The 57,237-nt window shown below is 41.8% G+C and carries 64 protein-coding genes and 1 pseudogene (1 of these 65 only partly in view); 56 read left to right on the forward strand and 9 right to left on the reverse strand.

Annotated features, from left to right (window positions below):
• The first annotated feature begins 165 nt into the window (after positions 1-165).
• Genes LKD36_RS11800 through LKD36_RS11810 form a run of 3 tightly spaced genes read left to right on the forward strand, consistent with a single transcriptional unit; the run spans position 166 to position 2,594 of the window.
• Complete coding sequence (locus LKD36_RS11800) at positions 166-549, forward strand: hypothetical protein (protein WP_069431176.1); 384 nt, start codon at positions 166-168, stop codon at positions 547-549.
• A 19-nt stretch (positions 550-568) separates the two neighbouring features.
• Entirely contained in the window at positions 569-1,987 is a 1,419-nt protein-coding gene (locus LKD36_RS11805; RefSeq protein WP_308459716.1) for a phage tail tip lysozyme, read from the forward strand.
• Positions 1,988-2,006: 19 nt separating this feature from the next.
• Positions 2,007-2,594, forward strand: a complete 588-nt coding sequence (locus LKD36_RS11810) for a phage holin, LLH family (RefSeq protein WP_308459717.1) — start codon at positions 2,007-2,009, stop codon at positions 2,592-2,594.
• A 103-nt stretch (positions 2,595-2,697) separates the two neighbouring features.
• Here LKD36_RS11810 and LKD36_RS11815 read toward each other — a convergent pair whose 3' ends face one another.
• From LKD36_RS11815 to LKD36_RS11825, 3 genes are read right to left on the reverse strand one after another with little or no spacing between them, the layout of a single operon-like run.
• Positions 2,698-3,006: a hypothetical protein gene (locus LKD36_RS11815; protein WP_308459718.1), complete on the reverse strand. Its 309-nt coding sequence runs from the start codon at positions 3,004-3,006 to the stop codon at positions 2,698-2,700.
• Positions 3,007-3,018: 12 nt separating this feature from the next.
• Positions 3,019-3,252 carry a hypothetical protein gene (locus LKD36_RS11820; RefSeq protein ID WP_308459719.1) on the reverse strand — a complete coding sequence of 78 codons (234 nt, stop codon included), beginning with the start codon at positions 3,250-3,252 and terminating at the stop codon, positions 3,019-3,021.
• Positions 3,253-3,301: 49 nt separating this feature from the next.
• A complete protein-coding gene (locus LKD36_RS11825) occupies positions 3,302-3,598 on the reverse strand; it encodes a hypothetical protein (RefSeq protein WP_154268338.1) in 297 nt (98 codons plus the stop codon).
• 175 nt (positions 3,599-3,773) lie between these two features.
• Between LKD36_RS11825 and LKD36_RS11830 the strand changes: the two genes are divergently transcribed.
• The 9 genes and pseudogenes from LKD36_RS11830 to LKD36_RS11870 all read left to right on the forward strand — a co-directional run bounded on the left by LKD36_RS11830 (position 3,774) and on the right by LKD36_RS11870 (position 9,677).
• Positions 3,774-4,016: a hypothetical protein gene (locus tag LKD36_RS11830; RefSeq protein WP_117471709.1), complete on the forward strand. Its 243-nt coding sequence runs from the start codon at positions 3,774-3,776 to the stop codon at positions 4,014-4,016.
• The gene (locus LKD36_RS11835; protein WP_308459720.1) at positions 4,001-4,324 is read left to right on the forward strand and encodes a hypothetical protein; all 324 of its coding nucleotides are present in this window, start codon (positions 4,001-4,003) and stop codon (positions 4,322-4,324) included. The genes LKD36_RS11830 and LKD36_RS11835 overlap by 16 nt, the downstream gene beginning before the upstream one ends.
• A gap of 95 nt (positions 4,325-4,419) precedes the next feature.
• A complete protein-coding gene (locus LKD36_RS11840; protein WP_154268336.1) occupies positions 4,420-4,566 on the forward strand; it encodes a hypothetical protein in 147 nt (48 codons plus the stop codon).
• 119 nt (positions 4,567-4,685) lie between these two features.
• Positions 4,686-5,213 carry a hypothetical protein gene (locus LKD36_RS11845; protein WP_308459721.1) on the forward strand — a complete coding sequence of 176 codons (528 nt, stop codon included), beginning with the start codon at positions 4,686-4,688 and terminating at the stop codon, positions 5,211-5,213.
• A 102-nt stretch (positions 5,214-5,315) separates the two neighbouring features.
• Positions 5,316-5,573 carry a hypothetical protein gene (locus LKD36_RS11850; RefSeq protein ID WP_154268334.1) on the forward strand — a complete coding sequence of 86 codons (258 nt, stop codon included), beginning with the start codon at positions 5,316-5,318 and terminating at the stop codon, positions 5,571-5,573.
• 62 nt (positions 5,574-5,635) lie between these two features.
• Positions 5,636-5,896 (forward strand): annotated as a pseudogene (locus LKD36_RS11855) (ABC transporter ATP-binding protein); the annotation flags it as partial.
• A complete protein-coding gene (locus tag LKD36_RS11860) occupies positions 5,886-7,958 on the forward strand; it encodes an ABC transporter permease (RefSeq protein ID WP_308459722.1) in 2,073 nt (690 codons plus the stop codon). The pseudogene LKD36_RS11855 and the gene LKD36_RS11860, both read left to right, overlap by 11 nt.
• Positions 7,959-7,977: 19 nt before the next feature.
• Positions 7,978-8,655, forward strand: a complete 678-nt coding sequence (locus LKD36_RS11865) for a response regulator transcription factor (protein WP_055218786.1) — start codon at positions 7,978-7,980, stop codon at positions 8,653-8,655.
• Positions 8,652-9,677, forward strand: coding sequence for a sensor histidine kinase (locus LKD36_RS11870; protein WP_308459723.1), 1,026 nt, complete (start codon positions 8,652-8,654; stop codon positions 9,675-9,677). The genes LKD36_RS11865 and LKD36_RS11870 overlap by 4 nt, the downstream gene beginning before the upstream one ends.
• Positions 9,678-9,757: 80 nt before the next feature.
• Here LKD36_RS11870 and LKD36_RS11875 read toward each other — a convergent pair whose 3' ends face one another.
• The gene (locus LKD36_RS11875) at positions 9,758-9,997 is read right to left on the reverse strand and encodes a hypothetical protein (RefSeq protein WP_178264975.1); all 240 of its coding nucleotides are present in this window, start codon (positions 9,995-9,997) and stop codon (positions 9,758-9,760) included.
• A 659-nt stretch (positions 9,998-10,656) separates the two neighbouring features.
• Between LKD36_RS11875 and LKD36_RS11880 the strand changes: the two genes are divergently transcribed.
• The 27 genes from LKD36_RS11880 (at position 10,657) to LKD36_RS12010 (ending at position 41,818) form a co-directional block, all read left to right on the forward strand.
• Positions 10,657-11,184: a replication initiator protein A gene (locus LKD36_RS11880; RefSeq protein WP_055218792.1), complete on the forward strand. Its 528-nt coding sequence runs from the start codon at positions 10,657-10,659 to the stop codon at positions 11,182-11,184.
• Entirely contained in the window at positions 11,184-12,110 is a 927-nt protein-coding gene (locus LKD36_RS11885; protein ID WP_308459724.1) for an ATP-binding protein, read from the forward strand. The genes LKD36_RS11880 and LKD36_RS11885 overlap by 1 nt, the downstream gene beginning before the upstream one ends.
• Before the next feature lie 49 nt (positions 12,111-12,159).
• A complete protein-coding gene (locus LKD36_RS11890) occupies positions 12,160-13,038 on the forward strand; it encodes a replication initiator protein A (RefSeq protein ID WP_109273656.1) in 879 nt (292 codons plus the stop codon).
• Positions 13,039-13,047: 9 nt separating this feature from the next.
• Positions 13,048-13,866 carry a replication initiator protein A gene (locus LKD36_RS11895; protein WP_216244430.1) on the forward strand — a complete coding sequence of 273 codons (819 nt, stop codon included), beginning with the start codon at positions 13,048-13,050 and terminating at the stop codon, positions 13,864-13,866.
• Positions 13,866-14,660 (forward strand): ATP-binding protein, encoded by a 795-nt coding sequence (locus LKD36_RS11900; protein ID WP_118440636.1) that lies wholly within the window; start codon positions 13,866-13,868, stop codon positions 14,658-14,660. Before LKD36_RS11895 ends, LKD36_RS11900 begins: the two co-directional genes overlap by 1 nt.
• Positions 14,661-14,742: 82 nt before the next feature.
• Positions 14,743-15,243 (forward strand): PcfB family protein, encoded by a 501-nt coding sequence (locus LKD36_RS11905; RefSeq protein ID WP_308459725.1) that lies wholly within the window; start codon positions 14,743-14,745, stop codon positions 15,241-15,243.
• 8 nt (positions 15,244-15,251) lie between these two features.
• A complete protein-coding gene (locus LKD36_RS11910) occupies positions 15,252-15,449 on the forward strand; it encodes a helix-turn-helix domain-containing protein (protein ID WP_308459745.1) in 198 nt (65 codons plus the stop codon).
• 88 nt (positions 15,450-15,537) lie between these two features.
• Positions 15,538-15,972, forward strand: coding sequence for a response regulator (locus LKD36_RS11915; RefSeq protein ID WP_308459726.1), 435 nt, complete (start codon positions 15,538-15,540; stop codon positions 15,970-15,972).
• Positions 15,969-17,069 (forward strand): sensor histidine kinase, encoded by a 1,101-nt coding sequence (locus LKD36_RS11920; RefSeq protein WP_308459727.1) that lies wholly within the window; start codon positions 15,969-15,971, stop codon positions 17,067-17,069. The genes LKD36_RS11915 and LKD36_RS11920 overlap by 4 nt, the downstream gene beginning before the upstream one ends.
• A gap of 101 nt (positions 17,070-17,170) precedes the next feature.
• On the forward strand, positions 17,171-17,329 hold the full coding sequence (locus tag LKD36_RS11925) for a cyclic lactone autoinducer peptide (protein ID WP_005344225.1): 159 nt from the start codon (positions 17,171-17,173) through the stop codon (positions 17,327-17,329).
• Complete coding sequence (locus LKD36_RS11930; protein ID WP_055650139.1) at positions 17,329-17,928, forward strand: accessory gene regulator ArgB-like protein; 600 nt, start codon at positions 17,329-17,331, stop codon at positions 17,926-17,928. Before LKD36_RS11925 ends, LKD36_RS11930 begins: the two co-directional genes overlap by 1 nt.
• A gap of 89 nt (positions 17,929-18,017) precedes the next feature.
• Complete coding sequence (locus LKD36_RS11935) at positions 18,018-18,737, forward strand: thioesterase II family protein (protein WP_179961961.1); 720 nt, start codon at positions 18,018-18,020, stop codon at positions 18,735-18,737.
• A gap of 10 nt (positions 18,738-18,747) precedes the next feature.
• The gene (locus tag LKD36_RS11940) at positions 18,748-19,434 is read left to right on the forward strand and encodes a 4'-phosphopantetheinyl transferase family protein (RefSeq protein WP_117457266.1); all 687 of its coding nucleotides are present in this window, start codon (positions 18,748-18,750) and stop codon (positions 19,432-19,434) included.
• Position 19,435: 1 nt separating this feature from the next.
• Positions 19,436-21,025 (forward strand): (2,3-dihydroxybenzoyl)adenylate synthase, encoded by a 1,590-nt coding sequence (locus tag LKD36_RS11945; protein ID WP_227589480.1) that lies wholly within the window; start codon positions 19,436-19,438, stop codon positions 21,023-21,025.
• A gap of 14 nt (positions 21,026-21,039) precedes the next feature.
• Complete coding sequence (locus LKD36_RS11950; protein ID WP_227589479.1) at positions 21,040-28,713, forward strand: non-ribosomal peptide synthetase; 7,674 nt, start codon at positions 21,040-21,042, stop codon at positions 28,711-28,713.
• Between the two features lie 21 nt (positions 28,714-28,734).
• Positions 28,735-30,372 carry an AMP-binding protein gene (locus LKD36_RS11955; RefSeq protein ID WP_308459728.1) on the forward strand — a complete coding sequence of 546 codons (1,638 nt, stop codon included), beginning with the start codon at positions 28,735-28,737 and terminating at the stop codon, positions 30,370-30,372.
• Positions 30,362-31,387, forward strand: coding sequence for an NmrA family NAD(P)-binding protein (locus LKD36_RS11960; RefSeq protein ID WP_118721479.1), 1,026 nt, complete (start codon positions 30,362-30,364; stop codon positions 31,385-31,387). Before LKD36_RS11955 ends, LKD36_RS11960 begins: the two co-directional genes overlap by 11 nt.
• Positions 31,384-32,484: a Gfo/Idh/MocA family oxidoreductase gene (locus LKD36_RS11965; protein ID WP_055222066.1), complete on the forward strand. Its 1,101-nt coding sequence runs from the start codon at positions 31,384-31,386 to the stop codon at positions 32,482-32,484. Before LKD36_RS11960 ends, LKD36_RS11965 begins: the two co-directional genes overlap by 4 nt.
• Positions 32,477-33,211: a class I SAM-dependent methyltransferase gene (locus LKD36_RS11970; RefSeq protein ID WP_055222064.1), complete on the forward strand. Its 735-nt coding sequence runs from the start codon at positions 32,477-32,479 to the stop codon at positions 33,209-33,211. The genes LKD36_RS11965 and LKD36_RS11970 overlap by 8 nt, the downstream gene beginning before the upstream one ends.
• 299 nt (positions 33,212-33,510) lie before the next feature.
• Positions 33,511-34,476, forward strand: a complete 966-nt coding sequence (locus LKD36_RS11975) for a helix-turn-helix domain-containing protein (protein WP_015528443.1) — start codon at positions 33,511-33,513, stop codon at positions 34,474-34,476.
• Positions 34,477-34,606: 130 nt separating this feature from the next.
• Complete coding sequence (locus tag LKD36_RS11980) at positions 34,607-35,203, forward strand: MptD family putative ECF transporter S component (protein WP_015535748.1); 597 nt, start codon at positions 34,607-34,609, stop codon at positions 35,201-35,203.
• Entirely contained in the window at positions 35,203-35,955 is a 753-nt protein-coding gene (locus LKD36_RS11985; RefSeq protein WP_055222061.1) for an energy-coupling factor transporter transmembrane component T, read from the forward strand. The genes LKD36_RS11980 and LKD36_RS11985 overlap by 1 nt, the downstream gene beginning before the upstream one ends.
• Positions 35,952-37,418, forward strand: a complete 1,467-nt coding sequence (locus LKD36_RS11990; protein WP_054335617.1) for an ABC transporter ATP-binding protein — start codon at positions 35,952-35,954, stop codon at positions 37,416-37,418. Before LKD36_RS11985 ends, LKD36_RS11990 begins: the two co-directional genes overlap by 4 nt.
• A gap of 126 nt (positions 37,419-37,544) precedes the next feature.
• Positions 37,545-39,329 (forward strand): ABC transporter ATP-binding protein, encoded by a 1,785-nt coding sequence (locus LKD36_RS11995; RefSeq protein ID WP_138344132.1) that lies wholly within the window; start codon positions 37,545-37,547, stop codon positions 39,327-39,329.
• Positions 39,330-41,078 (forward strand): ABC transporter ATP-binding protein, encoded by a 1,749-nt coding sequence (locus LKD36_RS12000; protein ID WP_015528447.1) that lies wholly within the window; start codon positions 39,330-39,332, stop codon positions 41,076-41,078. It abuts the gene before it with no gap.
• Between the two features lie 11 nt (positions 41,079-41,089).
• On the forward strand, positions 41,090-41,458 hold the full coding sequence (locus LKD36_RS12005; protein ID WP_015528448.1) for a metal-dependent transcriptional regulator: 369 nt from the start codon (positions 41,090-41,092) through the stop codon (positions 41,456-41,458).
• A 123-nt stretch (positions 41,459-41,581) separates the two neighbouring features.
• Entirely contained in the window at positions 41,582-41,818 is a 237-nt protein-coding gene (locus LKD36_RS12010; RefSeq protein WP_015528449.1) for a hypothetical protein, read from the forward strand.
• 15 nt (positions 41,819-41,833) lie between these two features.
• On the opposite strand, the gene LKD36_RS12015 is transcribed toward LKD36_RS12010, so the two are convergent.
• The gene (locus LKD36_RS12015) at positions 41,834-43,213 is read right to left on the reverse strand and encodes a relaxase/mobilization nuclease domain-containing protein (protein WP_118721484.1); all 1,380 of its coding nucleotides are present in this window, start codon (positions 43,211-43,213) and stop codon (positions 41,834-41,836) included.
• Positions 43,180-43,503 carry a MobC family plasmid mobilization relaxosome protein gene (locus tag LKD36_RS12020; protein ID WP_015528451.1) on the reverse strand — a complete coding sequence of 108 codons (324 nt, stop codon included), beginning with the start codon at positions 43,501-43,503 and terminating at the stop codon, positions 43,180-43,182. The genes LKD36_RS12015 and LKD36_RS12020 overlap by 34 nt, the downstream gene beginning before the upstream one ends.
• 249 nt (positions 43,504-43,752) lie before the next feature.
• Between LKD36_RS12020 and LKD36_RS12025 the strand changes: the two genes are divergently transcribed.
• Complete coding sequence (locus tag LKD36_RS12025; RefSeq protein WP_054335618.1) at positions 43,753-44,124, forward strand: MmcQ/YjbR family DNA-binding protein; 372 nt, start codon at positions 43,753-43,755, stop codon at positions 44,122-44,124.
• Positions 44,124-44,555 carry a flavodoxin family protein gene (locus LKD36_RS12030; protein ID WP_054335660.1) on the forward strand — a complete coding sequence of 144 codons (432 nt, stop codon included), beginning with the start codon at positions 44,124-44,126 and terminating at the stop codon, positions 44,553-44,555. Before LKD36_RS12025 ends, LKD36_RS12030 begins: the two co-directional genes overlap by 1 nt.
• Before the next feature lie 58 nt (positions 44,556-44,613).
• On the opposite strand, the gene LKD36_RS12035 is transcribed toward LKD36_RS12030, so the two are convergent.
• Entirely contained in the window at positions 44,614-44,814 is a 201-nt protein-coding gene (locus LKD36_RS12035; RefSeq protein ID WP_054335619.1) for a helix-turn-helix transcriptional regulator, read from the reverse strand.
• A 57-nt stretch (positions 44,815-44,871) separates the two neighbouring features.
• On the reverse strand, positions 44,872-45,606 hold the full coding sequence (locus LKD36_RS12040; RefSeq protein WP_117457278.1) for an XRE family transcriptional regulator: 735 nt from the start codon (positions 45,604-45,606) through the stop codon (positions 44,872-44,874).
• A gap of 192 nt (positions 45,607-45,798) precedes the next feature.
• Between LKD36_RS12040 and dinB the strand changes: the two genes are divergently transcribed.
• The 5 genes from dinB (at position 45,799) to LKD36_RS12065 (ending at position 48,729) form a co-directional block, all read left to right on the forward strand.
• Positions 45,799-47,046 (forward strand): DNA polymerase IV, encoded by a 1,248-nt coding sequence (gene dinB, locus LKD36_RS12045; RefSeq protein WP_138344134.1) that lies wholly within the window; start codon positions 45,799-45,801, stop codon positions 47,044-47,046.
• A gap of 14 nt (positions 47,047-47,060) precedes the next feature.
• Positions 47,061-47,273 (forward strand): LexA family protein, encoded by a 213-nt coding sequence (locus tag LKD36_RS12050; RefSeq protein WP_117457280.1) that lies wholly within the window; start codon positions 47,061-47,063, stop codon positions 47,271-47,273.
• A gap of 12 nt (positions 47,274-47,285) precedes the next feature.
• Positions 47,286-47,525 (forward strand): hypothetical protein, encoded by a 240-nt coding sequence (locus LKD36_RS12055; protein ID WP_054335621.1) that lies wholly within the window; start codon positions 47,286-47,288, stop codon positions 47,523-47,525.
• Between the two features lie 250 nt (positions 47,526-47,775).
• A complete protein-coding gene (locus LKD36_RS12060; protein ID WP_227589477.1) occupies positions 47,776-48,348 on the forward strand; it encodes a hypothetical protein in 573 nt (190 codons plus the stop codon).
• 9 nt (positions 48,349-48,357) lie between these two features.
• Complete coding sequence (locus tag LKD36_RS12065; protein WP_055059686.1) at positions 48,358-48,729, forward strand: hypothetical protein; 372 nt, start codon at positions 48,358-48,360, stop codon at positions 48,727-48,729.
• A gap of 76 nt (positions 48,730-48,805) precedes the next feature.
• Here LKD36_RS12065 and LKD36_RS12070 read toward each other — a convergent pair whose 3' ends face one another.
• Positions 48,806-49,012 (reverse strand): DUF6219 family protein, encoded by a 207-nt coding sequence (locus tag LKD36_RS12070; RefSeq protein WP_008688150.1) that lies wholly within the window; start codon positions 49,010-49,012, stop codon positions 48,806-48,808.
• Between the two features lie 179 nt (positions 49,013-49,191).
• On the opposite strand from LKD36_RS12070, the gene LKD36_RS12075 reads away from it, so the two are divergent.
• The 10 genes from LKD36_RS12075 to LKD36_RS12120 all read left to right on the forward strand — a co-directional run.
• Positions 49,192-49,509, forward strand: a complete 318-nt coding sequence (locus LKD36_RS12075) for a helix-turn-helix domain-containing protein (protein WP_008688152.1) — start codon at positions 49,192-49,194, stop codon at positions 49,507-49,509.
• Positions 49,510-49,659: 150 nt separating this feature from the next.
• Positions 49,660-49,872, forward strand: coding sequence for a sporulation initiation factor Spo0A C-terminal domain-containing protein (locus LKD36_RS12080; protein WP_227589476.1), 213 nt, complete (start codon positions 49,660-49,662; stop codon positions 49,870-49,872).
• Between the two features lie 7 nt (positions 49,873-49,879).
• The gene (locus LKD36_RS12085; protein WP_227589475.1) at positions 49,880-50,311 is read left to right on the forward strand and encodes a hypothetical protein; all 432 of its coding nucleotides are present in this window, start codon (positions 49,880-49,882) and stop codon (positions 50,309-50,311) included.
• Between the two features lie 325 nt (positions 50,312-50,636).
• Positions 50,637-51,110 carry a sigma factor-like helix-turn-helix DNA-binding protein gene (locus tag LKD36_RS12090; protein ID WP_172677211.1) on the forward strand — a complete coding sequence of 158 codons (474 nt, stop codon included), beginning with the start codon at positions 50,637-50,639 and terminating at the stop codon, positions 51,108-51,110.
• 253 nt (positions 51,111-51,363) lie between these two features.
• Positions 51,364-51,537 (forward strand): hypothetical protein, encoded by a 174-nt coding sequence (locus LKD36_RS12095; RefSeq protein WP_226840949.1) that lies wholly within the window; start codon positions 51,364-51,366, stop codon positions 51,535-51,537.
• Between the two features lie 153 nt (positions 51,538-51,690).
• Complete coding sequence (locus tag LKD36_RS12100) at positions 51,691-52,071, forward strand: type II toxin-antitoxin system PemK/MazF family toxin (protein WP_015568867.1); 381 nt, start codon at positions 51,691-51,693, stop codon at positions 52,069-52,071.
• Positions 52,052-52,300, forward strand: coding sequence for a DUF6870 family protein (locus LKD36_RS12105; RefSeq protein WP_015568866.1), 249 nt, complete (start codon positions 52,052-52,054; stop codon positions 52,298-52,300). Before LKD36_RS12100 ends, LKD36_RS12105 begins: the two co-directional genes overlap by 20 nt.
• Positions 52,301-52,408: 108 nt before the next feature.
• A complete protein-coding gene (locus tag LKD36_RS12110; RefSeq protein ID WP_117555535.1) occupies positions 52,409-54,100 on the forward strand; it encodes a recombinase family protein in 1,692 nt (563 codons plus the stop codon).
• 1 nt (position 54,101) lies between these two features.
• Complete coding sequence (locus tag LKD36_RS12115; protein WP_227589474.1) at positions 54,102-55,793, forward strand: recombinase family protein; 1,692 nt, start codon at positions 54,102-54,104, stop codon at positions 55,791-55,793.
• On the forward strand, positions 55,790-57,237 hold the 5' portion of the coding sequence (locus LKD36_RS12120) for a recombinase family protein (RefSeq protein ID WP_227589473.1). Its footprint extends 130 nt past the window's final position; the window shows 1,448 of its 1,578 coding nt (coding positions 1-1,448); the start codon lies at positions 55,790-55,792; the stop codon falls past the right edge of the window. The genes LKD36_RS12115 and LKD36_RS12120 overlap by 4 nt, the downstream gene beginning before the upstream one ends.

Consider the following 57,237-nt stretch of genomic DNA (forward strand, 5'->3'; position numbering starts at 1 on the left):
TAGACGGTATCATTAACCGCATATAATCAATAGGGGCATTTTCGTATTGTCCTGTAACGATATATCGGTATAGCATACATACTGGAAATATACAAAGAATGTATGCGCACAAATGATTTTGCTTTGTCAAAGCCGGAAGAACCATAGGAGGTACAAAACAGCAACATGAAAAGTTTAATATTTTTTATCATTGGATTTGCACTGGCATTAGCAGTGCTTTTTTTATGGAATTTACAGTATTTCAGACAGCGCAGGAAGAAGAGAAAAGAAGAGTTGCAGGAACACCCGGAGAGAAAGACCAGCGCAACAAAAATCATTATCTTTTCAATTCTGGCGACTTACTACATAGCATTTGCCGTTGGCGTGTGGGTAGTGGTCACAAAGGATTTTTACCAGTTATCAGTCCTTTTGACGTTCGTTGGCGGGGTAACTGCTGCCGCAGTAGCGTTTTATTGCTGGAAAGCAAAGGCAGAAAACCTGCTGAAAATCAAAGCTGCATACCCGGAGTTGTCCGGCACGCTGTCTGACTTTTCAAGCATGACGCAGTAGTGCAAGGGAGGTATAAGACATGGGACTAATAGGAGAAGCAACACCAGAAAAGATTTGGAATTTTCTGAAATCAAAAGGGCTGTCCAGTTGTGGGGCAGCCGGATTGATGGGGAACCTATATGCAGAAAGCGGGCTGAACCCGCAGAACTTGCAGAACAGCTATGAAAAGAAGCTGGGACACACCGACGCAAGCTACACAGTAGCCGTGGACAACGGCAGTTATGGAAACTTTGCAAGGGACGGCGCAGGCTATGGGCTGGCACAGTGGACATACCACACCAGAAAAGCCGCTTTGCTGGAATATGCAAAAGCAGCCGGGAAGTCTATTGGCGACCTTGAAACACAGCTGGGGTTCCTTATGAAAGAATTGACAGAGGGCTACAAAGCCACACTGTCAGTATTAAAGAGCGCACAGACCGTCATTGCTGCTTCAAATGCAGTGCTGACACAGTTTGAGCGCCCGGCAGACCAGAGCGACACGGTGAAGACAAAGCGTGCAGGATATGGGCAGAAATACTATGACCAGTACGCAGCCGGAGCCGTTAGCAATAAAAAGAATGGAGGTACAAGCAATATGAATGTATCAGAAGTAAGAAAGAAATTTGCAGCAAGGGCGGCAGCGTATGTGGGAGTGAAAGAGGGTACAGCAGCACACCACGCAATCATTGACGCCTACAACAACCACAAGCCGTTAGCGCAGGGGTACAAAGTGACATACAGTGACGCATGGTGCGCAACCTTTGGTTCAAAGATTGCCATTGAAGCGGGCTACACAGACATTATCCCTACGGAGTGCAGCTGTGACCGTCAGATTAAGTTGTGGCAGCAGATGGGGCGCTGGTGCGAGAATGACGCAAAGGTGCCGGAACCGGGCGACTATATCTATTATGACTGGGACGACAACGGCGCTGGTGACTGCACAGGCAGTTCAGACCATGTGGGCGTTGTAGAAAGCTGCAACGGTAACACTATCACAGTTGTTGAGGGCAACAAGTCCAATGCCGTTGGAAGAAGAGCACTGGAAGTCAACGGGCGTTATATCAGAGGTTATGGCGTGCCGGACTTCTCAAAGAAAGCAACCAGCGAACCTGCAAAGCCTGCGGCACCTGCACAGCCTGCGCAGGGAACAGCCGGGGAACAGGTATACACCGTGCAGAGAGGTGACACACTTTCTGGCATTGCTGCAAAGTATGGCACCACATACCAGAAGTTAGCAAGCTACAACGGAATTGCAAACCCTAACGTCATTAGTGTTGGGCAGAAAATCAAAATTCCGGGAAACGGCGTGCATACATACACCGTGAAGAACGGTGACAGCCTTTGGGCAATCGCAGCAAAGCAGCTGGGCGACGGTTCCAGATACAATGAAATTAAGACCATGAACGGTCTTACAAGTAACACCATTTACGCTGGGCAGACATTGAAGCTGCCTGCATAATCAACAGGAGGAAAAGACAATGGATAATGTAATTTATGCAGCTGTATATTTTGCCGTAACACTGGGGGCGTTCTTGATTGGAAAGTACGTTTGCCCAAACATTCCAAAGACCGTCACAGACAAGCTGGGCGAACTGTCAGAGTGGGCGGCAAAGTTTGTGGAATGGGCAAAAGAGTTCAAAAAGGATAAGACCGGGGAAGAGAAGATGGCGGCAGTTGTGGAGCAGTTGAAGAAGATTGCTGATGAAGCTGGGCTGAATGTCACAGAAGACCAGCTGAAAGCTATTGCACAGACGGCATATAATGCCATGAAAGCCGGAGAGAAAGAAAGCAATACCGCAGAACCACTGGAAGCACTCACAGCCACACCAGCTGCAACGGTAGTAATTAACACCACGGCACCAGTGACAACAACAGAGAAAGTGGCTATTGCCACAGACAATGTGCCGGAGGGTGCCACGGAAACCAACGCAGACGGAACAGTGAACCTTTACGACGCAGCCGGGAACATTACCGGGAGCGTGACAAAGGAAGAAGCAGAGAAGATGGCGGCAGAAGTCACGAAGATTGTTGACGAAGAGGGAAACACGCTGGCAAACCTTAAATAATGCCGCTGACGCTTTGCAGAATAAGCCAGAATGAGAAGAAAAGACCGTAAGTGGAGAAATACACCACTTGCGGTCTTTTTACGTTTACGGGGCAAATACGGCGTTATATTGTTTTATATGTGTACTCAATCCCACTTTCAGTTGCGGTGATTGTGTCCAGCTGGTCTTTATAGCAGCCACGGGCAGCAGTCGCACGGGCTTTTCTGACGGCTTCATTTTGACTTCTGGCGCTTATGTGCAGCCAGTCAATGCGGACGCCATCATTGTTCATAATGGATATTGCAAAGGATTTGTGAGCAATGCGCTTCACAGCACCTTTGCCGTTGCACTGGTAGCAATGCCCGGTCACACCGGATTTGTAAATGAATTTACCGGAGCCGCCGCATTTGCTACAAGTAATTATATCAGACATATTCACACCCCCCTACATTGTGCCGATAAAATCAGAACTGGTAAGCGCCCAGAACTGGGCTGCGTGTATAGTTGGAAACTTTGGTATTTCCCATGTGATACCGTCATACACAATTTTGTATATGCCGCCTTTGTTTACCGTCAGATAGTATTTATCAGTATCACTTTTCCGGTCTGCCGGGTGCGTGTCCTGCACCATGAATGAAAGCCCGTTCTTTCTGAAACGTCTATTATAAGATTTTCCCATATATTATCACCATTCTTTCTGGGCGGCAGCAGCGCCGCCCGTGTAGTTATTAGTCAAGGCAACATTCCATTGAAATTGGATATTGTGCTTTTAATTTTTCAAAAGCAGCCTTTGTGACCCGGTAGCTGCGCCAGTTTTCAATTTTCTTCTGGCAACCATCAATCCAGTGGGCTTCAATTTCTGTAATGCCCCTGCCTTTTAATTCAAGCGGGGTGTCAACAAAATAATGTTTGCCATAATATGAAAGGCTGGCTTCCATTTTGACTTCTGGCTTGCGCTGTCCCATTTCTGGGGTGTAGCAGTGCAGCCCGTTTATTCTATCTTCCATGTAAATGATTTTTCCCATATCGTTTGACCTCCGTGTGTTTGATTTCTTTAACTGTCTTTATTATATACTTACGGAAGTATAAAAACAATCGGCAAAATACACAAATATACTTCCGTAAGATTGTATAAAATGTATACTTCCGTAAGAAAACAAAGTGTGATATACTGATTAAAAACCACAGGAGGTGCAGGAAATGCCAGATACAACAGAAAAGAAGACCATACCGAGAGGACCAGCAGCCACGGCAGCAAAGAACAAATACCGTGACAATAACTATGACCGCATGGAACTTGCGGTGCCAAAGGGCATGAAAGCCCGCATAAAAGAGATTGCAAAAGAACAGGGCTATTCATCACAAAACAACTATGTTGTGGAAGCGGTAAAAGAGAAGTACCAGCGGGACACCGGGGAGGAATTGACGTGGCAGAAAGAATGATTATAGAGCCAGTGAAGAGGATAGCAGAAAATTATCTGGAAACCAGAAACAAGGTGATTGAAAATTGCTGGTGCATGATAGTTGGGAACGACACGCCAAAGCAGGAAGACGGCTGGCTTGAAGTAATGAACGGCAGGCAAACAGAAAACGGGATTGCTAATATATACAACTTTATGTATAAAGGGAAAAGAGCGCTGACGCTGGAAGAAGTACAAGGGTGCGGGGCAAGCAGGTATTTTATCAGCAGCGGGGAATATACACTGGAAGACTACATGAGAGCGGTGCAAAATAATTCTGAAAAACTGTGAAAAAACTATTGACTTTATACTTCCGTAAGTATATAATAAAGATAGTTAAAGAAGCAACAATACTTTGACGAATACGGCAAGGGAAAGGAGAAAACATGGCAGACAATATGACAGATAAACAGTTTGAAAAAATCTTGAAAATGGTTGAAATGATTTTGGACGGCTGCAAAGACCTTGACGAAGCAAAAGCAAAGGTTAAGGAACTTACAGAAGACCAGAAAAAAGAAAAGTCGGCAGAATAGCCGACAGGGTACAAACAGAGGGGCGGCGGGCTTGCCACCAAAGCCCCAAACTGTTTATATAGATATAATATCAAGAAAACGTGGCAAGGTCAATACAATTCAATACGGAGGAAAACGGAATGGAAACTGAAATGGAAAGCAGAATTGCAGACCCGTTCAGCTGGGACGGACACGAAGCAGAAACACTGCTTGTTTGCGAAAGTGGAAGCGGAAGAGCAAAAGAACTGGTGGCAGTTGTGACAGTAAAGACAGAGGGAAAACCAGAAGCATTTTACAGAGTGAGAGAAGCAGGAGAAAAAGACGTTGACTTTGAAAGCTGGCTTGAAGCGGTAGACTATTACAACTGCATTGGAGTAGAGAGCCACCCGGCAACACCGGACACCGGAATTGCAAAAACGGAGTTGCAGGACGAAGACTGGAAAACAGCAATAGCACAGAAAAAGCCAACAATCCCGGCAGGCGCAGTGGTAAAGATAACTGGAACACTGCAAAATATGTATGGGGACTTTGTGAAAGTGGAGTACAACGGCGTAAAGTACACGGTTGAGCCACGCAAACTGGATATGCCAAAGACGCTGGAAGAGCAGAAACAGGCAATCAGAAAAGCGACACTGGCAGCAGGCGCAAAGATAATTGAAAATAATTAAAAACCTATTGACAATATACTTACGGAAGTATATAATAAGGACAGTTAAAGCAATAGTGCTTGACACAAATAGTCAATATGGTTCAATACGGAGGGAATAGCAATGTTAAATGAAATCACAAAGAAAGAATTTGAAGAGAGATACCCGGAGGTAAGCACATACGGTCTGGAAGCATACAGCCCAGTATATCTGGAAAACGGCGTGGTTCTGATTGATAAGGAATGGAACGGAGAAGTTTACACAGTCAAGGACGAAGAGGGAAAAGAAAGAACATACAGACCAGTGCAGGAGCCAGACGAAGTGGACGACGACGGCGAAGTTTTACAGTGGAAAACAACTGGCTACGAAGAAGAGTTTTAGAAAAGAAGAACCCCGGCAGGCAGCAGCCTTGCTGGGGTTCTTTATTTTGTACTAACTTAACACAGCCCACGGGTGCGCTGGATTCTAAGAACGCAAGAAGTCTTATGGAGAAGCTGTCCGGCCTGAATCGTGACGAACAAGCTACGATCCTGATGGTAACCCATGATTCCAATGCCGCCAGCTTCTGTAAGCGCATCCTGTTCATCCAGGATGGCGTGATCTTTCATGAGCTTCGGCGTGGAGACGAAAGCCAGCAGGAGTTCTACGGGCGCATCCTGAAGGTGATGGCGCAACTGGGAGGGGGCAGCGCAAATGTTCTCTAATCTCATTCTTCGGAACAGTCGCCGCAGCCGAAAGGAAAACGGTCTGTTTTTCAGCTCCCTGGTGATTTCTATTGTTGCATTTTACATGATTCTTTCCATCTCCACTCAAGATGTGATGCTCTTTTTGCAGAAAATGGAGAGTGACGCAGTTGACAAACTCCTGCTTCTGATTCCTGCGTTTTATGGGATGACCCTCGGTATTCTGTTCTTTTTGATCTATTTTGCCTGCAAGTATCAGTTCGAGCGCAGACGGCATGAGTTTGGTGTTTATCTAATGTTGGGGATGCGTAGAAGTAAACTGTTTGGTATGCTTCTGGCGGAAAATTTCCTGACCAGTATTCTTGCCATGCTCATAGGATTACCTGTGGCTGTGGTGCTTTCAGAAATTGTCAGTCTTGTCACCGCCAAGCTGGTAGGCATGGGGATCATCGGTCATCAGTTTTCTTTATCCTGGTTTGCGATTGAATGGACGCTGGCAGGATTTCTGGCAATTAAGCTGACGGCACTTCTGATTTTGAGTGGACGAATCAGCCGCCAGGAGATCGGTACTTTGCTATCCCAGCCAACGAACCGCCCCAAAAAGCAAATGCCATCTGTTATCTATGGACTGGCTGCTATATGCGGAAGTGTGATGTTGGCAGTGGCTTACTACATGGCGATTCAGGGAATTGCATGGACAAAGGTAAGTATGATGGGACTGACTTTGCTGTTGGGCATAGTTGGTACGATGCTGCTTTTCTATGGGATGCGTGCACTGATTGCTTTGATTGTTAAGAAAGGAAAAGGAAATAAGCAGCTTCATGTATTTACCTTCCGGCAGATTCAGGAGAATGTCATTCATCAGTCAAACTCCATGGCCATCAGCTCCCTGCTGATTCTGGCGGCGCTGTGTTGTTTTGGTGCGGGCGTAGGAATTGCAGGAACGAATAACCTGTCTTCTGGCCATGTAATCGACTATACTTTTGAAGATCATACTGCAGAAGATTCATCGCAGGTTCTTCCGAATATAAAGGCAGTCCTGAAAGAAAACAGTTTGGAAAATCAATTTTCAGAGCTTTTTGAAATGAGGGTTGGGCGTATTCGCACCACAGAAGATTATGATAATGCCTACAGCATGGACGCTGTTATGGACTCTCTTCGGAGCCTGCCCCAGTCGGAAGACCGGGATGTCCTTCTGAACAATCTTGGTTATGCCACATACCCATATTTGATTTGTTTATCGGACTATAATCGTTTGTTGGAATTGTCCGGCAATCCGGCTCTCCAATTAGGCGAAAAGGAGGCCGCTGTCTATATTGATACAGAGTTTACTACGGTAAGCCGTACCGCAATGCTGAACCAAGTATTGGCCGGGCATCCCAAGGTGGAACTGGATGGTAGTCCGATTCATCTTACAGGAGAGGTTCAGTCTGTGAATTTGGTCACGGACCGTTCTATAACCTTGTCCTTTGCATTGATTCTTCCGGATGAAGCATTCCTATATTATAGTCAGGGAATGTATGATACCTATGTCAATGCGGTGCTCAGTGAGCAAGCTCTGAATGGAAATAGCCTTATAACTGCATATTTGGATTTGAACGAGAAGCTGGACGAAACTGACATTGAATATGAAAGCTATCTTCAGAATATGGGTCGTCAGCTTTTCTACACCATAGCATCCAGTTATATTACCCTCTATCTTGCGATTGTTTTCCTGGTAGTTGCCAACACCATCGTGGGTGTTCAGTTCCTGATGAGTCAGCAGAAAACCGGGCGCAGATACCAGACTCTGATCCGCCTGGGAGCTACTTACGAAACCCTTTGCCAGTCTGCTGGAAAGCAAATTACCTGGTTTATGGGACTTCCTGTATTGGTTGCGGCTGTCAGCAGTTTGTTTGGAGTCAGGGCGTTATTTACAGGGATACTCTCGTCCCGAACCCGTGGGACAGTGGCTGAAATGATGTTTGTATCTGCTGCTATGATTTTGCTGCTTTGCGTGATAGAATATATTTATATGAGAGTGGTCAAGCGCTCCAGTGATCGGTATTTGCTGACACTGATGCAGCCACAGAGAGAAGAATAATTTGGAAGGAGGTGCTGCCGTGAAAAGAATTGCTGTTGTGGAAGATGAAGTCTATATGCGGGAAGAACTCTGCAATATGCTTCAAAAGGACGGGTATCTTGCGGAGGCAATCACCGAGTTGGAAGATGCCGCTCGGCTCCTGGCAGCCCTCCGTCCTGACCTTGTGATCTTAGACCTGAATTTGCCGGAGATCAGTGGCTTTCAAATCTGCCAGGAACTAAAGAATAAAACCGCTATCCCCGTCCTGATACTGACTTCCAGAGATCAGGTAAAGGATGAACTGCAAGCGTTCCACTTGGGTGCTGATGAATATTTGACGAAGCCGTGCAGAAAAGATCGACTTCTTGCCAGGGTATCCAATATTCTCAAAAGGTATGAAGGCCGTACCAATCTCATAGAGGGACCAGATTTCCTGTTAGACCAGCAGACCTACACGCTTTATATTCATAATACCTCTGTCGTGCTTCCAAAAAATCAGGGAAAACTGTTGGTTGCTCTTTTGTCCGGCGGCGATGCTCTGGTCACGACGGAGCAACTTTGCATAGCACTATGGGGAACCACGGAATACATAGACGAAAATGCCTTGCAGGTTAATCTGACCAGGCTGAAAAAGACGATGTCCGGTCTTGAGATGAAGCAGCGAATCGTTGCGGTTCGTGGGATGGGCTATCGTCTGGAAACGGGGGTGGCTCCATGAAGCGGCTTTGGCGCATGATAGAACGGTACTACCCCTGGCTGCTGTTGCTGTTGGGCGTGGATTGCTTTTGTGCTATCATTCTTTGGATTTCTGACATTCAGGCATTTCAAACCTTGAGTGGGTTAGTAGTTCTGACAAGCCTCCTTTTGTTTTCAGCAATTCTGTTTGTACTAAACAAGCGGGAGACCACCCGCCGAGAGCTGTTCCGGGATTTCCTCAGTGATCCTACCATCTGCAACGAGGAACGGCTGCTCAGTGCCATCAGCCGGGAAGAAGGAGAATCTATCCGGCTTCTGGCATCAGTTTTACAGGAACACAAAACTGAGAGTAACAGTATGGCAGATGCCCTACAGGACTATGAAGAATATGTGGAGGGCTGGGCACATGAAGCGAAAACGCCCCTATCGTTGTTGACCATGCTCCTGGATAATCGGAGCAACGAAATGTCTCCTCCCCTGCAAGCAAAACTGGATTATGTCCGCAGTCAGCTTCAGGAGGATGTCACTCAGATGTTATACTATGCCCGGTTAAAGAGCAGTACAAAGGATTATCAGTTTAAGGATATCAATTTGAATGACTGCTTGGGGGAAGTTCTGGAGGACTATGCCCCACTTCTGGAAGAAAAGCAGTTTGTAATTATCAATAAACTGCAATCTGAAACAGTCTATACAGACCGTAGAGGGCTTCAGTTTATGTTGGGACAGATCGTGAGAAATGCCATAAAATATAGCAGCGATAGTCCCATGCTAACAATCTCTATGATACATTCGGAGATCGCAGATGTCCTTTCAGTTGAGGATAATGGCATCGGTGTAAAAAAATATGATCTGCCGTATATTTTTCAAAAGGGCTTTACCGGGGATTCTACTGACAGCAGAAAGAAAGCTACCGGTATAGGGCTTTACCTGGTTAAGAAGATGGCTGACGATCTAAACCTTTGTCTGGAAGCTGCTTCCCCGTGGGAAAAGGGCTTTAAGATAGTCATCTTCTTTCCAAAATTGAAATCCAACGGAGGAAAATAATATAAGCAAAAAACGGGGCTGTAAAATAAGTCTCTGCTAAAGAAACGCTAGTTCCGACAAATGCTGGTTCTGGCGTTTCTTTACATTAATATATGTTTTTTGAAAATCGTCACTGTTTTATGTAAAAAGGGTACACTTAATAAGCTTGGATAGATTTCTTCTGTACGTCCATATTTTTTATATCTTACATGTTGTTTTCGTTTGAAAAGAAATTTACGTCCATTAGGGCATATAGGATTTCCGTTCTCATCTCTTATATAGTTTACAGCACGATAAGGATTCGTGTGATGTTTTTTATCTGCCGTTTCTTTTTTGTACATGGTAAATATCATTAAATTTTTCCATTAAAGGTACAAAGCATTCCATGCCTTGTCTTCCATAAAATCAATTCTACGTTAAAAACATACCGTCTAGACAGCTATTTTTTAAGCTATCATTTGAAAGACATATATAATATATAGGCTCAAATGGTGAAAGTGCCCATTTGGGCCTATTATTGTATGAATTCATACGTTACAACCAGAGCAAGATCCACCCGTGTAATACAGTATTGTCATTTTGACAATATTGTATTACTTACGAGTGGCAGACTTGATGGGGATTACGTCCCCATACCCACGTGAAAATATAATTGCTGGCAATTACATTTTAGCAGATATGCAGGCATATCTGAATAAGCGTCATAGACAACAAAATAAGGAAATTTTGATAAGGCATTCACCTGGAATAGGTGAGTGTTTTTTTGTTTTCAAATATTCAATTAATCAAAAAAATTAAAAAAATTTCATTAGGGGGCTGTAAAAATGCCTCTCAGCGTTTCGTTTTATGTAAGGGTATTTTGGACAGGAAAAATTTAAAAAATTTTTATCAAGAACCTGTATTTATGCCCTTCATCTTTTGAATATGTGTAAGGACATTTTTGAGCCGGTATAAAAATGATTTTTACAACAATTAGAAACAGAAACGAGGCGAGAAAAGAATGAAATATGAATACATGAAGGAGTCAGAGCAGATGCTTCAGTACTTCCAGTTTCCGAAGTTTTTGCTCAAACTGCGCATTTCCCAAACTGCAAAATTTCTTTATATGATTTTGTATGACCGGGCACGGATATCGAGAAAGAATAGCTGGATAGACAAGTATGGAAATGTTTATCTGATTTTTCCGATAGAGGAATTGTCTGCTCAAATCGGCAAATGTAAATCTTCTGTAAAAACAGCATTGAAGGAATTAGATGATGTGGGACTATTGGTTCGCAGATCTGGTGGTTTTTCAAAACCCAATCATTTATATGTAAAAATTCCATCTGATGAGATTGGTTTACAGCTGGTTGAGAATAAGGCGGTTGAAAAGATGGTTGCAACAGAGTCGGAAAAGCAACCTTCATCTGGTCGTAAAAATGGCTGTGCAGGAGTCGGAAATGTGGCACCTAGTAAAGTAACTGAGAAATATAAAAGAAATAAATATCATGAAGTAAATTATTGCTATGGGGAAGGAGAGAGTTTGTGATGAGAGAAGAAGATACTGTATGTGTAGGCAGTGATGGTTTGCAATACTGTAAAGTCTGTGGGGAAGCGAAAGAAGCATTTTTTCCTGAGGGTGGATTTATGGGGATGAAGAAACATTCCAGGCAATGTGCCTGTGACAGAAAAGCGTATGAAGAAGAACAAAAATATTTTAAAGACAAAGAGCACCGGGAATTAGTCAGCAGAAATACGAGCATCTGTTTTGACGAGAGCAGAATGGAAGAGTGGACATTTGAGAATGCAGATATGTCAGATACGGTAATGCATAGAGCAAAAAAATATGTTGATAACTGGGAGGAAATGAAAAGAAATCATATAGGCTGTTTGTTCTGGGGACCGGTTGGTACCGGGAAAAGTTTTATTGCGGGGTGCATTGCCAATGAACTTCTTAAGCAAGAAGTAATGGTAAAGATGACAAATTTCAATACCATTATTGATGATATATTTCCACTGGCAGACAAAACGGAATATATCAATGCATTGGCGTCTTATCAGCTTTTGATTATTGATGATCTTGGAGTGGAACGAAATTCAGAATATGCGTTAGGAATTATTTTTAGCGTCATAGATCGAAGAATCCGTTCAGGACGACCTTTGATCATTACGACCAATCTTCCGCTGAAAGAAATAAAAAACGAGACCATGTTAGATAAAAGACGTATGAGTAATCACAATATGGTACCTTCCATGAAGCAGGCAAAGGAATTGAAGCAGATTTCAAAAGAGCGGATGTTGACGTATTCAGAAATTGACCAGATTTGCATGAATGAAAGTACTGAAAAAGTTCAGGTGCAGATTCCGGCGAAGAAATTGAAACAATATTTTCCAGATACATATACAAAGACTCAGATGGAAGAAATTATATTTATGCTTCTGGCATCGTGGGCAGAAAGAGAGGGTAAAGAATGAGCAATGAAGATATGGCAAGTGCTGTACAAACAGAAGGAGGAAACAATCAATGAGTAAGATGGAGTATATGCCGGTAGATTGTCTGCAGGTGCCGAAGGTGCTGTTCCAGATGGAAAAATACAAAAATCTGTCAAATACAGCAAAGATTTTATACAGCTTATTTCTGGATCGTTTGAAATTTGCGGTGCAGAATGGTTGGGTAGATGGTAAGGGGGATTTGTATGTAATTTATCCAAAAAGTGAAATGAAGAAAGACCTGAATACAACCAGATATGGGGTAGATCAGGCAGTACAGGAACTGGTGGAGGTTGGAAATCTGGTGCGTATCATTCCGAACAATGGAAAAGCAAACCACTTTTATATCAACGATATTTATGAAAATGAGATGGAGGAAGAATCAATGATGACATTAGACAGCATTATGGCAAATATGCCGATGGAAGAAAGAGAAATCATTATGGACAAAATGGTGAAAGCATCCAGAGATATTCTGGAAACAATTGCAGATATGGGATATCTGGATGAATATGGGACACCACTGACTTCAATGGAAGAAAGAAATTATCGAGATGAGCTGGGACAGCTTGATGTTGATCAGATTTCCTGTGATGGCTATGAATTTGGCATGGATCTGGCGTTTGGAATTCTTGAAGAGAATGAGGAAAATGCTGATAGAGTACTGGATATTCAGAAATATGTGAACAGGCAGAATAAAAAGTGTTCAAAAAAGAAATTTATGAAAGTTTTGGAGACTCTGGTACACGCAATAGGAAATGATGAAGGATTTATTGCCGATATGTATGCGTGTGATAAAGAGGCTAGGAAAATCTATTTGGAAGAGGCGATGAATGCATTCAATTATGTGCTTGATGAATTATGTCATGGTACAGGTAGTGCGGCAAATTGTGATTTCGATGTAGAAGAGTAGGAAAATATTATGGCAGATTTTGAATATTTCAGAGCAGAAGAATCTGACCAGTTTTCTTTTTTTCGGATACCAAAAGCTCTGTTCACAGAAAAAGAGTTTGCAAGCCTGTCCACAGACGCAAAGCTCCTTTACGGAATTCTGCTTGATCGAATCAGCCTATCCAAGAAAAATGGTTGGATTGACGGTGATGGTTATGTCTATATTATTTACACGATCGCAGAATTGCAGGAGCTGTTGCGAATGTCGCATACGACAGTGACAAAGCTTCTTTATGAGCTTGACAGTGTGCATGGGATTGGATTGATCGAACGGTATCGGCAGGGGAATAATCGTCCTTCTGTCATATATGTGAAAAATTTTGTGAAACGGATCAGAGGAAAGCCAGTAAGATACGTTGCTTCTGGAACGCCAGAAACTGGAAATCCAGACTGCAAAGAATTGGAAATCCGGATTGCAAGAAACTGGAAGTCCGGAACGCAAAAAAATAGAAGTCCGGACTGCAAGAATCTGGATGGAAGTAATACTAAGATAAATAAGACTGAAAAGAATCATACTGATAAGAGTAAGGGCAATACTTCCGCTTTGGAAGAAAAATTCAGTCTGTATGGGAGATTTAAAAATGTTGTTCTGTCGGAAGCTGAACTGCGGGAGTTGATGATGCTTTTTCCATGGGATTACCAGAAACGAATTGATCATCTTTCTGTTTATATGAAATCCAGTGGAAAAGAATATCAGAACCATTTTGCAACAATCTGTCTTTGGGCAGAACGGGATGGAGCCAGGGCAGGAATGGATAAATATGAATTTCAGGAAGGAGAAAGCCTGTGATGGAAAATAAAGTAACAGCAGATTATCTGGACAAAGAGGGATGTCTTCATTGTGGCATCTGTGGAAAAAGAAAACAGATGAAAGTCAGTCTGATGGGATTTGAGCATGTAGTGTCCTGTTTGTGCGAATGCGAGGTGAAAGCCAGACAGGAACTGGATGAGAAGATGCAGCGGGAAGAAGCACAGCGGCTGCTTTATCAGAGAAAATCCGTCGGACTTCGGGAAAGAAGATTCTGGGAATGGAAATTTGAAAATGACAATGGAAGCAACCAGAAGACACTAATTGCCAGGCAGTATGTAGAAAACTGGACAGATATGAAGAGAAAAAATGTAGGATTGCTTTTGATGGGACCAGTTGGAACTGGGAAAAGTTTCTTTGCAGGCTGTATTGCAAATGCACTTTTGGAACAGGGAGAACGTGTCATGATGACGAATTTTTCCAGGATTTTAAATGAAATGACCAGCTATCAGGCAGATAAGAACCAGATTATACAAAATCTTGTGGATTATCCGCTGCTGATTATTGATGATTTAGGAATAGAACGAAATTCTGAGTTTGCTTTGGAGCAGGTCTATAATGTGATAGACAGCCGCTATTGTAAAATGCTTCCGCTGATCATAACAACGAATCTGGGACTGAATGAAATGAAATCCACAGATTTGGATACTGCCCATCAGCGTATTTACAGTAGAATACTTGAAATGTGTGTTCCCATCTATTGTGGTGGAGAAGATAAGAGAAAAGAAGAAGGGACAGAAAAACTCGTACAGGTGCAGAACCTGATTACCGGTTAATTTGTCTTTTTTTATTAAAGGGGGTGATTGCCATGATTACAGATCTGGACAGCAGTTGAATCGCTGAAAGGAGGGAAAAGTCATGCAGGAAGAGGTAACTCAGAAAACGGTCACGTTCTGTATTCGGGCTACTAAGATTACAGCAGACCTGTTGAAAAAGGTTCTTGTTGCGTATCTGCGTCATCAGAAGCAGAAATCAGTAGAGAAGAAAGCACAGAAAAATCAGCCGAAACAGGGAAAGGTCACGGTAAAAGAGCTGGCAAAACAGAATGCCGGGATGGTCAATATCGAGATCACGGACAAAAATATCAAGTCCTTTGAACGGTATGCCAGAAAATACGGGATCAATTATGCTCTGAAAAAAGACAAGAGCAAAGAGCCTCCGGTTTATCTGGTATTCTTCAAGGGACGTGATCAGGATGCACTCAATGCTGCTTTCCGTGAGTTTTCCCAGAAACAGATTCAAAAAGCGAATAAACCTTCTATTCATAAGCGTCTTGCAGCTTACCGGGCAATGATGCCAAAGAAATCGAAGGACAAAGTAAAGAACCGGCATCAGGAGCAGAGCCGATATATCGGTTAAACGATCTGATTAAGCAGAAAGATATCACAGTGAATGAAGCGGCGGTGCGCTCAGGCGTCCCGCCTTCAACACTGAAAAATATTTTGTATGGACAAAGCAGGAATGCTGGCGTAGTTACAATTAAAAAGATATGCGATGGATTGGATATTACAATACAGGAATTTTTTGAAGATCCCATCTTTGCAGATTTGGAACCGGAGTTATAGGAACAGGCAAATAATCTTAGGATTCAGATTCTGCAAGATGGTTTTTTTATGGGAAAGGGTTAGAAGAAACTAACACTGGAGGATGAATATGTGTAAAATAGCAATTTGCGACGATGATAAAGAATACAGGGAGAAAATAAAGACGGTCATAGAAACGGAAGGGATTCTGTCTTCGAATGAGATACGGTTTTATGAATATGAATCAGGAAAAGAATTATTGGAAGATGCGGATATTTTGCATGATCTGATTTTTATGGATATGCGTATGCCTGGATTGGATGGAAATAAAACAGTACTGAAGCTGAGGGAATATAATGAAGCAGCGATATTGGTGTTCTGCTCCGGCTGTTTTGAACCGACTCCTGACAGCATTAATGTTGGACAACCGTTCCGGTACATCATGAAGGATCTGCATGACAGAAGTCTGAAAAAGGAAATACCTATGATTTTATTAAAAGTGAAATTGTGCTGTGGAGATTCTTCCGTGACAGTTACATCGGCGGGAAGGATAATGCGCATATGATTGCGTCTATGGTTGTGTTCCGGGGAAATATATGGAAGAAGCTGGTTACGGTATGCTGCTATTATGTGCTGGCAATTATTCCCGAATTTCTCTTTGCGGCACTTACGAATGCATATGGCGTGACTGGTGCGTCCGAGGGCTTCAGGACTGAAACAGAAAAGACATTAGCACTCCTGCTGATGAGTACCATGACATTTCTGTTTATTAAATGCATTAATCAGGTAACAAGGAAAAGGGATTATCTGACGATTGAAAATAAAACATTTACAGTGCTGCTCATGCTGCCAACCGCAACGATCGTTATGTTAGGATGTATGTTTTATTCGCACACTTCTTTTGAAGGAATGAACAGGGTCATGGTTCCGGTAGGAGCTTCGCTTCTGTTAATGACGAATATCTTCATTTTCACAGTATTTGACAGGTTTGTAGAAAAATCAGAAGAAGTGAAGAAGATGGACCGGCTATACCAGAAAAGCAGGGCGGAGATTGCCAATCTGCAGTATATGAATAAGGTTAATGAGGATAACAGAGCATTCTTACACGATATAAATAAATTTATCTGTACAGTAGCCGGCTTGATAGAAGAAGGAGAGAATCAAGAGGTTAAGGACATCATGGAACATTTAGGCGTCCGGATTCAGAATCTTCAAAAAAGTGTATATTGTGAGCATCCGATCTTGAACAGCATCCTATGTGAAAGAAAATTTCTTGCAGAATCTAAGGATATATCCTATAGGATTACCCTGGGTAATGATCTCAGACTGGATTTTCTGGAAGAGTTGGATTTGATCTCGATCGTAGGGAATCTTTTGGATAACGCACTGGAAGCGGCAGAAAAGACAGAAGATGGCAGATATGTGGAATGCAGGATGTATATGGGAAATGCGGGGCATTTCCTTGTCATGGAATTTTGCAATGGGTATGTCGTCCCTCTGTTAAAGGACAAGGACAGGTACATAAGCACCAAAAGAGACGCGGACAGTCACGGGATCGGACTGCACACGGTTGGAAAACTGGTTAAAAAGTATGCGGGAATTATGCGAGTGGAGGCAGGAGAACGGGAGTTCTCTGTTAAGCTGATCTTTACAATCAAATAAGGACGTGCAAAAATCGCCCAAAAAGTTACCGTTTTTGCCACGGTAATTGAAAAGAGGGCGATTTTTGTGTAAACTTTCGGAAAAAAGGAGGCTTTGTAACTATGAAAAAAATAATCAGAAAAAACCTGGGAATCAAACTGCTTGGAGCTGTAAACTGTCTTGCACTCTGCTTGACGGCGTATACGGCAAATCTGGCGTGCAACTGGCTGTACTATCAGGAAGATGAGCCGGAAGAAGTTAAGAAAATGAGGAAATTCTAGTGTGGAAAAAAATGGCTGGCCGGCTTTTTGAACTACAAAGCAGGAATGGGATTCTTGAAGAGAAAGACCGCAGGCTGTATGAATATGCTTACGGCGTACTGCTGGGCAGGGTGGTAATATACCTTATCATCGTCATACTTGGCATCATAACGGGGAATTGGATGGAGATGATAGTCTTTTTATTGCCCTTTACTGTTTTAAGGCAGTATGCCGGAGGGATTCATTTGGAAAAGGCAGGGGGCTGCATGGCTGTTTCCGGTATCCTTGTCCTTCTATGCAGTCTGTATCTGGCGTCTGCTCCGGCTGTAATATGGCAAATGCGGATCATATGGTTTGTCGCAGTTGGCGTTATATTTATCATGGCGCCGGTAGATGCCAGCAGCAAGAAGTTGGATGCGAAAGAGAAAAAAGTTTATGGGATGCGCGCGAGGGTAATTTTAGTTATTGAATGCGCGATAGCAGGTGTTTTTTCTGTGATTGGATATTCCCTGATCGTAAACGGGATTATGGTAGCGCATATTGTTTTGGCGTCCGGTTTGATATTGGGATGGATCAAAAATTTTTTTGACAAAGAGTTAGATGTAACTAATTACAGGTAGAAATAAGAAGTGATTGAGAAAAACATATTACAAAATGATGGTAAACAGAGAGAAAAAGAACATTATGCCAGAGGAATATAAAAGTGAATATGAAATTGATAAAAAATACGGAAAATATTAGTAAAGAGAAAATAACCTTGTTTTGTCTGCCATTTGCGGGAGGCGGTGCTTCTGCTTATAACCAGTGGGCGAAAAAGATGCAGGGGAAAGTAACGGTATGTCCAGTTCAGCTTCCGGGAAGGGAAGAACAGATCATGGAGAAACCGTATATAGATATGTCGGTTATGTTAGATGACCTGGAAGAGGCTGTAAGAAAGGTTGTGTACGGACCGTATGCCTTATGGGGACACAGTATGGGTGGGAAGATCTCTTATGAGCTGGAAAAACGGTTGGAGGCAGCGGGATATACTGCAAAATGTCTGTTTATTTCCGGCAGCCGGGTTCCTAGTATTCCGGAGCCAAATCCAATCTATCATCTTCCGGATGAAGCGTTTAAGAGGGAACTGGGAAGATTTGAAGGGACGCCAAAAGAGATACTAGAGAATCAGGAATTGTTGGATTTCTTTCTGCCTATGCTGCGGGCGGATTTTACCATGGATGAAACGTATTATGATAAAGCGGGAGTAGTGCTGCATACACCTATCTCTGCATTTGGCGGAGAAAAGGACGACGAAGCGGATGAGAGTGCGATCTTGGAATGGGGAAAGTATACGGACAATGATTTTAACTACCGGATATTTCCGGGAGGACATTTTTATCTGAGGGATTGTGAAGACGAAGTAATAAGTGAGGTCATGAGACTGCTTTAGAGAATGAAAAATGGAGATTAAACGATACGGAGAAAAGGAATTTCTGTCAGCAGACAAACTTTATATCCGTGAAAATGAGATACATATATGGTGTATCCGCTGGCCTGAAATGACAGATTTCTGGAAGAACCATGAATATATCCTGAGTGGGCAGGAATTGGAGCAAGCCGGAAGATTCCGTTTTCCTGAAGACAGGATGCGTTATATAGCCGGGAAGGTTGTCGTGCGGATCCTCTTAAAAAGATACTTAGATATGGAAACGATTGATTTTTCTGTCAATGAACTGGGTAAGCCTTATCATAAAAAGATTGCGGGAAAGCGGACAGTGGATTTTAACATTTCGCACTCGGGTGAATTCATACTGGCGGTATTCGCTGTCGGAATGGATATCGGAGTAGATGTGCAGGAGATGGCAGAGTGCCCGGACTATAGGGAGATAGCGGAAAATTTTTATACTGCAGAAGAAGCGGAAGATGTAAAAAATGAAGGACCGGATCTGTTTTTTCAGTACTGGGCGGCGAAAGAGGCATATGTAAAGGCGCTTGGAATTGGATTAGGAAGAGGAATGGATTTCTTCTCTGTCAGAAACGAGAAAATTGCAGAAAAAGATAAGAAAGATCAGGACTGGTTTCTGTATCCGGTCAGGATCAAAGGATATGCTGCGTATGTGGCGGCGCATAAGAAAGGAGACAGATAAAATGGGTTATAAGAAAGATATGAGCAAATATGAGAATCTGGAAGGCTGGGAGAGATGTGGATTTGGAGAACAGCTTGATAGGTGGGCGGAAAAATATGGAGAAAGAATTGCGGTCACGGACAGTGAAGACGAGATCAGTTATATGGAATTAAAGCAAAAAGCAGATTGTCTTGCGGCAGCTTTTCTGCGTAAAGGGATTTTAAAGGGAGACAAAGTGCTTGTGCAGCTTCCGAACAGGATTTCTTTTGTGATCGTGTTTTTTGCGCTTTCCAAGATTGGGGCGGTGCCAATCATGATGCTGCCGGCCCACAGGGAGGCGGAACTGGAAGGAATTATTGAACTGGCAAAGCCGGCCGCTTATATTGTGGTGGAGAAATATCTGGGATTTTCATATGTGCCGATGGCAAATGCGATGAAAGAGAAATATTCATGTATCCGGCATATATTTGTAGATAGCGAATCCGGGGATATCAGTGGAATGATTGCGGAAACGTATGGAGAAAATGGAGCATTTCCGGCTGTGGATGGGTATGAAACGGCGGTGCTTTTGCTGTCCGGCGGGACGACAGGGGTTCCGAAACTGATTCCGCGCACCCATACGGATTATATGTATAATGCCCGCATGTCCGCGAAGAGATGCCGTCTGGATAGCAGTGACGTTTATCTGGCGTCTCTTCCGGTAGCTCATAATTTCCCGTTATGCTGCCCGGGGCTTTTAGGCACGCTGGACGTGGGAGGAAAAGTTGTGCTTGCGTCTGCGACCAGCCCGGATGATATCCTTGACGCAATTACAGAGGAAGGTGTCACGATAACGGCATTGGTTCCTGCTATGGTTACTGTGTGCATGGAAATGCTGGAATGGGATGAAGATTATGATATATCCAGCCTGCGGATTTTGCAGGTGGGCGGCGCAATGCTGGAAGATTCCCTTGCGGATAAGATCATTGAAGAATGGCCGTGTAAACTGATGCAGGTATTTGGTACGGCGGAGGGGCTACTGTCCTTTACTAGCCCGGAGGATGAAGGTTCCCTGATCGCAAGATGCCAGGGAACTCCGGTGTCTCCTGCGGATGAAGTGAAGATTGTGGATGAAGAAGATAAGGCCGTACCGGAAGGAGTTTTTGGGGAATTATTATCCAGAGGCCCGTATACGATTGATGGTTATTATATGGCGGAGGAAGCGAATAAAAAGAGCTTTACGTCGGACGGATTTTACCGGACGGGCGATAAAGCTATGTGGACGAAAGACGGAAGGTTACGTTTGGGCGGGAGGATCAAAGAGCAGATTAACCGCGCCGGAGAAAAGATCATGCCTTCAGAGATTGAAGCTTATCTTTGCAGGCATTCGAAAATCAAAGAGGCAGCCGTTGTCGGCGTTACGGATGAAACCCTTGGAAACCGGATATGTGCATTCCTTGTGACCGATGATGAAACCGGGATCGATTTGCAGGAAATACACAGGTTCCTGCGGGAAATAGGCGTTGCGGCGTATAAAATGCCGGATCAGATAGAACGGGTAGAGACATGGCCGCTGACCAGCGTAGGAAAAATAGATAAGAAAGCATTAGAACGTATGGCGCAGGAAAAATAGAAGGAGACAGAATCATGGAATATATAGAGATAAAGGAACAGATCAAACAAAAGCTGCCGGTAGCCAGAGATTTGGGGGATTCCGAAAATCTGCTGGAGCTTGGGCTTTCATCCCTGACAATCATGCGTCTGGTAAACCAGTGGAGAAAACAGGGGGTTAAGGTTTCATTCGGTTCATTGATGGAAAATCCTACCCTTGAAGGCTGGTGGGCGCTGATCCAGCGCAGCATGAAGAAAAAAGCGGGCAAAAAACGGGCGCAAGAATCTAAGATAACGCCGGAAAAGGATATGAAACAGCCGTTTCCTTTAACAGACGTACAGTATGCATATTGGGTTGGCAGGGATGAAGAACAGGCTCTTGGAGGAATAGACTGTCATGCGTATTTAGAGTTTGATGGGGGAAATATAGATCCGGAGCGTCTGGAAAAAGCATGGAATGTACTGCAGTATCATCATCCTATGCTGCGCGCCTGCTTTTTGGATGATGGAACACAGAAAATCCTGGATAAGCCGTATTGTGAAAAAATAAAGGTTCATGATTTTTCCCGGATGTCATCTGAGGAAGCAGAGGCAATGGCAGTATCTGTCAGAGAACGTTTATCCCATCGGAAGTTAAAGATTGAGGAAGGCGAAGTAGCAGGAATAGAGCTTACGCTTTTTCCTGAAAATAAGGCACGCCTTCATGTGGACATGGCACTTTTGGTTGCTGATGTACAGAGTCTGCAGATATTATTGAGGGATTTGGCATCTGCTTACCGAGGGGAAAACCTGCCGAAAGAATCAAAAGGGTGGAATTTTGCTTCCTATCTAGAACGGCAGAAACAGGAAGAAGGGGAGGAACGGAAAAACGCAGAAAAATACTGGAAGAATCGTTTAGAGCATTTGCCAAAAGGCCCTGACCTTCCATTGGCAAAACGTCCGCAAGAAGTGGAAAAAACGGTGTTCAACCGCAGGATTGTGAGAATCGAAAAGGAAGAATGGGATCATTTGCAAATGCGGGCAAAAAAATACCAGACAACTCCGGCAATGGTTCTTCTTACTGCATATGCGGTGGTTCTGGAACGATGGAGCAGGAATCATTGTTTCCTTATTAACATTCCGTTTTTTAACCGGAAAACAGAGCAGCAGGGGTTAGAGGAAGTAATAGCAGATTTTACTACTCTGTTATTGCTGGAGATTAACTGCGAAGAAAATCCGACTTTTGCGGAATTGTTGGACAGGATTCAGAAGCAGCTTCATGAGGATATGAAGTATACGGCATATTCCGGCGTGCAAGTACAGAGAGACATTGCGCAGATGTGTGGTGACGCATCGGCAGTGGCGCCGGTTGTTTTTGCCTGCAATCTGGGAACGCCGTTGGTAAATGATACGTTCCGGAATGAACTGGGGCAGTTTTCCTATATGATTTCCCAGACGCCGCAGGTGTGGAATGATTTTCAGAGTTATGAAGATGAAAATGGCGTACAGCTTACATGGGACAGCGTGGATGAGTTATTCCCGGAGAATATGATCCCGGATATGTTGGAGAGTTTTGAGATTCTTCTGCATGAATTGGGAAAGAAGGACTGGAATCAGAGATTTGATGTGCTTCCTGAAAAAAGAAAAAGAGAAATTGAAGATACAGCGCGTACAGGAGTGCCGGAGCGTGTGGAATGCCTGCATTGGGCTGTTATGAACCATGCGGAAGTTTGCCCGGAAGATATTGCGCTTATTGATGCGGGAAGCGGAAGATCGGTATCCTATGGGGAATTAAAAGCACGGGCAACAGCAGTGGCGGCAGGAATTTCAGAAAAGGATATTAAGGGCGTCCCGGTTGCACTTACCCTGCCGCGCGGGATAGAACAGATCGAGTCGGCATTAGGAATTTTGCTTTCCGGAAATTCATACCTTCCGGTCAGCTTAAGCCAGCCTAAAGATCGGAGAGCGTTAATCCATGAGAAGACGGGAGTCCGCTATGTGGTCACGAATCGGGAATTATCCGAAAAACTGGACTGGCCGGAAGGTACGGAAATCCTTGTGATGGAAGGTATGGAAGAGGGACAGGAAAATGTGAGACTGCCAGAGGTGTCGCCGAAGGACAGCGCCTATATCATCATGACGTCAGGCTCTACAGGTGTTCCGAAGGGTGTAGAGATTGCGCATGAAAGCGCATGGAATACGGTTCAGGATATTAATGAAAAGTACCATGTGACAAGTGCAGATCGGGCGCTGGCTGTATCAGCTATGGATTTTGACCTGTCGGTATATGATGTTTTTGGAATTTTAGGCGCAGGAGGAACATTGGTATTGCTTCCAGAGCAGGAGAGAAGGAATGCGGATTACTGGCTGGAACAAGTGTTGAAATATCAGATTACCGTTTGGAATTCAGTGCCGGTGCTTCTGGATATGCTTTTGATACGGGCGGAATCCATGAAACAGAAACTGCCGATCAGGGCGGTTATGCTTTCCGGAGATTGGATTGGGATGGATCTCCCGCAGAGGGTTGCGGCATGGACAGAGGATTGCCAGTTTGTCGCTATGGGAGGAGCTACAGAGGCAAGTATCTGGTCCAATTATCAGAATGTTACCCTGCCGATGCCGAAAAACTGGAAATCTATTCCCTATGGAAAGCCACTCAGATATCAGGCATATCGTGTTGTGGATGAGTATGGAAGGGATTGCCCTTACTGGGCAGAAGGCGAACTCTGGATTGGCGGTTTTGGTGTAGCAAAAGGATATAGGGGAGATTCTGCGCTTACGGGGCAGAAATTTATCACAGATCAGTATGGAAGATGGTATCGGACCGGTGATCTCGGAAGAATCTGGGATGATGAGATAATTGAATTTTTGGGAAGAAAAGATCATCAGGTAAAGATCCGTGGACACAGGATTGAATTGGGAGAAATTGAACATGCGATTCAGGAGTTTCCGGGTGTGGCTCATGCAGTTGTTGATACAGTTAGTGATGGTCATGGCAATAAAACGCTGGCTGCTTATATCGGAGCGCCGATACAGGAAGATTCTAAAGTTACAACGTATTTGTACGGCACAGATATCTTTGGCGGGGGCTGGAAAGAACTGAAGGATGATGTCAGCAATTGGCAGATGCAGCAGGAACGGAAGACAGCATACAAAAATTTCCTTGCCTATGCAGACCAGAGATGTGTACAGCTTATGCTGGAGACACTCATAGAGTTAGGCATTTTTGTATCAGAGAAGGAAGTTCTTTCGCAGAAGGAAATTTTTGAAAAAGGGAGCATTACGGAAACACAGAAGAATACTGTGGCAAGATGGTTGGAAATTTTAAAGAAGGAAGGAATCCTGAGAGAAGAGGACGGCAGACTATCGCGTACCGGGAAGGAAGTGGCTGTACCGGAAAAAGCTGGAGATACGGAAACGTATTTTAATAAACTGAAGCCGTATCTGAAGCATATGGTTACTGGGAATGAAGTTCCGCTGGACGTATTTTACCAGAAAGAGCCGGCTTTGGCTCCGAATATGCTGCTTCGGAGGATTCCGGGCTGCGAGGAAACAGTGGAAAGACTGGTGCAGGGATTAAGGCTTCTGGCAGAAGAACGCAGAAAAGAGCCACTCCAGATTATAGAAATTGGTACAAGGGACACTGCAATTACAAGACAGTTTTTGAATGCACTGGAAGATGTAAGCGTGGCTTATACTTATGCGGATTCTTCAAAATATTTTCTGCAGGAAGCAGAGAAAGAACTTGCGGGATATGAGAGAGTCGAGTTTGAGATGCTGAATCTGGAAGAAGGCATGGATAAGCAGCAGATGTCCTTGCATAGTTATGACATTGTGATATCGGTAAATGCTTTACATAGAAATATTGATGCTGCGGATGCGGTAAAGAAAGTAGCGGAATTACTGAAGCCAAACGGAATATTGCTGATGACTGACCTTGTGGTAAGGACATACCTTCAGGAACTTACAGCGGCTTTTTTGGAAAATGGTTTTGCGGATATTCGGGACAAGAGAAAAGAAGCAGGGCTGGTTACCCCGGATTGCCTGCTGTGGAGAGAATGTTTATCAGAGGCAGGATTGGGCGAAGACTGTGCTGTGACAGAGAGATATGGAAGATGTATATGCTGCAGCAGACAGCAGGCGTCTGTCCTGTCCTATCATAATGGAGCACTAAGGGAATATCTGTCAGAAAAACTGCCGGAGTATATGGTTCCACAGAATTATCATTTCATGGAGCAGCTCCCAACATTGTCCAATGGGAAGATTAACAGGAAGCAATTGCGGGAAGATTTTAAAGAAGAAACTGCGGTTATCCGATTTTCAAAGGCAACGACAGAAACAGAAGAAAAGCTTTTAGATATCTGGAAACAATTATTTGGATATGAAAATATCGGAATTGAAGATAATTATTTTAGCCTTGGGGGAGACTCGCTGATTGCCACAAGGTTGATCTCGGAAGTACAGAAAACCTTCGGCTGCAAAATAACGATCAGCACGATTTTTGAAAATCTGACCGTAAAATCTCTGGCAAAAGCTATTGAACAGTCCGAACAGAAAGAAGAAGATACACTGCAGATCAAACCGAATCTGGAGGAAGCATATCATCCGTTCCCATTAACCGATGTGCAGTATGCTTACTGGCTTGGCAGAAGCGGATTGTATGAATTGGGGAATGTTGCAACGCACTGTTATTTTGAACTGGATGCAGACGGCCTTGATACTGAGTGCGCAGAGACGGCATGGAATCTGTTGATACAGAGGCATGGGATGATGCGTGTTATTATCCAGCCGGATGGTATGCAGCGCATACTGGAGAATACTCCCCAGTATCATATTGACGTGACGGATATCCGACAATTGGAAGTGACAGAAAAAGAAAAGGCATTGGATGAAAAACGGGCAGAGATGTCTCATCAGGTAATTCAGACAGATGAATGGCCTCTGTTTGATGTGCGAATCACTAAAATAGAGGACCAGAAGCATAGAATCCATATCAGTTTTGACAATATTATCTTTGATGGCTGGAGTATGTTCCATCTCTTAAATGAGTGGGCAGAAGTATATCGAAATGGAAAAGCGGAAATGCCGATTACTTTGTCTTTCCGGGATTACGTGCTGGGACTGGAGCAGATAAAGTCTACCTCTGCTTATGAGAAAGATAAAAAATATTGGGAAGACCGGGTGGAGACTTTTGCGGACGCACCGGATCTGCCGCTTGCAAAGAACGAAAGCCAGATTACAGAGCAGCGTTTCTGTCGCCGGAGCGCAAAACTGTCACAGAAAGAATGGCAGTCTGTAAAAGACGCGGCGGGAAGACTGGAGGTAACGCCTTCTGTTCTTTTGATGAGTGCTTATGCGGAGACTCTCCGCTTGTGGAGCGGTAATAAGGATTTTACACTTAATCTGACGCAGTTTGACCGGAAACAATTGCATCCGGAAGTGAACAATCTGGTTGGAGATTTTACAACACTGACATTGCTGGAGATAAAGAATGCAGGGAATAATTTTGCGGAAAGGACAAAGGCAATTCAGAAGCAGCTTACAGAAGATCTGGAGCATACAGCTTATGGCGCGGTTGAACTGGAGCGCGAATTAAAGAAAAAGACTGGAAATATGCGGGGCGCTATTATGCCGGTAGTGTTTACCAGTGGCCTTGGCGTGGAGCAGTGGAATGAAGGAAAGTGGCTTGGAAAACTGAACTATAACATTTCACAGACGCCGCAGGTGTGGCTGGATCATCAGGTGGTTGAAATGGATGGCTGTTTATGCCTGTTTTGGGATTCCGTGGACGAATTATTTTATCCGGGAATGCTGGATGAGATGTTCCGGGCATATACCGGCCTGCTTCATACGCTAGCAGTTCATCCGGAGATCATGCAGGAAAAAACGGCAAGTCTGGTAACAGCGGAAATTTCAGAAAAACGGCGTCAGGCGAATGAAACGGCGGCTGAATTTGAAGAGAAAACGTTGGATGGATTATTCTTGGAGGCGGCAGACAAATTTCCGGATAAGGAGGCGCTGGTAACGTGCAGCAGGCGGATGACTTATCGGGAGATAAAAGAAGAGGCGTTTTACATTTCCGGGCAGTTGAAGAGCATGGGAATAAAAAAAGAAGAGACGGTAGCTGTATTTATGGAAAAAGGGTGGGAGCAGGTAGTTGCTGTTTATGGAATCCTGTTTGCCGGAGCCGCATATCTTCCGATAGATATCCATAATCCGAGAGAACGAGTTGAAAAGATTCTCCGTGACAGTGGAACAAGAATCATTCTTGTGCAGAATCAGGCGTATGATCAGGATACCGAATGGCTGCACGAGTGGGATTGTATTTCTGTGTCTGGATTAAAAACCGATTCTGAATACAAAGCACAGGAGAATAAGGCGGGAGACCTTGCGTATGTAATCTATACGTCGGGAACAACCGGGATGCCGAAAGGAGTAATGATTACTCACCATAATGCAGTGAATACAATACTGGATATCAATGCACGCTATCAGATTACAGAACAGGATACGGCGTTTGGAATCTCCAATCTTCATTTTGACCTGTCTGTTTATGATGTTTTTGGCGTTTTAGGCGCAGGTGGGAAATTGGTTCTTCCGGATCCGGAATATGGAAAAGATCCAGCGCATTGGATTCACTGGTTGAATCATGAGAATATTACCGTATGGAACAGCGTGCCAGCTTTTGTAGAAATGCTGGCAGAATATGAGGAATATCAAAGGCAGGTAACTTCACAATCGTTGCGGTTGGTAATGATGAGTGGCGACTGGGTTCCGGTTTCACTTCCGGGGAGAATCCGTAATCTGTTTCAGAATGTTGAGATTGTTGCACTTGGAGGAGCGACGGAAGGCAGTATTTGGTCCAATCATTTCGAGATCCCAGAGATTGTGCCGGAAGATTGGAAGAGTATTCCGTATGGGAAACCGCTTGCAAACCAGAAGTATTATGTTCTGGATCAGAATATGGAAGATTGCCCTGACTGGGTACCGGGAACACTTTATATTGCCGGAGATGGCGTTGCACAGGGATATTTAAACGATAATGAAAAAACAGAAGAAAAGTTTGTTGTTTTAGATAGAACTGGGGAACGATTGTATTGTACTGGAGATGTGGGACGGTATTGGAATGAAGGTAATATTGAATTTCTTGGAAGATTGGATAATCAGGTAAAAATCAATGGATATCGGGTAGAATTGGGCGAAATTGAAGCTGCATTACGAAGGATTCAAGGTATAACTGAAGCGTTTGTTTTTTTTAAAAGGGATAATGCGATAGAAGACATATGTGCTGTATTAGTAGAGGAAAAAAGGTATCGTGACCGGATAGACAAGTTTTATAAGGAAATGTTAAAAAAAGATCTTCCGATCTATATGATTCCAACAGAATATATTAAAACGAATGCTATTCCGCTTAATTCAAATGGGAAAAAGGATATTCATAAAATTTTGATTGTTGCAGAAAAAAATAGAAAGCCTATTTTTAAAAAGAATAATAATTGTAAACAGCTTACTCAACTTCAGGAGCAATTACTCGCAATTTGGAGAGAAGTTTTAAAAATTGAAAATATTGATATAAATGATAACTTTTTTGAAATAGGTGGAAATTCGATACAGGCAATACAAATTACTAACCAAATGACGGAGAAAATAGGGTGTTTTATGGATATCGGCAAGTTATTTGAGTATCCGACTATCAGCAAAATCGAAAGATATATATTAGAGGAAACGTAATGAGTAAATACATATTTAATAATGATAGTATTACCGAATCCAGAAAAAGGACCAGATGCATCCCATTGGGGCAGATTACTTAATGAATACAAAGTGACCTTGTGGAATAGTGTTCCAGCGCAGGCGGAAATGTTAGATGCTTTTGCGTCTAAATCGGAGAGTTATCCGACAGTTAGATTAGTACTGTTATCCGGAGATTGGATAAATACTAGTCTGCCAGGAAGACTAAGAAAGATTATGACCAACGCTCAAATGATTAGTTTGGGAGGCGCTACGGAAGGTGGGATTTGGTCTATATATCATGAAATTGATGAAATAGAAGAAAGGCCTACTATATTATATGGAAAAGCTTTGCTTGGACAGTGGATGGGAGTTGTAGACGAGGAATTGAGAATTTGTCCGGAATATGTTTCGGGGCAAATTGCCATAGGAGGATATTCTTTGGCAGAAGGCTATTTAGGAGATACAATATTAACAAAAGAAAAATTTGTTTATCTGGAAGAAGAAAAGAACAGGATTTATCTCACTGGAGATAATGGAAGATATGTAGAGAATGGCGACATTGAATTTTTAGGCAGATTAGATAATCAGGTAAAAATCAATGGGCATAGAATAGAAATTGCGGAAATAGAAAATGCAATACGTGGAATGCAAAATATTGAAGATTGTTGCGTGGTTTATAATCAAAGTATAGGGAAGGGTGTGCTGATAGCTTTTATAAAAAATAAAATATCGAGCATTTCCTATACGAAAGAAGAATACAGAAAGCAGTTAGCCTTTTTTTTGCCACCAGCAATGATTCCTTCAGAGTTTGTAAATGTAGAGAGTTTTCCACTTTCTACTAATGGCAAAATAGACAGAAAAGGACTGGCAGAGAGTATACAAAAGAACATCAAGGTAAAGCATAATGCAAAAGCAACTTTAATTTCGCAAAAGAAGGAATATGTAGAACTTGCTAAAAGTATCAAAAAAATCGTATGCTCTATTTCTGGAAATGATTATATTGATTATGAAGATAATTTATTAGAAAATGGACTTGATTCTTTGTTATTATCTCAGATTTCTGGGCGCATAGTTAGTGACATACAAGAAGCACAAGGCATGAGATTTGATGAAATATTACGGGCATCGTTGACGATGCCAACAATTATGGGGATTGCTCAGTATATATCGGATTGTAAAAATCCTTCAAAAAATCAAATGCATAGTAATGCAGGAAATCAAACAAGAAATTCATATACTGTTGTATATATATTTGGGGATAACGAAAATGAAATAAGAGATGTTCTTATAGAAAAGTTGAGCGCTTCAAACATAAGTTGTAAGAGAGTGGGAGGGCAAGAAATAATTGAAAGATGTCATGAAGACATAAATGTTAAAAAGAAATATATTATTGCCTTTTCCGAAATGGCTTCTTTATGCATAACTAAGGCAAGTGAACTATTGGGGGAAAACATTATTATTAACCGCATTTTTTTAATAAATCCATCTAAAGCAAAAGAAAGTGATTTATATTTAGGAGATATAAGCATAATTGACGGAAATTCAGTTGCTATTAAATCTTGGGAAAAGGCTGTTTTAGGTAACGTTAGAGAATTTGAATCTAATAGTAATGACATTTTTGATATTATTATGAGGGAACTAGAAAATGATAAATAATCGCAGAACAATCTGTATTCTTGGCGGAACAGGTACTGTTGGTGTGACAGCGTGTAAGGTTTTAAGTAAGTTAGGCTATTCATTAAGAGTCAGTGTACGGAATATAGAAACAATAAAAGATACAGGAATGTATATGGCTCCCAACATCCAATTATTTGAACTTGATATTGATAAGGAAAGTAATATTGGAAAATTCTTTAAAGGAAGTGATTTGGTAATAGGAGCAATCGGACCTTCCGCAGACTATAGTGAAAAAATGTTACTTGGAGCAATGGCAGAGAATATTCCGTATGTTGACCCAGGAGGAATTCATTTAATTAGAAAAATGAGGAATTCTAGCATGAAAGGTACCGCTATAGTTGGTTCGGGAATATTTCCGGGGTTATCAGGATGGATGTTGTCTTCTGTGCTTAAAGAAGCTTTCAATGATGACTTAATAGAGATGATTATTGGAGGTGTCTATAATTTTTCAAAAGCTGCCGCAATCGATTATGTGGAAGAAATAAAAAGTTATAAAGCTGGAATTCCTATGGCATGTGTGCGAAATGGAAAAATTTTACCTGCTCAGAAAAGAAGTCCGCTGAATCTTCCAACAAGAATTTCGAAATTATCTATATTGCCATATGTTACAGAAGAAATTCAAGAAATTATACAAGGGAAATATATGCTTAATATTGATTCATATACGGCGGCACCTGTAAGTTTATTTTCAATAGTAAATAAGGCGCATTGTCAAAAAAAAGATTTAGTAAATGCATTAATGGGACAGAAAAATAGCAACCAAAAAGCTTTTATATGGGTAAGACAAAATAAAGGAAATGATAGTAGATGCATTTATTTTGAAGGAAAAAATCCGAGTGTTTTAACTGGCGAAATATTAGCGATTACTGCCAATGCAATATTTGAAATGCCTAGGAAGGATGGAATTTATACAATGGCAAGTTATCTTGAAAAATATCAAGTGTTAGATGAACTTAAAAAAATAGATAAGTTCAAATCAGAGGGAAAGATATGAAGAAAAAACAGATTTTAGTATGTGGAACAGGATTTGGGAAAATTTATTTGAAAGCTATTGCAGAAAGTAAAGAATATGAGCTTATGGGTATATTGGGAAAAGGAAGCGATAGATCCAGACTTCTTTCAAAGAATCTAAATGTGCCAATGTATACGGATATTAAAGAAATAAATCAAAATGTTGATGCAGCATGTGTAGTTGTACCTAATGCGGCTGGAGGTGGAAACGGTGCCAATATAGCTAAAAGTATACTTGCAAAAGGGATACCAACATTATTAGAACATCCTGCTCATGAGGTAGAAATTGTTAATTGTATAAGAGAATCCGGAAGTGCCGCTTTTATGTTGAATCCATTTTATCGGTATATCAAGCCAATTCGAGATTTTTTAGAGGCGGCACAAATAATAAGTAAACATGCTCATCTTATAAATGCATCCTTGGAATGCGCTATACATGTATTATATGATGGAATAGATATATTGGGGTGTGCGTTGGGAGGCTTATCAACATGGAAATTGGGAAATGTAGCAGAATCTTATACAACTTCTATGGCAGGAGGGGGTAACAGAGTTATTAGTGGTATAATTGGAATGGTTCCGGTAACATTTATAGTGAATACCAATGTGGATCGTAACGATATAGACCATCCATTACATTTATATCATAGAATAGAATTGACATTTTCCACAGGGCGGCTCTGTCTGGTCAATACCCATGGTCCGGTAATATGGCTTCCTTTCTTGCATATGCCAAGAGATGAATATGGAACACTAAGTATTAATGTAGAAGAGGAAGTAAATATACCCTCTGGTGTTACTATAGGAAATGTAATGTTACCATCAGTAAAAGAAACGTTTGAACAAATATGGCCGGATGCAGTAAAGAAAGCTTTAGAGATTTTATTTAAGCAAAATAGAACAGAAAAAATGTCCATGGCGCAATATCAAATATATGTATCAAAATTATGGTCTGAAATATGTCAGAAAGTGGGCTATATGAATATCGTTGATTATGACAATTTTGGTGACATAAAAAATATATTTTATGATTTGGAAAAAAGACATTTAATAAAAAAGGAGAATGACGGGATTGAATGAAATTGAGAATGTATACGGAGAGACAGTAGAATTTTATGATTTATCAGCTCTTTCACAGATAGGGAACAAAAAAATTGTTTTAAACAAATTTGCTGATATGGTTAAGGATTTAGATGGAATCATTTTGGATATAGGTGCAGGAACTGGAAAAACAACAATAGAGATGGCTAATATGATATGTGATAAAGAAATAATTGCTTTAGAACCATCGGCTTATATGAGAACAGCGTTTATGGCAAGATTAATGGAGCATAATGAAGTTAAAGAGAGAATTTCTCTATTGCCGATAGATGTAGGTAAATATTCATTTCGAGATAAAATAAGTGGTGTAATGTGCATGGGAGTACTTGGTCATTTAAAAAGGGATGAACAAGAAAAATTATTGTATAAATTAGATAAAAATTTGAATATAAATGTCCCAATCCTGATAGAACTTTTAGAACCGAAATTTCTTGTTGCGCCAGTAGGAAGCAGAATATCGGTGGCTACTCAAGGAAGATTGCGCTATGAGACGTATATTACCGATATAAAGCAAGTGGGGATGGATCAATGGACATGGAGATTGACCTATAAAGTTTTTTGTGGTAAAAACATAGTTAGTACTGTAGATAGCCTAATGTCGTGGAATTATCAGAGTGTGGAAAAAATTTTAAACCAATTGACAAAAATGCACTTTAGAACAGCTAAATTATCAGAAACATTATTACTTGCAATAAAAGCACGATAAATATGAACTTCAGATAAAATTAACTCTCGAACTGTCAGGTGTTCCTAAAATGCCATATTTATAAGATAATTTAGCGATGTGCAGGGAGAATAATGAGAATTAATATTAAATTGTCAGTACAATGGGTTTTAAAAGTGACTTTATCGTCTTGTGAGATGCAGAAAGAAATGGAAGTAAGTGAAGTTTGTAATTTACATTAAGTAGTGTCTGCTTTTTACATGATTACAAAATTTGACTTTTTACTTTGGAAGTTGTAAAATTTAATTAGTCTTATCTAACTTCGGGAGGAATGCTTGTACATGACAAACCAATACATGAATAATCTTTATCGTGATCTGCTCTCTAATTCACCGCAGACAATAACCATAGATATTCCAGCAGACATGGGGACAGGGCAGATTTTACAGGTGGTCACGAAACAGGGAGCAGTTGTTTCGGACTGGAAAATGAATTATTTTTCAGATATGAACGTGCAGGGAGTGAGTAGCGAAGAATACATTCAAATGTTGTTCTGCTTCAATGATGGAGTTTCCTGGAATATTGCAGATAGCCGACAAAGTATCAGCATACAAAAAGGTGAGTCCTGTATTTATCGTGGACACGGGAAAATGGAATATCTGTGCTATTCCAAACAAAACGATTTCCTTTTCAAAAATGTAAAAGTACCATTGTCGTATTTCCGTAAAATTATGAATGACTATTTTGATGTTGGTGAGATTGAGGTTTATCAGAAAAAACTATTGGAAGGTATATCAAAAGTAGGTATTACTCCCTATATGGAGCACATTTTTGCGGAACTGAAAGACTTCACGCAATATCGCGGCGGATTGGGATACCTGTTTTTGGAAAGCAAAGTTTTTGAGTTGTTATCTGTATATTTGAGTGAGATTTTGGAACTGAGTATTCTTGCGTCAACTTATATAGCAATTTCCAGAAGTGACCGAGAATCCATCATAGAAGCGAAGAGAATCATTGACAGTCAGCTTGCTTTGGCACCAAGTTGTGAGGAATTGGCGCGAAAAGTCAATATTAGTACTTCAAAATTGTCAAAGGGTTTTTCCTCGCTGTTTGGAACATCGGTTCATGCGTATATTATAGATCAGCGATTGGAAAAGGCGGCAAGTCTACTATTAGAAAGTAATTTGAACGTAAGTCAGGTGGCAGCATTTGTAGGCTATTCAAAACCGAGTAACTTTGCTGCGGCATTCAAAAAGAAGTATGGGGTAATTCCTAAAAACTATAAAACGGAAAATACGATTGGTTAAAATTAAAAAATACCGATTTTGGGTAGAATAAAACCGTTTTTGGGTTGGAAATGTAGGCGTAAATTGTTATTATATGTGGTGTAGTTAGAAAATGCTAACTACACCATTTTTTAGATAGGAGGATACTGGTATGAGTTCCCAGAAAAAAAGTTCCCGGCTTGAGGGAAAAGATTTAATTACTATCGGCATCTACACCGTCATCTATGTCGTCATTGTTATGCTGGTGGCGATGCTTGGCTTCATCCCCATTTTTATTCCGCTGATGGCGGTGCTGTGTCCTTTGATTGGCGGCATCCCCTATATGCTGTATGTTACAAAGGCTAAAAAATTCGGGATGACTGCAATCATGGGTTTCCTGATTGGCCTAATCATGGTGTTCTTCGGCAACGGCTATCTTACTATGGTAACTGGTCTTGTTGGCGGCCTGTTGGCTGACGTGATCCTGAAAAAGGCAGACTACAAAAGTGCAAAGAGTACAGTCCTTTCCTGCGGTGTGTTCAGCATCTGGGTGTTTGGCAACTTTGCTCCCATTTTCCTGAACCGTGAAAGCTATATGGTAATGCTGACTGAAGGATACGGCGCTGAATATGCAGCTACCCTTAATACATATATGCCTATGTGGATTGCGCCTATTTTGCTGGTTGCCTGCTTTGTGTTTGGCCTTGTCGGAGGTATGATTGGGAAAGCCATTTGCAAAAAGCACTTCCAGCGTGCCGGTATTGCATAATGGCGCGGGAAATTCTGCTCAGCAAAAAAACAGAACAAGGGTTGCGGCTCGATCCGCGTACAAAACTGTTGCTCATCTTCATCATAAGCATTTTTGTCATGGGTGGAACAGGCGGAGAAGCTATGGGACTGATCCGCCTTGTTCTTTGTGTGGTTCCGGCTATATTGCTGCTTACCTCGAAACAATGTGCAAAAGCTGTGGGCTATATTGCTGTGTTTTCTGTTTTTTATGCTGTCCAAATTTATGTTTTGCCGCACCTTACGGGGATATTGAATTTCCTTGTTCTGTTTACAATAGGATTCTTCTGCCGAATCCTTCCCAGTGTTGCGATTGCTGCCTATGCAGTGAAAACAACAACGGTCAGTGAATTGATTTCCGGCATGGAAAGAATCCATATGCCTAAAGAAGTGACGATCCCCTTAACGGTCATGTTCCGCTTCTTTCCAACTGTCTTTCAGGAGTCAGAAGCAATCAGTGACGCTATGAAAATGCGTGGGATTAAACTTGGAGGGAAAAAATCTTCAAAAATATTGGAGTATAAGCTGATCCCGATGATTACCTGCTCCGTGAAAATCGGTGAGGAACTTTCCGCTGCGGCAATTACCCGTGGCCTCGGCGCTCCTGTCAAACGCACAAACATTTGCCAGCTTAAATTCAATTTTGCCGATGTGGTGCTGATCTTGTTTTGTTGCTTTGTAGTGTTTTGGGCGATTGCTTCCCCGATAATTTCCGCAGGAGGGATTTTGCCATGATAGATTTTCAAAATGTTTCTTTTTCTTATGGTGAAGAATCCAGCGGCGGAGGGATTAGAAATGTCAATCTCACCATAAACACAGGGGAATTTGTTTTACTCACGGGAGAATCCGGCTGTGGGAAAACAACGATTACCCGTTTGGTAAACGGGCTGGTGCCTCATTATTACGAGGGCAAATTAGAGGGCGATGTCCTTCTGGACGGAAAAAGCGTATCAGATACGCCGCTTTATGACTTGGCTGCTATGGTGGGATCTGTATTCCAGAATCCCAAAAGTCAGTTTTTCAACGTGGATACGGATAGTGAATTAGCCTTTGCCTGTGAAAATTTAGGCTATCCTCAGGAGGATATCCTGAAAAGGATTGACCGGACAGTTTCCGATTATCATATTGAAGATTTGATGGGGCGAAGCGTGTTTGCTCTGTCCGGAGGCGAAAAGCAAAAAATAGCCTGTGCTTCATCAAGTGTATTGCTGCCGGGAATTATGGTCCTGGACGAACCATCTTCTAATTTGGATATGGCTGCTATTGATGACCTGCGGCAGGTCCTAAGCCTCTGGAAAAAGCAGGGCAAAACAATTCTGATCGCAGAACACCGCCTTTACTACCTTCACGATCTTGCAGATCGTGTGCTGTATGTAAAAGATGGGGAGATTGAACGGGAATACACGCCTGCTGAATTTGACAGCTTATCGGATGGCACTCGAAAAGAAATAGGGCTGCGGCCGTTTTCTCTCTCGAAGTTGAAGCCTGCGAATCAGTATCAGGCGCATACAGCTAAACAGATGGAATTTCAAAATTTCTGCTTTGCGTATAAAAAGCGCGAACCGGAAAGCCTCCATATTCCGAGTGCAGAACTGCCTGTTGGAGAAACGATTGCCATTATCGGTCTGAATGGCGCTGGAAAATCTACTCTGGCCCGCTGTATTTGCGGACTGGAAAAGAAGTGTGGCTTTTTGCAGGTTGAGGGGAAAACCCTTGATTGGAAAGCCCGGCTCAAACATTGCTACATGGTAATGCAGGATACCAGCCATCAGCTATTTACCGAAAGCGTGGCGGATGAAGTGCTTCTGAGCATGGACAACAAGGATGAAACTGTTGTGGATAAAATCCTTAAACAGTTTGATCTGCTGGAATATAAAGACAGGCACCCGCTTTCTCTTTCCGGCGGGCAAAAACAGCGGGTAGCGATCGCGTCTGCCATTGTGAGTAACCGGGAGATCATTGTGTTTGACGAACCAACAAGCGGGCTTGATCTCAAACATATGAGGGAAGTTGCGCGGAGTTTGAAGTCACTCGCGGATCAGGGCAAAACGCTTCTTGTTATTACGCATGATCCGGAGTTGGTGATGGCGGGATGTTCGTATGTAGTCCATATGGAAAAAGGGCAAGTAAAAGAAAGCTATCCATTGGACGAATCCGGCAGTAAAAAGGTTTTGGATTTTTTCCGAATCCGCCAGTGAATTTTAGAAATTATGAATGTCAGGGCCGCCTTGACTGGACAGAAAGATAATGATAAGAGGCCGCTTTACTTTGGCGGCCTCTTGTTTTTGAAGCACAGACAGTACGGCTCAATATAAGGAGGGCTTATGTTCAAAAAAATCTTTGAGTACGCAGGGCCATATAAGAAAAATATGTATGTGGCCACGGTTGTCGTACTGGTCAGCGTTCTTACGGGTATCCTGCCTTTTGTGCTGGCCTATCAGGTCATTTCGCCATTGGTTATGGGCGATTCTGTTGAAACAGAATTTGTTTTATTGCGTGTTATAGGGGTTTTGATCTGTCTTGTTTTGCAGGCGTTTTTTTATGGATGGGGATTATCAATTTCTCATAAAGCAGCATATAACACATTGTTGCGGCTGCGGGTATCTCTGCAAAAGAAGTTTGAGAAACTTCCCCTTGGCATTGTGGAGGAAAAAGGGACAGGGACAATCAAAAAGCTGTTTGTCGATGATGTGGACAGCTTGGAATTGCTCCTTGCTCATTCAGTCCCAGAGGGTATCGCAAATTTACTGATCCCGCTGGTGATTTATGTTGCTATGTTTTGTGCGGACTGGAAACTGGCTCTTATGTCTTTGGCCTCTATCCCGATCAGCCTGCTCTCCATGGTCATTATGTACTCTGTTGGAATGAAGCGCATGGGTCCCTACTATCAGTCTGCACAGAAAATGAACAACACGATCATTGAGTACATCAATGGTATGGAGGTTGTCAAGGTTTTCAACCGGGAGAGCGAATCTTACGAGAACTTCCGCAAGGATGTAACGGACTATCGGGATTATACCTTGGCATGGTATAAGGCCGCCTGGCCCTGGATGGCGATATACGGAAGTCTACTGCCCTGCACTGTTATTCTGACTTTGCCTCTTGGGGCATGGTTTGTTCTCTGTGGCATAAGCACTTTACCTGATTTGATTTTAGTCCTCTGCCTTTCCCTCAGCATTGGGATTCCTCTCCTGAAAGCACTGGGCTTTATGGAGACGATTCCGAATCTGAATTATAAGATCACGGCACTTGAACAGATGTTAAATACGGCACCGCTGCAAGCTGCTGAGGATGATTTCCACGGACAGGATTTTAACATTTCTTACGATCATGTTTCCTTTGCGTATCAGACGACACAGCCTGGCCCAGATGGGAAACCGATAATAGCGGAAAACGAAGTCCTCCACGATATTACCTTTGTGGCACAAGCAGGACAAAAAACTGCCCTAGTTGGTGAATCCGGTTCTGGCAAGAGCACCCTTGCAAAACTGTTGATCCACTACTATGACCCGCAGAAAGGGAGCATTTCCATTGGCGGGCATAAACTTTGTGATATGAGCCTGGAGGCATTGAACAGCCGCATTTCCTATGTGGCTCAGGATCAGTACCTGTTTAACACCTCCCTGCTGGAAAATATCCGTCTTGGACGTTTGGATGCTACCGATGAGGAAGTAATGCAGGCGGCGAAGAAAGCCCGGTGTATGGAGTTTCTGGAAAAGCTGCCGCAAGGTATTCACTCCATGGCGGGCGATGCGGGGAAAATGCTTTCCGGGGGGCAGCGCCAGCGAATTTCCCTGGCGCGGGCAATATTGAAGGATGCCCCGATTGTAGTGCTTGACGAGGCTACGGCCTATGCTGATCCAGAAAATGAGGAAAAAATGGAGGCTGCTATTGCGGAGCTGGTGGAGGGAAAAACCTTGGTAGTTATCGCTCACAAACTTCCCGCTATAATGAACGCAGATCAAATATGCGTTATGGATCACGGAAAGATGGTGGCAACCGGAAAACATCAGGAGCTGATTCAAGCTTGCCCAGAATACCAAAAGTTGTGGAAAGCGGCTCAGGACAGCGCCGAGTGGAAAGTATCTACTGCAAAGGAGGGAAGATAAATGTTTGCATTGATTTCAAGAATCCTGAACCTCTCCGGGAGGTATAAAAGCCGTATTCAGGCTGCATTTCTATGTGCATTTGTCGAGTCCATTCTCTCCAAAATGCCGATCTTCATGGCGTTTATTGTCTTGGCCGGGTTTGCTGATAATACGCTGACTGGAAAGACCTGTCTGTTTGTCGGACTTGGATTATTAGCTGTTGTAGTGGTTCAGACAGTGGTTCACTATTTGAGCGACCGTCTGCAAAGTGCCGCTGGATTTATGATCTTTGCTGATAAACGGATGGAGTTGGGAAATCATTTAAGAAAAATGCCGATGGGTTACTTTACATCGGGGAATATTGGAAAAATCAGCTCTGTTCTCAGTACGGATATGGTATTCATTGAGGAAGTTTCTATGAGTACCATTGGCAACATGATGAGCTATATGCTGTCTACTTTGGTTTTAGCTGTTTTTATGTTCGTACTGGATTGGAGACTTGGGCTGATTGCGGTAATCATTACCTTGCTGGCATCACTGGTTGCAAAATATATGAATAAGGTTTCCTTCAAGGAGGCTGTCGGGCGTCAAAACCAAAGCGAGAATTTGACGGATGCGGTCTTGTCTTTTGCTGAAGGAATTGGGGTTATCAAAAGTTACAATCTGCTCGGAGAAAAATCTGACGAATTAACGGAAAACTTCAAAAAATCAAGGGATGTCAATACGAAGTTTGAGCAGAAAATGACACCGTGGACCACTGGCTTAAACATTCTCTATGGCGTGGGTATTGCCGCTATCTTCGGTTTATCCGTTTTTTTACATCAGGAAGGCGTACTCTCCCTGGCTTATCTTTTGGGCGTGCTGCTGTTTGTCTTTGATCTCTTTGGACCTCTGAAAGCTCTTTATGGAGAAGCAACCCGACTGACCGTGATGAATGCCGCATTAGACCGCATTGAAGCTGTTTTGGACGAGCCCGAACTTCCCGATAACGGAAATCAACATATTCTGTCACAGGCACAGCCGGATCAGCCAGAAGTACAATTTAGCGATGTGGGCTTCGCCTATCAGGACAAGGAAGTCCTGCACAACATCAGCTTCTCTATGCAGAAGAATACCATGACCGCACTTGTGGGACCGTCTGGCGGTGGCAAATCCACGATTGCGAACCTTCTGGCGCGGCTGTGGGATGTGAAATCCGGCAAAGTGACAATCCGTGGTACAGATATTCGGGATGTACCTCTCGCCGAACTGATGGAACAGATCAGCATGGTTTTCCAGAGGGTGTACTTGTTCCAGGATACCATTTACAACAATATCAGCATGGGTAAACCGGACGCTACCGAGGAAGAAGTCTATGAGGCTGCAAAAAAAGCCCGCTGCTATGATTTTATCATGGCGCTGCCAGATGGATTCCAGACAGTCATCGGTGAAGGCGGCGCTACTCTGTCCGGCGGCGAAAAGCAAAGAATCTCTATCGCCCGATGCATTTTGAAGGACGCACCGATTGTCATTCTGGATGAAGCGACTGCAAGTGTTGATACCGATAATGAAAGCTATATCCAGGAGGCAATCAATGAGCTGGTAAAGGGTAAAACATTACTTGTGATTGCACATCGCCTGAATACCATCCGTCAGGCAGATCAGATTTTGGTGATCTCTGATGGACGGATCAGCGAACAGGGAACCCATGACGAGCTTATGGCAAAAGCCGGGATTTATCAGGATTTTGTAAATATCCGTAAAAAGGCTTCCGGCTGGAGCCTTGCATAAAGGAGGAACCGATGAAGATTCATGCGTCCGGGGAGGATTATCTGGAGGCTGTGCTGATTCTTCAAAAGAAGCAGGGTATGGTCCGATCCATTGATCTTGCCCGGCACATGGGATTCAGTAAACCGAGCATCAGCCATGCAGTAGGTGTGTTAAAGAATGGCGGTTTCCTGACTGTCGATGAAGATGGATACCTCAATCTGACTAATGCCGGGCGGGAGGTTGCCGAGAAAATTTATGAACGCCATCAGTTCTTTACGGAGCAGCTTGTAGCTGTCGGGGTTGATCGGGAAACTGCAGAAAGAGATGCCTGTCGGATAGAACATGTAATCAGTGAAGAAGCTTTTGAAAAATTGAAAACTTCGGTTGAAAAAAAGTATTAGTACAATGTTGATTCACCGAATCTTTTATGTTCATCATACTATAGAATTGTTGAGAAACGTGAAACAGGGTATGAAACTCGTATACTAAAAGACATTCAGAGTGGAATTACACTAGAAACACTTATGGCAAAAGGACATAGGAAAACGCCGGAAGAAAAAGCAGCTGTTGCGAAACAAAAGAGGAAACAGAGGCGAGCAAAACGGAAAAAAGAAGCAAGAGATAATCTGACCAAAGAAGAGATCTTGCAAGATGACCGATTTTTCTGTATTGCTGGTTATACCTCCGGAGGTGCACCGTATGGTGTCACCTGGGAGGAAAAGGATTTGAAACCTTGGGAAGATTTGGAAGAAAATGAGTGAGTTGCCAGTGCAATCTTATTTTTCTCTTGTGACAGAAACAGGTTCCTTTTTTGCCGGAAGTAAGTCTGAACTGATCTCTGGAGCATCGAGCAGTACAGTGAAATTTTGCTGAATGATCTCTAGGGTTTTCTGCTTTTTCTGCAATTCCTGTTTTTCCCGGACAGTAGCATCCTGTTCAGATTCAAGATTTTCAATCCGCTTCTGGATTTTATTAGAGCTTGGGATTTTGGTGATACCGAGATCCTGAAGCTCTTTTTTTAGTGAATCGTGGAGCTGGTATTCTGCCTGATGTTTGGTGCGGTATGCTTTTGGATTTTTAGCAGATTTACAATCTTCAATTACTTTACGACAAAGCCGGTAAGAATTGCAGTGTTTCTGAATGACTTTCTGCGTGCTCAGCTCACTGTTGATTTGTGCTATTCTTTGGTCGGCAACTTTCACAGAAGCTTCAATGTCAGATACATGCTGCCTGAAATCGTCATAATTCAGCAAGTTATTTTCGGAAAGATAGTTGAAGGTGCGGGCTGCCTCTTTTAGATTATTGAGCTTTGCCCATCGTTCAAATCCCTCTCGATTTCCAGTTGTGACATAAGTGGAGATATTGATATACAAGCGAGCTTCTCTGGACAGATGTCTTGGAGTTTTTACTTTGCTACGATTTTTAGCCAGACGGATGCGAACATTTTCTTCGGAATAATAGCTTCCGAGAGATTTCATATAAGTGAAGTTCTTCTGCTCCGGTGCACGGAAGGACAGGTGCTTTCCCTGCCGGACTTCATATCCGGCTAACTGCATCTTTTGCAGAAATTCCTCATAGTTGATGGAAGTCCAGATTGATTTATCAACTGCGACACGTAGCTTGGCTTTCCAACTGGTGCCACGATGATATTCCATGTTCTCTTTATAGCTTTTACCTTTTTCTCCGGTTGGCATGCTGGTGGCAAGTCCATTTTCATGGCAGATACGATTACTGATTCTGCAGAGTTTATGGTAGCTCCGCTTATTGGAAACATACTTGTGATGATCAACAAAGCTTGCAGCGTTGAAGATGATATGATTGTGAATATGATTTTTGTCAACGTGTGTGCTGATCACGTACTCATATTTTCCTTTCAGCACTTCGTCAGCAAATTGTTGACCTAAGCGATGGGCATTTTCGGCATCAACTTCTCCAGGTTTAAATGATTGGATCAGATGAAATGCCAGGTTATCGCCTTTATCCATTCCATTCTTTTTTGCCATTTCTCTTGTCATAGAAAATTCAAGATCTGCAGTTTCCGGGGAACAGCCAAAACTGGAAACTAACAGTTTTTCATCTGTCTTATCTGGATTTGTAATATAGTCCAGAGCTTTCTTGTCAGTTACCTTAATGGGGAAGATTTTAAGATACGCCATAATTCTTTCACCATCTCTTTCAATTCTTGCATTTCTTCTGGATATAGATCTCCGGTGGTATTTACCTTTTTTGCAATCTGGTTGATATTTACACCAATCTTGTGCATTTCCTCATACTGTTTCTTCAGTGGGGTGGTATCGGTGTTGACGATGTAACCGTCGATTGCCATCTTACGCAGATAAGCTCCCATGTTTTTGGTTTTTGATTCTATCATCTTCCTGCGTATAAGCTTCCTTTCTTCTTCGGTGACATAAAAATGGATTTCTTTGTTTCTCTTTCTTTCAGCCATTGGTGGGTTCTCCTTTCTGAGAGGACAGTAGTATCGTTGCTTTCAACGTTTTTCAATTTAGGGCAGGGTACCCTAAATTGGGATTTCCCGGAAGTGTATCCTCACTTCCTGTCCTTGCTGTTTTACCCCTCTATTAGTTAAAGTCAGGAGAACCGGGAAAATGCAAAAGAATTTGGCAGGTAGCACGGGAAGTGAAAATATGGTATGATTATGGGCAGGATATCAGGAGAATCAGGAGTTGAATAGATTGTGAAGAAAGAAGAAATTTTTGAATATGTGAAGAAACAGTATGGTACGATGCCGGAGTATTTATGGGCACAATCACCAGATAATGCTGTGTTGCGACATAAGAATGGAAAATGGTATGCTGTGGTCATGAGCGTTGAAAAATGCAAACTAGGATTAGAAGGAAATGAATTTGTCGATATTATGGATGTAAAATGTGATCCGGAAATGACAAGTATGATTATTCAGACCTTTGGATTTTTGCCAGGATACCATATGAACAAACAGCACTGGATCACAATTTTACTGGATGGTTCAGTAAGTGAAGCAAAGACATTAGATTTTTTGGATATGAGCTATGATATGATTGATGGGAATAGAGGAAAGGAAGAATGATGAGAAAGGTAATCGTATATTCATCTGTGCATCATGGAAACACAGAGAAATTAGTAAAGAGCATTGCAGAAGAGTGTCAGGTTGATTTGATTGATGCTGTAAAACAGCCAGATGCAGATCTGAGCAGTTATGATACGATTGGGTTTGCATCAGGAATCTATTTTTCAAAATTTCATCAGTCGATATTGGGATTTGCAGAGAAGAATCTACCGGACGACAAAGGGGTATTTCTGATCTGTACTTATGGTGGAAGTGCGAATTATAAATCCATAGAGCAGATTTTGGGCAAGAAGCATTCTACAGCAATCGGAAAATTCGGATGCAAGGGCTATGACACATTTGGCCCATTTAAACTGGTGGGTGGTATAGCAAAAGGACATCCAGATGGAAAAGATATAAAAAATGCAGTTGAGTTTGTAAAAGGACTCTAAATAGTTTAGCGAAAAAGAAAAACCGGGGAACAGTCCTCGGTTTTCTGATATTTGCGGTTCAGTCTTCAATTTGAAAAATCTCTTCTACTGGCATTTTCAGATAATGTGCCAGACGGATTGCAATTTCGAGAGAGGCATTTCGCTCACCACGCTCAATGCGTCCGATGGTATCACTGCAAGAACCGACAGCTTTTGCAAGATCTGCCTGAACGAGATTTCGTTCTTCACGGATATCTTTAAGTGTGTTGTTAATTGCCATTTTATCACTTCCTTTATTATTTTCAGCAAGAGCAGGCTAGAAGTCTGCAGTTGATCTTTAATGAAAACCAGGGATTTCTGCTCCTTTGCATTTTCCGATTACTTTCCCAAAGATTTTAAAAGAATCAGATTCATAAATCTGGATTGGATGATACTTTTCATTCAATGAAACCAGATAAACTCCATCCGGACCGTCATGTAGCTCTTTGATATAGGTATTGCCATTGAGATAGAAGATACCGATTTCACCGTTGGAGATACTGTCTTGTTTATGAACCCATGCAACATCTCCGGTATGATACATTGGTTCCATACTGTCACCAGATATACGGATTCCAAAATCCGTCTTTTCAGGTGCGAGATGACCGACATTGTAACTTTCTTTTACACTGTCTTCAATATAATTTCCAGTACCGGCAGAAGCTGGCTCTACTGCAATCGGCTGATAATTTTCAAATGGAATGATATCGGCTCTATGCGGAAGATACTTTCTGGACGCCCGCAGAAGATTGGCAAATTCAATAATCTTAGCTTTGCCGTCTTCATTCAAATTTTCCATGACATGATCAAATGGATTTTCACCTAAAAATTCTTCGTATATATCTTCAATATCTAAAATCTGACAAACTGTCAGGATTGTGTGTAAGGAGGGTTCTCTTGTTAGATTCTCCCATTTGGAGACTGCTTTCGTAGTAACTTCAATTCCTTCCTGAGCAAGTAAGTCCACCAGATCCGCCTGGGAGTAGCCTTTCCTTTTTCTGTTTTCTACTAATACTTCTCCGAAAGCACGCATATGTTCGCCTCATTTCTTTTTGATTTTTCTATATGCATTATAACCCGAATAAAATCAAAAATCAAGAAAAATCTCCGAAAAGGAGATAGTACGACCAAGATGTCGCTTGACTATCTCCAATACGGAGATATATACTAAGCATACAGAAATTGATAAGACAATAAACCAAACAGAGAGAAGGTGGTGGAGTTAATGGGAGACAGGACAATTCTTCATAGCGACATGAATTCATTTTATGCAAGTGTGGAAATGCTGCATCACCCGGAATTTGCCGGAATGCCTCTTGCAGTTGGCGGTGATCCGGAAGCCAGACATGGAATTGTGCTGACAGCAAATTATATTGCAAAGCGAAAAGGTGTAAAGACCGGAATGGCATTATGGCAGGCAAAACAGATTTGTCCGGAAATCATTTTTGTGCCACCACGGATGGACTTGTATTTGAGATTTTCACAGATGGCAAGAGAAATCTATTCGGAGTATACGGACAAGATCGAGCCATATGGGATTGATGAAGCCTGGCTGGATGTATCAGCCAGTAGAAATCTGAAAGGAAGCGGAATAACGATTGCAAGAGAAATCAGCCATCGGATTAAATACGAACTGGGTGTAACGGTAAGTATTGGAATTTCCTGGAATAAGATTTATGCGAAACTTGGTTCAGATTACAAAAAGCCAGATGCGATTACAGAGTTTAACCGGGAGAATTATAAAAGTATGATTTGGCAGCTTCCTGCATCGGATCTGCTTTATGTTGGAAGACAGACTCGGAAGAAACTTCAGAAGCTGGGGATTCGAACCATTGGGGAACTTGCAGAAAGTGATGAAGCAATGTTAGAAAGCCATTTTGGAAAGATGGGAATTGTGTTATGGTCATTTGCAAATGGCTGGGACGATGATCCAGTTTGCAAAGATGGGTATACAGCTCCGGTGAAGTCAATTGGTAATAGTACCACAACTCCAAGAGATTTAGAAGATGATCTGGATGTCTGGATCATTCAGATGGCACTGGCAGAAAGCGTTGCAGCAAGATTAAGAAAACATGGTTTTAAATGCAAAACGATAGAAATTACGGTCCGAGACAATGGCTTGTTTCGTTTTTCGAGGCAGAAACAATTACATCATCCAACAAATATAACAGATGAGATTGTTACAGCAGCATTTCAATTGTTTAAGGATTATTATAAATGGGAGCATCCAATCAGAAGCCTTGGTATTCGAGCAGTAGATCTTGTGTTGGATGATATTCCCGTCCAGTTGGAACTTTTTGGTAATCAAGAGAAACAGGAAAAATTGGAAAAGATGGATCGCACTGTAGATGAGATCAGACGACGGTTTGGGTATTTCAGTATACAGAGAGCAGTTATGTATCAGGATAAAGTCTTATCCCACTTGGACGCTGGTACACATACAGTTCATCCACACAGTTATTTTCATGGATAATGGGAGGGATAGATTTGAAACAGACATTAACCAGAAAACAGGAAGAAAGCTATCAGTGCATTTTGAATTATACGAAGGAGCATGGATATCCGCCGACAGTTCGGGAATTTGGAAAACTGATCGGAGTAAGATCAACGTCATCTGCTTTTTCCAGAATTAAGCAGTTGGAACAAAACGGATATATCCGAAGGATTCCGGCATCGCCAAGAGCAATAGAGATCTTATAGTGAGGTGTCGGTATGAATAAAGTGTATGTAGATGTAGTGGCAGAGTTTCGGAAAGACGGAAAACTGGTTCCTATATTTTTCACCTGGGAAGATGGAAGAAAATATAACATTGACAGAATTTTGAAAATTGAGCGATGTGCCAGCAGAAAGGCAGGCGGTGTAGGAATGATGTATACCTGTATGATACAGGGACAGGAAAGCCATTTGTTTTATGAAGTGGATAAATGGTTTATGGAGAGAAAAACAGCATAAGGAGAGATTGGTATAGACGATATTATTTGGATTATTAACCGGCAGGGATAGTCACTTTCCCTTTATATTCCTGTAGGTTTTACATAAGAAGATGGATTCCGGTCAGCAAAGGCAGCTCCCACAATGCCTTTTGGATATCCGCTTCTGCAAGTTGTAGTAAGTAATTGCTTCCCATCAAAATCATGGGGAAAGCGAACTGGTCTGAAAGACCGCCAGTTAGTGTGATGATGATAAGGAGATTTTGAAACTGATGACAGACAGAGATTATGCAATTAAATCAATGAAAGAGATTACCTTCCAGATGGCAAGCCATGCACAGGATTATCTGGAAGTAACGATGGAGAGACATTATACAGATATCAAGGAACTGATGACAAGCTATCAGAAATTGATTTTGGAAAATCAAATTGTGTTAGAAGAACTGGATATGGAATGCCAGGAGAAAATCAATGAAGATATGGCATATGCATTGAGTTATCTGAGCATTTATAACAACCAGCTGAATGTGCCAAAGATGCACCGGGAGATGAATAATCTGATGATTATTTATGGATTGTCGGACATGATCTATCGGGGAATGACTTTGGTGAAGTTCTATGCACCGAATGGTGTGATGCTCAGTGAAATCCTTCATTCCTGTTTTTGCAGTCATTATAATAAGACAGATGTGGAAGTACAACAGGAGTTAGGAATAGGCAGGACTTCTTTTTATAAAATGAAGAAGCAGGCACTTGGGTATTTAGGATTTTATTTTTATGAGATCGTGGTACCGCAGGCAAAGGATAAAAGATTTAAACCGTCACTGGGCGTTGAGGAAGAGTAGGTGAATAATATGAGATACGAAGATTCGATGAAAGGTGTAGCTGCTCAGATAATCAAAGAACAGCTGAGAGCCAGTAAAATTAAAAACAATCCAGAAGAGTTCCATTGGCATGATGAATATGCAACGTTGAATTTCTTTCGGTTTATCTGCAAAAATATCGGTAACTTGGGAAATGGAGAAATTGAAAAAATGGTCACACGCTTGAAAAGCATAGATCAGAAAGCAGTGGAAAACCATGTGAATGGTGCTGTTTGGGCATTTGATTATGATAAGATGTTCTGTGTATTGATGGAAAATGAAATTTGCCGAAAGGTGTGTGAAAAGAATAAATATAATAGTTGGATGAAGCTGATTGGACAGTATTGTATCTCAATGGCTTAAAGATAAAGAAAGTTGCTGGAGAGAAAAAATATTCTCCAGCAACTTTGTCTTTGATGAATAAAGGTCAATTTTTTATTTAACTATTCTCACTATTATTTGATTCAGTGATTTTTTTCTTCTTTGGAGAAACCAGTTTGTGACCGGAATAAATGGACATGCCCATACAAAGCAATGAAGAATAGGCAAAGTATTTATGTGCAGTCATAGATTTTTTGATTCCAGAATAAATGCATCCCAACATACAGAAAAGTGCGCCTAAGGACCAGTATTTATGTGATTTCATGATTTGATACCTCCTTTGATTTAACTGATTCAATCATAACGCTTTTTTACGAAAATGCAAAGAAAAACTTTGAATATAGTTCTGTAGAATTAGAACTTGGCTTTGCGATTCTGTATATTTAAGATATCCACAAGTATACTAAATTCAGAACGATTATTCGTTCTGGAGGAGGTGTTACGATGGATTTGAAAGCAGTAGGACAGCGAATCAAATCAGCACGAGAAGCAAAAAATCTCACGCAAGAGGAACTGGCTGCATTAGTAAATTTAAGCCCGACGCATGTGAGTGTAATAGAGAGAGGTTTGAAAGTTACAAAATTGGATACCTTTGTTGCAATTGCAAATGCATTAGATGTTTCTGCAGATACTCTTTTGATTGATGTTGTGGCACATTCAGTTACAGGTGTTACCAATGAGCTGACAGAGAAAATAGAAAAACTTCCGATCAAAGAGCAGAAAAAAATTATCAAAGTAATCCATACATTATTGGAAGAGTAATATGACAAACTGGGAAGAGCAAGTAGCTCTTCTTTTTTTGACCTTTTATTCAGCTTTAAGTTGTAAAGTGTCTTTTCATGACAATAGAAATATGCTAAATTAGTTCTATAGAACAAGATATAATTCTACTTGTATATTGGAGGAAAATGAATGAGAGAGAAAACTATTTATGAGAAGATTGCAGAAAAGTACAACACAACACCAGAAGAAGTACGCAGAGAAATGCAGATAGCCATAGATGCAGGATTTGATAATCCTGATCCGGATGTCCAGGAAGAATGGAAGAAAATGACACTTAAAGGAAACAGACCCACACCGGAAGAAGTAATCAATTTCGCAGTAAAACAATTAAAAGGAAATTAATGAAAATATGAAGAAAAAGATAATTGCAGTGATTACAGGAGCAGTAATCTTGATAATTGCTACAGGAAGTATTTGTTGGAAATCTGAATCCGGTCATAAGGGAGGTGAACCGGATGTAGTAGGAACATTTTCCGTAAATCGGGATGAAAATTTAACTGTGGTCGCTAACCGGGAAAATATTGAGGATAGAGAAGCGTTTGCAAGAGAACTTTTGCAGATGTACAAGGATGATTCTTTTCATTCGACAAAATTCTCCACAGACAGGGGATATGCGACGAGCCTTGATATGAACATCTATTTATGGAAAGAGAATATTGAAGAAGGGGAATCGGTAATGACAGCTGAATACAGACCTGTAGAATACGGAAAGGACTATGATGTAGTCAATAATCCTGATAAATTTCAACTATATATAGATGGAAAAGAAGTAGAAGAATAACACGGTGAACTTTTTATACTGAAATATGTACGATTCCAATAATGATATGAACTTATGGGAATATATTGCGGATACTTTGTGAACTTTATCCTGATACAATGATTATGCTGATGAAAGAAGGCATAGATAATTGAATACAAGAAAGAGACGAAAGCCTCAGTAGTTAAGAAAAAACTACTGGGGCTTTTTTCGTGCCTGAATTTCTCAGCCAATAACTGCGGGCGTATCCCGGCAGGATAAAGGCGGAGCAGGCATGATCCTAAACAGAGGTCCGCCTTCTGGATTTGAAACGAGCAACAAGATTTCAAATTCAGGAGGAACGGATATGTATATTGAACACCCATATTTTTACGAAGGAAAGTATTACGCAAATATTGATGGAGAAATGATCGAGATTACAAAAGAAGTTGCGTATGCGATGAATAATTTTTACAGAAGCAGCAAGGCAAAAAAAGTTGAGATTAAGAATGAACTGGGTGAGGTTGTGGATAAGATGCTGAGAGAAGTACCTTACAGCGGTCAGTCCATTGATGGAGAAGGCTTCATGATTGAGGATTTTCCAGATCTGAACTGTGATGTGGAGCACTGTGTACTGACAAAAATGGAACAGCAGGATATTCACACAGTGATCAATCAACTGAACTCAGAGGAACGCATGATTATTTATGGCATTTTCTTTGAAAACAAGACACAGACACAGATGGCGGAGATTATGGGGATTTCCAGACAGATGCTGTCATACAAGCTGAAATCCACTCTTAATAAGATGCGTGAAATGTATATGAATAAATTTTTTTAAAAAATTTTTCAAAATCTTTTGCATCTGCCAAAGTCATTTGACTTTAGTAATTAGAGGAAGTTAAAGGACTTCCTAAAATGAACCATGATAACTGAATATCCAATAATAACTGACGTGACATTTCATGCAAAGAGCACGAGGAAGATGCCGCTATAGGATTATAAGACAAAACAAAGATTTTTAGTTCAGTCCGTAATGCTGCGAAAAAGCACTGACCGAAGCCAGCTGGCAGGCTGGTGATGCGATGATATGTATGAGATGCGATACACTTGCAGATCCTGAGAAGTCTGTAACTGGTAAACCTATGAACTGCTGGAGCCTGGAAACGAGAGTTTCCGGGTTGTGGTCCGGAGTATGCATCCGGGCAGGTTATTATTCCCTTCCTGCATATGCGGGAGTAACGATTCGGGGTATCGAGGATAAATAGAATCGAGCGAGCACTGTTTAATAATCAAATTGGCTATAGAGGTTATGCGGCAGAGCTTTCCTTATGGGAAAGAAACTCTGCCGTATTCCTGTGGAGCCAATATAGCGCTATGGATGCTTTACAAATAAAAATAATAGATTGGAGAGAGGACAAATGACAATCCGCAGAGGAGATATTTTATGGGCAGATCTCGGTATGTTTCCTACAACATCTGTTCAGGGTGGAGTAAGACCGGTGATCGTAGTGAGTAATAATAAAGCCAATACATACAGTTCAGTCATAACGGTAGTTCCGCTGACATCAAGAATTTATAAGAAACGGTATTTGCCAACACATGTATTTATCAGCAAATATGATATGACGGGAATCCGAAAAGGAAGCCTGGCACTGGCTGAACAGGTTATGAGCATTTCTACGAAATGTATTATTGAGAAATGCGGAAGAGTGAACAAGTGGAGCCTGGATCGGGTACTGAAAGCAGTACAGATTCAGATGGGAATGGAAGGAGAAGGGCATGACGGCAGAGGAATATAGAAACTATCTGGAGCAGGATTTCAGTGATGTAGATATCAATGAAATGACTGATCTACGGATGATAAAAGCAGACAGAAATAAATCGCTTCAGGAACGGAGAGATATTTTTCTGAATAAAGTAGGAAATCCATATTTGGTCCGGATCGGCAATATGAAAGTAAAAGTCAGATTTGCCAATAACGGTATATCTATGGAGCAGGCATTTGAGAATATGCTTCTGAGTGTCTGAAAAAGTACTGGCAAGATTGAGGGGACTGTGTTAGAATGTCGGTAAGGACAAATTATGCAGCCCCCTTTTATTACATGGATTTTCTGACGTAATAAAAGGAGGTAAGATATGTATCAGAATATCAATAAAATCTATCATGCCGCCATCTATGTCAGATTATCTAAAGAAGATGGCGATATTTCCAGTTCAGCAAAACTGGAAAGTAACAGCATTTCTAACCAGAAAGCTTTGATTCTGGATTTCCTGAAAGACAAAAAAGATATAGAAGTTGTTTCAGTCCGAGTTGATGATGGCTACTCAGGCTCTAATTTTGAGCGCCCAGCATTCCAGGCAATGCTGGAAGATATCCGGCGTGGGATTGTAGACTGCGTAGTGGTAAAAGATTTATCACGATTTGGAAGGGAATATATTGATTCTGGGAAGTATATCGAGAGATTATTCCCGGCTCTTGGTGTGCGTTTTATTGCCATCAATGACAATTATGACAGTCTCAAGGGAAAGAATCAGGCAGACGAAATTATTATCCCATTTAAGAATTTAATCAATGATGCTTATTGCCGTGACATTTCTATTAAGATCAGGAGTAATCTTGAGATTAAGAGGAAAAAAGGCGAATGCGTGACTCCGTTTGTAGCTTTTGGATACAGGAAGACAAAGACAGATAAGCATAAATTAGAGATTGATCCATCTGCAGGCAGTGTAGTACAGGATATTTTTAAGATGAAGCTGCAGGGAATGAGTCAGGATGCGATTGCTAATCGTTTAAATGAACTGGGTATTCTTTCCCCATTTGAGTATAAAATCAGCAGTGGCAGTCATTATGAAACAGGCTTCCGGCAGAAAGAACAGGCACTTTGGAGTTCCGTTACCGTCCGCAGGATACTGGAAAACGAGGTTTATATCGGAAACCTTGTGCAGGGAAAAAGGACGACACCGAACCATAAAGTGAAGCAGACTTATGTGAAACCGGAAGATGACTGGATCCGGATTGAGAAAAATCATGAGCCATTGGTGAGTGACCGTGATTTTGAAATTGTTCAGAGACTTCTGGGCATGGATACACGTACTTCGCCTGACCAAAAGCAAGTATATCTGTTATCCGGAATTGCTGTATGTGCGGATTGTGGTGCACCTATGACAAGAAAGGTTTCTACTGTGGCAGGGAAAAAATATGCTTATTATCTATGTTCCGCAAATAAAGAAACAAAACGCTGTTCTAGTCATAGAATACCGGAAAAGGATCTGGAAGATGCCGTACTGGTGATGCTGAAACAGCATATCCAGAATATCCTGCACCTGAAAAGAGTCCTGGAATTTGTTGGTACTGTGCCATTTCAGGAGATCAATATGAAGAAGCTGCAGGACAGGCTGGAGAAGAAAAAACAGGAGACAGAACGTTGTAAGGAGTTACGGATGATGCTCTATTCGGATATGAAAGAGGGCATTGTATCAAAAGAAGACTATGTAGAGCTTCATGCAGCCTATGGAAAGAGGCTTAGAAATGCGGAAGAGAGTATCCGTGCAATCCAGAAAGAAATGGATAGTGAGCTGGAAAAAGCAGACAATGCCAATACCTGGCTGGATTATTTTGTGAAATATCAGGATATTGAAGAACTGTCCCGCACAGTGGTGGTAGAACTGATCAGGAAAATCCGAGTATATGATAAAAAGAATATAGAGATCACTTTTGATTTTGATGATTGTTATCAGACATTGCTGAATCAATTACCGGCTATGGGAGTTGATACGGTAATAGATGATGATAATAATCTGCAGGTTAAGGTAAAGGAGGTTGTATAAAATGGCACGAAAGAGTAGGAAAAACATTCCGGAAGTAGTCGGCAGTGCAACCGTCCAGACAGAGGTGAGAAGACCATTCCGGGCAGGATTGTATGCCAGAATTTCAATGGAAACAGAAGAAACATTAGAAAGAGGGACGATAGAAACCCAGGTGGAATTGATGAAAAACTTTGTAGCAGATACGGAAGATATTTCGGTTGCGGAAGTTTATAAGGACTCAGACTATTCAGGTACAAATTTTGACCGTCCTGGATTCGTACAGATGATGGAAGATATCAAGCATGGAAAAATCAATTGTGTTATTGTAAAAGATTTGTCCAGACTTGGAAGAAATTATGTCGAAACCAGCAACTATATTGAACGAGTATTTCCGTTTTTTCATGTAAGATTCCTGGCTGTGACAGATGATTTCGATTCCTTCAGAGAGGGTGTGGATCTTACAGTTCCACTGAAGAATATTATCAATGAGTTCTATTCGAAAGACCTTGCCAAAAAGAGCAGCAGCGCAAAAAAAGCTCTTTGGAAAAAAGGAAAATTTACAAGTGCCTGGGAACCGTATGGTTACAGAAAGTCAGAAGAAGACCATCATCAGCTGATCGTTGATGAAGAAGCTGCAGAACATTTGAAAAGTATATTTTCTATGTATATGGATGGCAGGAACTATAGTGATATTGCAAGACAGCTCAATAAAGATGGAGTTTTATCGCCGACTTTACAGAGAAAATTCTATAAAACCGGTGAAAAGCCGCTTCCGGAGTCAAAACCCTGGAACAATTATGAAGTGAAACGAGTTCTTCAGGATGTTCATTGCACAGGTGATTCTGTATTTGGAAAATATCAGCAAAGTGTTTTCCAGGGAAATAAACAGAGAAATCGACCAGAGAGTGAATGGGTGCATGTGGAGAACACGCATGAAGGGATTATAGATAGAGAGTTGTTTCAACAGGTACAATCTAAAATCCAGGAATATACGGAAGCTTATAAGAAGAAACATCAGCAGAACAATGGAGCTATTAGAAACCATAATTTCTATACAGGAAAGATATGGTGCGGAGGCTGTGGCAACCGCATGACGTTGTCCAGAGAAAGAAATGGCACATTCTTTTATATCTGCGGAGCCAATACTAACCATAAATCCGGAGGAAAGCAATGCAAAGGGCACAGAGTCAGAAAAGAATATGTGGATGACGATGTTCTTCGCCTGATTCAAACGCATATGAAAACCGTATTGGATACAGAAAAAATGATTCAGGAAATGAATGCAGCTTCCAAAAATCAGACACAGTACCTGCTTTTGGATAAAGAGGTGGGGAAACTTCGACGGGAACTAAGCCGTATCAGTAAGCGTAAATCGGATTTATATGAAGACTATTCCGAACGTTTGATTACAGAAGAAGAATACATACAGTTTTCTCGGATCTATTCCAATGAAATTGAGAATATCAAGAGCCGTCTGGACACAGTATTGGCGGCACAGGTTCGGTATTCCCAGGATTACCACATTGAAGAAGGCTGGGGAAATGTGATACATACTTATATGTCAAAGCGTAAGCTGACAAAAGAAATGGCAGATGCCTTTGTAGATTCAATTATTATCCGTGGTAAGTATGATTATGAGATCAAGCTGGTATATGACGATCAGTTTGCAGATTTACAGAAACTAAAGAAAGAGAAGGAGGCGCAGTCAAGATGACAGATCTTAGAAAAACAGCTGTTTACATCCGTTTGTCTGCAGAAGATGACAATGTAGATGGCAGAGCCAAAAAAGAGAGCGACAGTGTAACTTCTCAGAGAATTCTGTTAAAATCATTTGCAATTGATGAGCTGGGTGTAGCTGAGTTGGATATTCTGGAATATGTGGATGACGGTGTTAGCGGTACTCATTTTAAAAGGCAGGGATTTCAACAGCTGCAGGATGACATGAAAAGCGGAGAAATCGGCTGTGTAGTTGTGAAAGACTTTTCCAGATTTGGAAGAGACTATCTGGAAGTTGGATTTTATATTGAATATATTTTCCCACTTCTACAGATTCGATTTATTTCGATTAATGACAGCTATGACAGTGCAGCGAGCAGCGGAATGACTGGTGGAATGAATGTAGCATTGCAGAATCTGATATACAATATGTATAGCCTGGATTTGTCCAAGAAAATTTCATCAGCATTGCAGACAAGAACGAGAAATGGTACACGCCTTCCGGTAAATGCCAGATATGGCTATAAAAAAGGAAAAGACGGAAGACTGGAAGTTGATCCGGAGGCTGCAAAAGTCGTGAAAATGATTTTTCGGATGGCAGCGGAAGGAACAAGTTTCGCAGATATTACAAGGGAATTGAACAGACAGGCGATTGCCACTTGTGATGAGCAGAAATTATCAAGAGGGGATCAGGTGCAGTTCCAGAGGTTTGACACGATCAAAAAGAAACATTGGAGCCCTACGACAGTAGCGGCAATTGTCCGGGATGAGATTTATATTGGAACCAGAATCTGGGGAAAAACACGTTGCAGTATGCATACCGGTCATAAAGCAGTTCTGAATGATGAAACAGAATGGGTTCGCCTGGAAAATCATCATACGGCAATTATAGACAGAGCATTGTTTGAAAAAGCAAATGAAATGCATCCGAAAAAGAAGAGAAGTGTTGCGGAATCACGCACCAATTTTACTCTGGAAAGGCGTAAAAAACAGCCGGCATTACTGATATGTGCCAACTGTGGGCATTCTTTACTAAAAGAAACGGAGCATCTGCTAAAATGCTCAGATGCTCGAACCAATGGAGATCCTGTGTGTCGAAGTCTGGTGATCCGACGGGAACCGCTGGAGGAGAATATCCTTGGGCTTGTCCATCAGTATGCAGCGTCAATGTTGGAAAAAGAAAAGAAAGTATCTTCCAACAGGCAATGCGACGACAAAGAGATCAATACCGCAGAATTGCAAAAACAAAGCCGACAGTTGACCTCGGAAAAGATGAAACTCTATGATGCTTACAAAGATGGTCGTATAGATCGTGATTCGTATAAGCAGAGAGCTGGAAAGATAAGTGTACAGCTGGAGGAAATAAAACGAAAGATAGAAGATGCGGAGAATAGTAAAAAGCTTCTTGAACAAAATGAACTTTCTGATAAAATAAAACTAAA

The organism is Hominiventricola filiformis (assembly GCF_020686965.1).
GTDB lineage: Bacteria > Bacillota > Clostridia > Lachnospirales > Lachnospiraceae > Hominiventricola > Hominiventricola filiformis.

Bases quoted from the DNA above. Each gene is read 5' to 3' on its own strand.
- LKD36_RS11800 (WP_069431176.1), top strand. From the start codon at position 166: ATGAAAAGTTTAATATTTTTTATCATTGGATTTGCACTGGCATTAGCA.
- LKD36_RS11805 (WP_308459716.1), top strand. From the start codon at position 569: ATGGGACTAATAGGAGAAGCAACACCAGAAAAGATTTGGAATTTTCTG.
- LKD36_RS11810 (WP_308459717.1), top strand. From the start codon at position 2,007: ATGGATAATGTAATTTATGCAGCTGTATATTTTGCCGTAACACTGGGG.
- LKD36_RS11815 (WP_308459718.1), bottom strand. From the start codon at position 3,006: ATGTCTGATATAATTACTTGTAGCAAATGCGGCGGCTCCGGTAAATTC.
- LKD36_RS11820 (WP_308459719.1), bottom strand. From the start codon at position 3,252: ATGGGAAAATCTTATAATAGACGTTTCAGAAAGAACGGGCTTTCATTC.
- LKD36_RS11825 (WP_154268338.1), bottom strand. From the start codon at position 3,598: ATGGGAAAAATCATTTACATGGAAGATAGAATAAACGGGCTGCACTGC.
- LKD36_RS11830 (WP_117471709.1), top strand. From the start codon at position 3,774: ATGCCAGATACAACAGAAAAGAAGACCATACCGAGAGGACCAGCAGCC.
- LKD36_RS11840 (WP_154268336.1), top strand. From the start codon at position 4,420: ATGGCAGACAATATGACAGATAAACAGTTTGAAAAAATCTTGAAAATG.
- LKD36_RS11845 (WP_308459721.1), top strand. From the start codon at position 4,686: ATGGAAACTGAAATGGAAAGCAGAATTGCAGACCCGTTCAGCTGGGAC.
- LKD36_RS11850 (WP_154268334.1), top strand. From the start codon at position 5,316: ATGTTAAATGAAATCACAAAGAAAGAATTTGAAGAGAGATACCCGGAG.
- LKD36_RS11860 (WP_308459722.1), top strand. From the start codon at position 5,886: ATGTTCTCTAATCTCATTCTTCGGAACAGTCGCCGCAGCCGAAAGGAA.
- LKD36_RS11870 (WP_308459723.1), top strand. From the start codon at position 8,652: ATGAAGCGGCTTTGGCGCATGATAGAACGGTACTACCCCTGGCTGCTG.
- LKD36_RS11875 (WP_178264975.1), bottom strand. From the start codon at position 9,997: ATGTACAAAAAAGAAACGGCAGATAAAAAACATCACACGAATCCTTAT.
- LKD36_RS11880 (WP_055218792.1), top strand. From the start codon at position 10,657: ATGAAATATGAATACATGAAGGAGTCAGAGCAGATGCTTCAGTACTTC.
- LKD36_RS11885 (WP_308459724.1), top strand. From the start codon at position 11,184: ATGAGAGAAGAAGATACTGTATGTGTAGGCAGTGATGGTTTGCAATAC.
- LKD36_RS11890 (WP_109273656.1), top strand. From the start codon at position 12,160: ATGAGTAAGATGGAGTATATGCCGGTAGATTGTCTGCAGGTGCCGAAG.
- LKD36_RS11895 (WP_216244430.1), top strand. From the start codon at position 13,048: ATGGCAGATTTTGAATATTTCAGAGCAGAAGAATCTGACCAGTTTTCT.
- LKD36_RS11900 (WP_118440636.1), top strand. From the start codon at position 13,866: ATGGAAAATAAAGTAACAGCAGATTATCTGGACAAAGAGGGATGTCTT.
- LKD36_RS11905 (WP_308459725.1), top strand. From the start codon at position 14,743: ATGCAGGAAGAGGTAACTCAGAAAACGGTCACGTTCTGTATTCGGGCT.
- LKD36_RS11915 (WP_308459726.1), top strand. From the start codon at position 15,538: ATGTGTAAAATAGCAATTTGCGACGATGATAAAGAATACAGGGAGAAA.
- LKD36_RS11920 (WP_308459727.1), top strand. From the start codon at position 15,969: ATGATTGCGTCTATGGTTGTGTTCCGGGGAAATATATGGAAGAAGCTG.
- LKD36_RS11925 (WP_005344225.1), top strand. From the start codon at position 17,171: ATGAAAAAAATAATCAGAAAAAACCTGGGAATCAAACTGCTTGGAGCT.
- LKD36_RS11935 (WP_179961961.1), top strand. From the start codon at position 18,018: ATGAAATTGATAAAAAATACGGAAAATATTAGTAAAGAGAAAATAACC.
- LKD36_RS11940 (WP_117457266.1), top strand. From the start codon at position 18,748: ATGGAGATTAAACGATACGGAGAAAAGGAATTTCTGTCAGCAGACAAA.
- LKD36_RS11945 (WP_227589480.1), top strand. From the start codon at position 19,436: ATGGGTTATAAGAAAGATATGAGCAAATATGAGAATCTGGAAGGCTGG.
- LKD36_RS11950 (WP_227589479.1), top strand. From the start codon at position 21,040: ATGGAATATATAGAGATAAAGGAACAGATCAAACAAAAGCTGCCGGTA.
- LKD36_RS11955 (WP_308459728.1), top strand. From the start codon at position 28,735: ATGATAGTATTACCGAATCCAGAAAAAGGACCAGATGCATCCCATTGG.
- LKD36_RS11960 (WP_118721479.1), top strand. From the start codon at position 30,362: ATGATAAATAATCGCAGAACAATCTGTATTCTTGGCGGAACAGGTACT.
- LKD36_RS11965 (WP_055222066.1), top strand. From the start codon at position 31,384: ATGAAGAAAAAACAGATTTTAGTATGTGGAACAGGATTTGGGAAAATT.
- LKD36_RS11975 (WP_015528443.1), top strand. From the start codon at position 33,511: ATGACAAACCAATACATGAATAATCTTTATCGTGATCTGCTCTCTAAT.
- LKD36_RS11980 (WP_015535748.1), top strand. From the start codon at position 34,607: ATGAGTTCCCAGAAAAAAAGTTCCCGGCTTGAGGGAAAAGATTTAATT.
- LKD36_RS11985 (WP_055222061.1), top strand. From the start codon at position 35,203: ATGGCGCGGGAAATTCTGCTCAGCAAAAAAACAGAACAAGGGTTGCGG.
- LKD36_RS11990 (WP_054335617.1), top strand. From the start codon at position 35,952: ATGATAGATTTTCAAAATGTTTCTTTTTCTTATGGTGAAGAATCCAGC.
- LKD36_RS11995 (WP_138344132.1), top strand. From the start codon at position 37,545: ATGTTCAAAAAAATCTTTGAGTACGCAGGGCCATATAAGAAAAATATG.
- LKD36_RS12000 (WP_015528447.1), top strand. From the start codon at position 39,330: ATGTTTGCATTGATTTCAAGAATCCTGAACCTCTCCGGGAGGTATAAA.
- LKD36_RS12005 (WP_015528448.1), top strand. From the start codon at position 41,090: ATGAAGATTCATGCGTCCGGGGAGGATTATCTGGAGGCTGTGCTGATT.
- LKD36_RS12010 (WP_015528449.1), top strand. From the start codon at position 41,582: ATGGCAAAAGGACATAGGAAAACGCCGGAAGAAAAAGCAGCTGTTGCG.
- LKD36_RS12015 (WP_118721484.1), bottom strand. From the start codon at position 43,213: ATGGCGTATCTTAAAATCTTCCCCATTAAGGTAACTGACAAGAAAGCT.
- LKD36_RS12020 (WP_015528451.1), bottom strand. From the start codon at position 43,503: ATGGCTGAAAGAAAGAGAAACAAAGAAATCCATTTTTATGTCACCGAA.
- LKD36_RS12030 (WP_054335660.1), top strand. From the start codon at position 44,124: ATGAGAAAGGTAATCGTATATTCATCTGTGCATCATGGAAACACAGAG.
- LKD36_RS12035 (WP_054335619.1), bottom strand. From the start codon at position 44,814: ATGGCAATTAACAACACACTTAAAGATATCCGTGAAGAACGAAATCTC.
- LKD36_RS12040 (WP_117457278.1), bottom strand. From the start codon at position 45,606: ATGCGTGCTTTCGGAGAAGTATTAGTAGAAAACAGAAAAAGGAAAGGC.
- dinB (WP_138344134.1), top strand. From the start codon at position 45,799: ATGGGAGACAGGACAATTCTTCATAGCGACATGAATTCATTTTATGCA.
- LKD36_RS12055 (WP_054335621.1), top strand. From the start codon at position 47,286: ATGAATAAAGTGTATGTAGATGTAGTGGCAGAGTTTCGGAAAGACGGA.
- LKD36_RS12060 (WP_227589477.1), top strand. From the start codon at position 47,776: ATGACAGACAGAGATTATGCAATTAAATCAATGAAAGAGATTACCTTC.
- LKD36_RS12065 (WP_055059686.1), top strand. From the start codon at position 48,358: ATGAGATACGAAGATTCGATGAAAGGTGTAGCTGCTCAGATAATCAAA.
- LKD36_RS12070 (WP_008688150.1), bottom strand. From the start codon at position 49,012: ATGAAATCACATAAATACTGGTCCTTAGGCGCACTTTTCTGTATGTTG.
- LKD36_RS12075 (WP_008688152.1), top strand. From the start codon at position 49,192: ATGGATTTGAAAGCAGTAGGACAGCGAATCAAATCAGCACGAGAAGCA.
- LKD36_RS12080 (WP_227589476.1), top strand. From the start codon at position 49,660: ATGAGAGAGAAAACTATTTATGAGAAGATTGCAGAAAAGTACAACACA.
- LKD36_RS12085 (WP_227589475.1), top strand. From the start codon at position 49,880: ATGAAGAAAAAGATAATTGCAGTGATTACAGGAGCAGTAATCTTGATA.
- LKD36_RS12090 (WP_172677211.1), top strand. From the start codon at position 50,637: ATGTATATTGAACACCCATATTTTTACGAAGGAAAGTATTACGCAAAT.
- LKD36_RS12095 (WP_226840949.1), top strand. From the start codon at position 51,364: ATGAGATGCGATACACTTGCAGATCCTGAGAAGTCTGTAACTGGTAAA.
- LKD36_RS12100 (WP_015568867.1), top strand. From the start codon at position 51,691: ATGACAATCCGCAGAGGAGATATTTTATGGGCAGATCTCGGTATGTTT.
- LKD36_RS12105 (WP_015568866.1), top strand. From the start codon at position 52,052: ATGACGGCAGAGGAATATAGAAACTATCTGGAGCAGGATTTCAGTGAT.
- LKD36_RS12110 (WP_117555535.1), top strand. From the start codon at position 52,409: ATGTATCAGAATATCAATAAAATCTATCATGCCGCCATCTATGTCAGA.
- LKD36_RS12115 (WP_227589474.1), top strand. From the start codon at position 54,102: ATGGCACGAAAGAGTAGGAAAAACATTCCGGAAGTAGTCGGCAGTGCA.